The following is a 45,797-nucleotide window of genomic DNA, read 5'->3' as shown; positions in this document are numbered from 1 at the left end:
CTCGTGGGTTCGATTCCCATCGATCGCCCCACTTCTTTTCTATTTTTGGGGTATAGCCAAGCGGTAAGGCAACGGACTTTGACTCCGTCATTCCTAGGTTCGAATCCTAGTACCCCAGCCAGTGTTTATGCGGACGTAGCTCAATTGGTAGAGCGTCGCCTTGCCAAGGCGAAGGTCGCGGGTTCGAGACCCGTCGTCCGCTCCATTAGATGGAGGTATAGCCAAGTGGTAAGGCACGGGTCTGCAAAACCCTTATCCCCCGGTTCGAATCCGGGTACCTCCTCCAAAAGTATCTTGACTAGAATAATGAAAAATGCTAGAATCGATACTAGAATTAAATGAAACCTATGCCGGTATGGCGGAATTGGCAGACGCGCGCGACTCAAAATCGTGAGGGAAACCGTGGGGGTTCAAGTCCCTCTACCGGCACCATACATAAGAGTGATGACCTAGAAATCAAATTTCTAGGTTTTTTTGTTGTTTCAAGCCATACATAGCTCCCCAAATAGATCGATGGGTCCTCCTTATAAACTTTCTCAACGTGACTAGGGTCACAGCAAGGCACCTACTATTCACTTAAAATGTACTCGTACTCAAGAACGAGTTTTTGACAACTTGAATGGTAGAGGGGGATATTCATATGGAGCGCATCTTTACGGGCAGTGATGTGGTTGGGGAGATTGTGGCCGCTTATCCGGGAGCAACCAATTTGTTTGCTCAGTACAAGATTGATTTCTGCTGCGGTGGAAATCGTTCGTTGTCTAGCGCACTCCAGCAAAAGAAGATAGACGAAGCAAGCTTTTTGACCGCTCTCAACGCGGCGTATCAAAATGCTCATCGTGAAGACCATGGAACCGATTGGCGCGTGGCACCATATCCAGAGCTGATTGACCATATCGTGACCAAACATCATGGGTATTTACTGACTGAACTGCCGCTGTTAAGCGAGTTTGTCACGAAAGTAATGCGGGTGCATGGTCCAGAACACCCAGAGCTTGCTCGCCTGCACCACCTGTTTCACCAATTTAAGATGGAATTGGAGACGCATATGATGGAGGAAGAGCAGCTTGTCTTTCCTAAAATAATCGAATACGCGGAATCGGGCTCGCAGGACGTCCTGAAAAAAGCGGCGGATATGATCGAGAAACTAGAAGCGGAGCATCGTGCTGCAGGAGAACTGCTCCGTGAAATGCGCGAGGTTACCCAGGATTATCAGCTTCCCCCAGGGGCATGCCGTACGTATACGGTAACGTTTCAGAAACTAGCGGAGCTTGAGGCGGATATGTTTCAGCATGTCCACCTGGAGAACAATATCATGTTTCCTCGTGTGATCCAGGAGGCAGGCGGGACGTGTGGCTGCTAATCCGTATGGGATAAAAATAGAGACAATTCCGCTTGGCACCGATTATTTAATTTGCGTTACAGGGGGAAGGGCACATATTGGGGCGGTTGTCACCGCATACCAGGATGACACACAGATACACATGCAAACACAAATCATTCCTGGGCATCTTGAGGGGGAGCTGGCCACACAGATCGCCAAACAGGCATGTACGCTGCTTGGACACACGATCACGGTGGTCATGGGCATTCATATCGACAACGCGACGAAGCAAGAGATTCATGAGATCATCAGCTGGGTGGAGAGGCTGGCAGGGGAGGAGCTGGACCGTCTCGCCCGGCAGCTCGGTACAAAAAGACATGGATGATTGCATTTCCCAAGGCGGTATCCTACAATGAAATGGTCATCTTAGCGCTTGATGCCTTTGATGTTGGCCAAAGAATGAAACCATGCGTTTTTTCGCTTTCGGCGAAGAAACGCTTTTTTGGTCGATAAGAACTTATAAAATTCTTATCGACATAAGAGCAACTAAGCTCCGCCAAAGTTGGCGTAGCCAAGTTTTTTCTAACGGAGTGGGAAACCAGCAAGGGGAGAGGTTCCTGGCCAAGCAAAGCAAACCAAAGCAAGTTATGAAGAGCAGGAGGAAGAGATAGAGTGGGATACGGATTACACGAAAAACCACCGTGGGGCGTTACACTGATGTCGGCATTGCAATGGATCATCGTCACCATTTCCAGCAGTGTGGTCGTGCCGCTGGTCATCGGTGATGTTTATGGTCTGTCTGCAGAGGACACTGCCCGTTTTATGCAGCAAACCATCTTTTATGTAGGGGTGGCCTCTTTTCTGCAAGTATGGAAAGGGCACGGCTTTCCGATGATGGAAGCCCCGGCCGGACTATGGTGGGGCATCTTTCTCATTTTGGCGCAGCTTGGAGCGAGTGCAGGGGTTGCGCCGCAGCAAGTCGGACAATCGTTTCAACTCGGGTTACTCGTAGCCGGGCTCTTGTTTGTGATCTTGGGAACGACGGGCACGATTGGCCGAATTCAGCGTTGGTTTACGCCAGCGGTAACCGGGACTTATATGGTACTGCTTGCCGTTTCGCTGTCCAGTAATTTTATCAAAGGGTTACTCGGCATCGGCTATCAGCACGCCACAGAGGTTCGGCCGGGAATCGCGCTGTTTTCCCTCTTGATCATCGGATTGGTGATTTTTTTCATGCGCATCAAAAAGATTTCCAGCTTTGCCGTATTGCTGGCGATGGTCATTGGCTGGATTGGCTATGCGATTCTCGGCTGGACAGAGCCGATAAAACCCGCCAGCGGCCTGATTTCCTGGCCGCAGCTGTTCTTTTGGGGGCCGGTCCGTTTCGATGCCGGAATCTTGCTGACGAGTATATTGACCGGTTTTGTGCTTTTGACCAACCTGATTACGAGCCTTGCCGTGATGGGGCGTACAGTGGAACAAGAGGCGACTACCCGGATCTACAATCGTGCGGGCGTGTTCACCGGGGTCTCGCATATGCTCTCCGGCTTGTCCGGCGTAGTCGGGATGATCCCGCTCTCATTGGCGGCAGCCGTGATTTCCGTGACCAAAATGGCTGCACGACTGCCGTTCATGATTGCGATGATCGCCTTGATGGTGATTGGGTTGCAACCAGGCATCTCTCAATTTCTCGCCGCGTTGCCCACACCGATTGCATATGCCGCGATGCTTGTCTCTTTCACACAGCTGCTAGGCTTTGGCCTACGCGACTTTACTTCCATCAAAATGGATGAACGCGCAATCACGGTGATCGGACTTTCCATCTTGAGCGGCATCGGTGTGATGTTTGTTCCTGCTGAGGCTTGGCGGGGTCTGCATCCGTTGATTAGCTATTTGTTTGGCAATGGACTGCTGCTGGGGGTATTGCTCTCTCTCTTGCTGGAGCATGTCATCTTTCCCCAAAAGAAAGAAGCTACGCCTGAACGAGGCTGACATCGACGGCTTCACCGCCGTTGATTTCGGTAAACATGCGAGCGGTCGAACCGGCGATCTCTTCACGCTGGCTGACAGAAAGCTGGCCATGGAAGAAAATGATCTGCACTAGGGAAGTAGCGGCAGGTGTCACGCTGCTGCGGGTCGAGTCGACGATAGGACTGCCAAAAGCACCTTGGGCATCGGCGAGCAGCAATTTTCCTTCCATGTTGACATCGCGGCCGTTCAGCCCTTCATAATGATCGTTTTCCTTGCCCAGCCGACAAACGATGTCTCCAGAAAGCTTGTCCGCGTCATAGAGACCATAAGGCAAGGTGTGCAGGACCGACAGAAAGTTGTTTACATCCACACCCGAGTTGATCCAGAAAAACGGATTGCCTTGCAGCAGGCGACGGGTCAGCGCTTCCGAGGAGGGACGGTAGCGCGAGGGATCGATGCCGAGCTTTTTGAACATCGCCCTCCATTCACGGATACCCTCGATCTCGGAAATCTGAGACAGCTCACGTTCGAGCCTGAGCGTTTCCACAAAGAGGTTGATCCGTCCCTGCAGCATCTTGGGAGAATCGGAAAGCGTGACGCCGGCATAACGAATGACGCCCAGCGAGAAGCCAGGCAATTGATCGTGTAGAGAAGCATCGATCGAGACTTGCATCTAGGTGACAACTCCTTCCAAATACGGAATGCTTTTTCGTATAGCATAGCACAGCTGATGGTTAGAGGGGAAAATGAGTATATGCTACAATACAAGGAGATGTCAGGAGGGGGATTAGAGTCCAATGCGGGAAGTAACGATCTATACGGATGGGGCATGCTCCGGAAATCCCGGTCCTGGAGGCTGGGGAGCGGTATTGTTTTATGGGGAGCATAAAAAGGAGATGTCCGGCGCCGCTGCCAATACAACGAATAACCGGATGGAGCTGCAAGCTGCCATCGAAGCCTTGCGTGTGTTAAAAGAGCCGTGCAAGGTGACGTTGTACAGCGACAGCGCCTATCTGGTGAACTGTTTTCAACAAGGCTGGTACAAGGGCTGGATCAAAAACGGCTGGCGCAACAGCAAAAAACAGCCGGTAGAGAATCAGGACCTGTGGAAGGAACTGCTGGAACTGATGAAGACGCATCACGTAGAGTATGTCAAAGTCAAAGGACATGCGGACAACGAATGGAACAATCGCTGCGACGAGCTGGCGACGGGGGCGATTCGACAACTGTGACGGACAGAACATATTGGGAACAGACGAAACAGGCCATTATTGACTACGCCATAGAGATCGGCATCGACAAGATCGGCTTTGCTTCAGCAGATCCTTTTACAGAGCTGCGCGAGCGTTTGCTGGCCCATCGAGAAAAAGGGTATGAGTCCGGCTTTGAAGAACCGGATATCGAAAAACGGGTCGATCCCCAGCACTCACTGGCAGGTGCCAAATCGTTGATCGCCATCGCGCTCGCGTATCCATCCAAGTTGGAGAATGCGCCAAAATCACAGCCGGGTGCGTATCGCGGGATCATGGCCCGGGCTGCTTGGGGAACGGATTATCATCATGTGCTACGGGAGAAAATGGAGAAGCTTACTGCTTTTATCAAGGAATTGGAGCCTGCCTCACAGGTCGTGTCCATGGTCGATACAGGGGCACTTTCTGACCGCGCTGTAGCGGAAAGGGCCGGGATCGGCTGGGTGGGGAAAAATTGCGCGGTGATCACACCTGAATTCGGCTCCTGGGTCTATCTGGGAGAACTCCTTACAGATCTTCCACTGCCGCCAGATGTACCGGTGGAGGAAGGCTGCGGGGATTGCAATCTGTGCGTCGATGCCTGTCCAACAGGGGCGCTCGTCCAGGGCGGTCAGCTCAATTCGCAACGATGTGTTGCGTTTTTAACGCAGGTTAAGGATTTTATACCAGATGAATTTCGGGCGAAGATCGGCAACCGGCTCTATGGCTGTGATACGTGCCAGACGGTTTGTCCTAAAAATAAAGGCAAGCATTTTCCTCATCAGGAAGCGTTTCGGCCGGATCCGGAGATTGCCAAGCCGCTTCTGCTGCCGCTTTTAACCATGGGCAACAAGGAGTTCAAAGAAAAGTTCGGCCAATCCTCTTCGTCTTGGCGGGGCAAGAAGCCGATCCAGCGCAATGCGATCTTGGCACTCGCCCATTTTAAAGATCGTACGGCGGTGCCGACCTTGATCCAACTGATGGAAAAGGATCCGCGGCCTGTGATCCGCGGCACGGCTGCCTGGGCGTTAGGCAAGATTGGCGGCGACGAAGCCCAAGATGCACTGGAAAAAGCGAAATTGTGCGAAAACTCGCCGGAAGTGCTCGCTGAGATCGAAAAAGGACTAGCCTTCCTGCGAGATGAGTCTTTGTCCACATCGCTAAATCGCTGACTTTGGACTATCATGGAAGGGATGGGAAGCTTGTACCAACATTCCATGAGCAGGGAGGAAACGCGATATGGCAAAACGTTTAGGCTACAGCTGCATGCCTTCGCCGATTGGCGACTTGCTGCTTGCGGCGACGGAAAAAGGGCTATGCTTTATCGGCTTTGGCAACGAAGACAAAGAACTGCCGGTCCTGCAGCGTTGGTGGAAAAAGCAGATGCTTCCTGCTGCTCCTGTACTCGATGAGGACATGACGTTAGAGGCAAGAACACAGCTGGAACAATATTTTTCCGGAGAACGCAAGGAATTTGCTCTCTCCCTTGATATGTATGGAACCGCTTTTCAAACAAAAGTCTGGCAGGAACTGACGAAGATTCCTTATGGCGAGACGAGATCGTATAAGGATATTGCGCTTTCCATCGGTGCCATCAAAGCCGTGCGCGCGATTGGCGGGGCGAATAACTGCAATCCAATCCCGATCATCGTCCCTTGCCACCGGGTGATTGGTTCCAATGGAGCGCTTGTTGGCTATGGCGGTGGTCTTGCCATCAAGGAGCATTTGCTGCATTTGGAAGGTGTCTTGCCAACGGGGTATGAGCAGCAAGCGATGTGGTAAATAAAAGGAAAACGTCTCAACCAGTGCCCTGTGGTGCTGGTTTTTCTTTTTGCTCATATACTTGTTCTGATGGATCTTCTTCGGATGCACAGGACAAATGGGATCGAATGGCGAGAGGAAGGTTGAAGATGGGCAAAGCTTGGACGGAGACGCTTAAAAGTTATCTGGAAGAACTGAATCAAACGCATGTGGACGGAGAGTACCAGCGGCTGACGCGTTTTTTTAAAGAAGAAGGAAGCCGGCAAAAAGAAGCAGAACGCTGGCAGCGGGAAAGAGAGCAGCTGCAGTCTCGCGGAGCGATTCCCCATACCGTCAAAACGATTGCCAAGCCGCTGTACACCGTGACCTTTGGCGCGGGAGACCAAGCACAAGAGGTGGAAGCGGCGGTCGCCCTGCACCAACAATTCGCGTATCGGCTGGGGAACGAGACGTATTTGCAGGAAAATCAGCGCATCCAAAAGATTCGGATGAGACGGGAAGGGGACGACTGGGCGTTTTTATGGCCATGGGGCTGGTATTTTGAACAGCATCATTTGCAGGATCTTCCGCCCATTCCCCCTGCGAAACCGGAGGAGCCACAGATCGAAGAAATTGTGTCCAGACCGGTGCGGGGAAGCTATGACAGGGCGCGGGCGGTTGCCTATGCGGAAAGGTACTGGAATTCCTATAATCCCGCTTACATTCGCTTCGAAAATGATTGTACCAGCTTTATTTCACAGTGCTTGCATGCAGGGGGAATCCCGATGATTCGGACAAACAACCGGAGTCAGGGCTGGTGGTATCGTGGCGGGGCGAAACCGAGCTGGAGCTACAGCTGGGCGGTGGCGAACAGCCTCTATCTATTGCTGCGGTCCGGCAAGGCACCCATGCATGCGGTGCAAAGAGCGCATCCCTCACAGCTGCAGATTGGTGATGTGATCTGCTATGACTTTGATGGCGATGGACGCTGGCAGCATAATACGATGGTCGTGGCCAAGGATAGCCAGGGCATGCCGCTGGTGAACGCGCATACGACCAATAGCAGGATGAGGTATTGGGCGTACATGGATTCTACTGCTTATACGCAGAAGATTCGATATGCGTTTTTTCATATTCGCGGGTCTTAAGGATTGTGGGAGCGACTGGGGTGGGGAAGCATGTTTGGAAGTATGCTTTTCCACGGTGCCGAAGCTCAGGCTTGGAAGCATTTCATGCATTAACTGCAATCAATGATTTGGATATACATTGTGACTCTCTTTTGCTTTTAGTAAAAGCCGCGTGAGGAAGGGAAAAGCGGGACGGGCGGAGTCTTTGCCACACCTGCAGAGGTGGAGCTTGCAAAAGGGGTACACGCTTGTCGCGCAACCTCTACGTATGAATAAGCTTCCTCGAACCTTTTGCGCGACGTACCGCTTTTGCGAGCGGAACCGGTCAGTTTTTACTCCCATGCGGGTGTGGCAAGAACGCAGCCCGCCCGTTTTTCCCTTCCCCCACCACAATGTTCCCCAAAAGTTGACATGCTCGCTCCATAGATAGTAGTATTCATGAATAATAACAGTGATGGTATAACGGAAAGGAGTTGCAAGATGATCATCGACATGCTGCGCAAGCTGGGGCTATCCGAGCTGGAAGCGCGTTGTTACCTGACTTTGCACGATGATGCGGAGCATTTGTCCGGCTACGAGGTAGCCAAACGCGTCTCGGTTTCACGTACAAATGTATATGCCGCGCTGCGGGCGTTGACTGACAAAGGAGTGGTGCGGATGATCGAGGGCGATCCGGTCCTCTATGATGCCGTCCCGATCAAGCAGGTGATTGCTTATTTGCGTGCGGAGTTTGACCAGACGGCGGACGTGCTGGTGCAAGAGCTGAAAGCGCCGCTAGCGGCACCGTCTTTCTATAACTGGCAGGGCCAGCAGAATGTGAAAGCAGCCCTGACCCGCCTCATCGTCAACGCAAAAGAGTCCATCATCGTCGACATTTGGGCCGAGGATCTGCATTGGGTGGAGGACGCGCTGATTGAAGCAGAAGCGAGAGGGATCGCGGTCATCCTGATCACACTCGGAGAGGTTCATACTCCGCTGAAACACGTACATACGCACAAACGGATGGAACAGATCCATGCCCCAGTGATGCGCAAATTTACAGTGCTTTGCGATTGTGCCGAAGCTATCATGGGGGGATTTGGCGGGGCGGTAAAATTAACAGCGCTGGAAAGCAACCATCCGGCCATCATTGAGACGTTGAAGAATGCTTGCTATCACGATCTAGTCATGATGCAGGTGGAACAGGATTTTGGCACGCAGCTGGAAGAAGCTTACGGGCAAGACTACGAAAAGATCATCGCTCCACTTTTACATACATGGATGAAATAGGGAAAAGCCGACTGTTCAGGATTTGCGCCGCTTCCATACCGTCACCCAAAAGGAGCAGATGCGAATCAACAGGACGATGGCGGTGACCCATACAATATCGGGATAATGATGCGGTGAGCCTTTGATGGAACCGACATAAATCACTGCATGGAAGCTGACGAGTATGAACAACAGCAGATTGTTCATATGAAGTCTTTTCCATGCGGCTCCGCCAAGCAATCGTTCCGCACGGGTAGATGAGGTAAGTGTCAAGGATAAAATGATCAGGATGCAGATGGCCCCCATATAGTTGGCATACCCGGTCAGGCTCAGATTCGGGGAGATGGTTCCGTCCGGGTAGTGCTCGAAGAAAAGCCGCCACCAGCCTTTTTGCGGGGAATCCTGCCCCATAATGATCAGCTTCGGTCCTTGTTCATACATGATCAACACCAGGATGACATGCAGTGCCGCAGCACATCCGCCCGCAATCCCGATATCACGGCGAAGGGAAAGGAGCTGGCGTGACCAGCTGGGGGGCAGCCACATTTTCACCGGACCGATCACCAGAGTCACGGCGATCAGGATAAAACTGAGATAGCCGAGAATCATGCTCCACGCTTCTTTTCTTCCCAAAAAAGCAAAAGATCCATACAAAAAATCGAGCAGCATCATGATGGCAACAACTAATAGGAGTGCTCCTGTAAGGCGAAATCGGCTGCTGGCTAGCTTGAAAAAACGGTCCATGCGTATCCCTCCCGGAAAATCGTTGCGGATTAGATGCGGGAGAGCGCAAGCAGGTTACACGCTAGCGGTTAAATTTTGCAACAGGTATAATAAAAGGGTTGAAAACGTGTGAAGGGAACATGCATAAGATGCCGTTACATATTGTTTTGCACGAACCGTTGATCCCGGCCAATACGGGGAATATCGCACGGACCTGCGCTGCAACGGGCACCCATCTTCATCTGATCCATCCGTTGGGCTTTTCGACCGAGGATCGGTATCTGAAGCGGGCAGGGCTGGATTATTGGCATGCAGTCAGCGTCCATCACTATGACAACTTTGAGCACTTTGTCGAGCAGCATGGCAAAGGCCCGGGCACCTTTTATTTCGTGGAGACCTGGGGAGAGAAGCTGTACACCGAGCCTGTGTACAAGGATGGGGACTATATCATCCTGGGCAAGGAAACGACAGGGTTTCCCCAGGAGATTACCGACGCTTATCGCGAGCAGGTGATCCGCATTCCGATGGGCGGCGCTACTCGTTCCATCAATCTTTCCAATTGCGCGGCCATCGTGGCATTTGAAGCGTTGAGGCAGATCGGCTTTCCCGGACTCGAGTAGGCCAGCGCAGGCAGCGGACAAGCCCCGGACACACGATGGCTTTGACGATGTCTGAATGAAAAAAAGAGGAGAGATCAGGTATGAGCACCCGCGATACGATTTTGTTTGATTTGGATGGGACCTTGTTGGAGTTGAGAACGGAGCCGTTTATTCAGCAGTATCTCGTCGAGCTTGGCAAATACATCGGCGATCGCTTTGACGCGAAAAAACTGCTGGGCATCATCTGGGATGCGACCAAAGCGATGATCATGAACCTGGATCCCGGCAAGACGAACGAACAAGTATTCATGGACTACTTTCTCGAAAAAAGCGGCCTCAACAAAGAGGAGATCTGGCCGATATTTGAGGGATTTTACCGAGACGTCTTCCCAACGCTGTCCCATCTGACCTTTCCTTCTCCTTTGGGCAAGAAGCTGGTGGAAGCAGCGAAAGCCCAAGGCTATCGCGTAGCGGTAGCAACCAATCCAGTGTTTCCGAGGGATGCGATTCATAGCCGGCTCGCTTGGCTGGAGCTGACGCCTGCGGATTTTGATCTGGTTACGGTCTACGAGGAGTCGCATTTTACGAAGCCGAACCCGGCTTATTTCCAGGAAGTGTGTGATCGTCTGGGCGTTTCACCGTCTCAATGCATCATGGTCGGTAACCACATGCAGGAAGACATGGTCGCCAGCAAGCTGGGGATGAAAACCTTTTTGGTGACCAATTACATGGAAAATCGCGGGGAGCCTGTCTATCCGGTAGACCAACAGGGCACGATCGAGGAACTGTACGAAGCGATTACGAGTCGCAGCGGTGTTTTTGCGCCATAAGCTTTATAAAGAAATAGCGAAAAGGCAGGTACCTCAGGGGCACCTGCCTTTTTAATGTGTTCACCGCTCTTACAGATTCCAGGTTTTATCCTCGTTGTATCCAGCGGTGAGGATGAAAAATAGAAACAAAGCAAAGACGAGAGCAACGATAAACGTACCCATCTGGACAACTCCTTTTGTCACCATAGTTATTCCCATTATAGCGTAGCCTGCCCTGTTTGCAAATCCGTATCCCGCAAGGTTTTGGTGATTCTTATGAACGTTTTATGACACTTTTTGGCGATGAGGGTCTTGCTCCCACCATGATTCCAATTTACGTAGAAAGAAGGGGATAAAGCTGTAAAGCAGCAAATAAAACAAAAAGGAGAAGAGCGGGGTCCAGGCTTTATAGTGATAGACCCTAGCGAGGGATGCCAGCCATTCGATGAAGGTTGTTTGCACGCACCAACCCACGATAAAGGGGAAGAGAAGGGCAGGAGTACGCTCCCTAATCATTTTGAAGAAGTGGCAGAACATATAGCCGTAGGGCGGATAAGCGAAATTGTAGATCGCGATATCGAACCAATCGTATTGACCTGTATCCATCGTATCGTACATATCAAGATTTTTGGATGTACCGATGAGTTGATCGATGAAGATGCCTAAAACGGAGTACATCATCCAGATGATGACAAGCAGTGCAGTTGGATATAGTTTTGGCAAACGGCTATACACAAAAAGGAGCACAAGAATCGATAGCAGCACCACCCATTCGTTCAGATCAAACCGAATCGGCGCATTAAACATACGAATCACCCTTCAACAGATGACGTTGAAAATAATGGCTTGCTGTCAGGGTAACCATTTGAATCGCGATCCAAAAACAAATGGATAACCACAGGGGATAATCTGTGTACCGAAACAGTCCTATTTGCTCCAAAGTGTATTCACCGCTCACGGACAGTGCTGTCCATAGCAGGATAAAACCAAGCTTTTCGTACCATTGAGTCAGCCTGCGAATAAGATTCACATAAATGAGCATTGATAACGGCACCAACGTATATTGGGCGATGCGAAAGGCAAAAAACCATTCTCCTTTTCGAATCTCGATCAGCTTTTGTGTGCCCCCAACGGATCCTACATAGTAAGCCACGATTTCAGCTGAAAATAGAATAATGGCCACGATCTCCAGCTTGGAGCAGCGATTGATTTTGCCAAACACATACCCCACTGCCAAACTGAGCAGGCACATCCCAATTATGACCAAATGCTATAATCCCTCCTCACCGCAGACACTCGGCGTATTCCTGATTAGTATGGTTCGTCGCATAAAAAACCATTCAATGGGCATATTCCTGTAAACAATCGGGTAACTTGGCTAACCTACGCGCATAAACATATGAAAAGGTGTCGAACGTACACGAATGCGATGTTGTGTGCGGACATATATATAGCAGTACATTGTTGAGCGAAAGAGTGAGGGCGAAGAGGAGGAGTGACTAGCATGGATATAATGAGACGGATCGCTGAGCACCGAGCCCGTGAGGAAAAGCTTGCGTGGAGAGGGACGTTCGCTGAATATCTGGAGCTCGTAAGGAAAAACCCCATTATTGCACAGACGGCACATTCCCGCGTGTATAACATGATCAAAAATGCCGGCGTAGAAGAAAATGAAGATGGAAGCCGCTCCTACAGTTTTTTCAGCCGTGAAATGTATGGCTTGGATCGATCGATTGAACGGTTGGTGGAAGAATATTTCCACTCCGCCGCCAGAAGGCTGGATGTCCGCAAACGGATCCTCTTGCTTATGGGACCTGTGAGCGGGGGGAAATCCACGATCGTCACCATGCTCAAGCGAGGCTTGGAGGACTATTCCAAGACCGATGATGGCGCCGTCTACGCTTTGGATGGCTGCCCGATGCAGGAGGAACCGCTGCACCTGATCCCGCGTGAGCTGCGCCCCGAGATTGAAGCGGAGCTGGGCGTCAAGATCGAAGGGGAGCTGACCCCGTACAACCGGATGCGTCTGGAAACCGAGTATGGCGGACGGATCGAGGATTTCCCTGTGCGCCGGATCTTTTTCTCCGAGGCGCAGCGGGTGGGGATCGGCACCTTCAGCCCGTCTGACCCGAAATCCCAGGATATCGCGGATTTGACGGGAAGCATCGATTTTTCGACCATCACCAAGTATGGCTCGGAGTCGGACCCGCGGGCCTATCGTTTCGACGGGGAATTGAACAAAGCCAACCGCGGTCTGATGGAATTCCAGGAGATGCTGAAGTGCGATGAGAAATTCCTCTGGCATCTGCTCTCGCTCACCCAGGAAGGAAACTTCAAAGCGGGCCGCTTTGCCCTCATCTCAGCCGATGAGCTAATCGTGGCGCATACCAATGAATCGGAGTACAAATCGTTCATTAGCAATAAAAAGAATGAAGCGCTGCAGTCCCGGATCATCGTCATGCCGATCCCGTACAATCTCCGTGTCAATGACGAGGAGAAAATCTATTCCAAGCTGATCAAGCAATCCGACCTGGGGCATGTGCACATTGCACCGCACGCCTTGCGCTCCGCTGCCATCTTCTCGATCCTGACCCGTCTCAAGGAATCCAAGAAGCAGGGCGCGGATCTGCTGAAGAAAATGCGCCTCTACAACGGCGAATCGGTGGAAGGTTTCAAAGGCTCCGATTTGGACGAATTGCGCAACGAGCACGCCGATGAGGGCATGGGCGGCATCGATCCGCGCTACGTCATCAACCGGATTTCCAGCGCCTTGATCCGCCGCGATACCGAATGCATCAACGCGTTGGATATTTTACGCGCTTTGAAAGAAGGGCTGGATCAGCATCCATCGATCACGAAGGAGCAGCGGGAGCGGTACTTGAATTTCATCTCGCTTGCCCGCAAAGAGTACGATGAGCTGGCCAAGAAGGAAGTGCAGAAAGCCTTTGTCTACAGCTACGAGGAGTCGGCCAAGACGATGATGGATAACTATCTGGACAACGTCGAGGCGTATTGCAATATGAACCGCCTGCGTGATCCGGTGACCGGGGAAGAGATGGATCCGGATGAGCGCCTGATGCGTTCGATCGAGGAACAGATCGGCATCTCGGAAAATGCCAAGCGCGCATTCCGTGAAGAGATTTTGATCCGGATCTCCGCTTACGCTCGGAAAGGCAAACGCTTTGACTACAGCACCCATGACCGCCTGCGCGAGGCGATTGAGAAAAAGCTGTTTGCGGATCTGAAGGATGTCGTGAAAATTACGACGTCCAACAAAACGCCGGATGAGCATCAGCTCAAGAAAATCAACGAAGTTACCAAGCGCTTGATCGAGGAGCACAGCTATTGCCCGATTTGCGCGAATGAACTGCTGAGGTATGTCGGCAGCCTGTTGAATCGTTAAGTGACCAGAAGGCCTGTCTTTCGGTTTGATGAACCGGGGGATGGGTCTTTTTTTGTGGATAAAAATTCTTATCCACATAAGTGCTACGAAGGCTCCGCAAAAGGCTTGGAGCAGACAAGTTTTCTATCGGAAAAGTCCTATTTATCTTAATAGGCTGTTAATTATAACTAGACTGTATATTTTCAATCGTATTGTATATTGTGAATGGTTGCTGTAAAATACAAAAATACTTTAGCGCTTAAAAGCAAACAAGCATAAAAGCATAAAAGTGTAAAGGTGCGCAATATTCAAGATGGAGGAAGTAAACATGAAAGCAACAATCGAAACAGATAAAATCGTATCGCAAAGGCAAGCGATCGGCATCATGATCGTTCTTTGCGCGGTCATGGCTGCATTTATCGGCGGATTGAAGGCAGCGCCTCAGGTACCGCTGCTCCTGTGCCTGCTCTGTTTTATCGTTTTTGGCATGTGGATGAAAAGCCCGTGGGAGCGGGTAGAGAAGGCACTCCGCGATGGAATCACGCCGGGGATTCCCGCCATTTTTATTTTCATCCTGATCGGTGTATTGATCGCGGTGTGGATCGCCAGCGGAACCATCCCTTCCATGCTGGTCTACGGGCTCCAGTTGTTATCCTCGGAATATCTCCTGGTGACGAGCTTCGTGCTGACGTTGATCGTAGGCTCTTGCATCGGCAGTGCGTTTACGACGGTCGCGACCATTGGCGTCGCGTTATTGGGGATTGGGCATATTTATGGCATTCCCCTACCGCTGCTCGCCGGTGCGGTCATCTCGGGTGCCTTTTTCGGGGACAAGATGTCGCCCCTGTCCGATACGACCAACCTGGCCGCGAGCATTTCCGGTGTGGATATGTTTCAGCATATCCGGCATATGATGTGGACCACGGTTCCAGCGATGCTGATCTCCTTGCTGCTCTTTCTGCTGCTGGGGAATCAGGTGCAAGCGCAAGTGGAATCTCAGCAAATCAGCGTAATTGTCGAGACCATTTCACAGGTAGCCTTTATCCATTGGGTGACGCTGCTGCCTATCCTCGTACTGGTTGTACTGGCGTGGAAAAAGGTCTCGGCGGTGCCAACCTTGCTTGCCGGAATTGTTGCAGGACTGCTGCTTCTCTTTTTCACCAATGATACCGTGACGTGGTCATCCCTTGTGGGGATCATGCAGGATGGTTTCGTTGCGCAAACGGGCGTTGAGGAAGTGGATAGACTGCTGTCCCGCGGCGGTATCCAGAGCATGATGTGGTCGGTGTCGCTGGTGCTGCTTTCCCTTGGTTTGGGTGGGCTGCTGCAGGAATTTGGCGTGATTCAGCGTCTGGTCGAGCCGATGCTGGGAGTCGCCAGCAGAGCGAAGCTGATCTTCTCTACCGCCCTGTCGGCGATCGGGGTGAATGTGCTGATCGGGGAGCAGTATCTCAGCATTTTGCTGCCGGGGAAAATGTTCAAGGACCGGTATGAAGAGGCCGGGCTGGACAGCGTGAACATGTCGCGCGTATTGGAGGATGCCGGTACGGTCGTGAACCCGTTGATCCCGTGGGGCGTGAGCGGGGTGTTTGTCTCCGGGGTGCTGGGGGTGTCTACCTTGGAGTATTTGCCGTATGGGTTCTTTTGCCTGCTTTGTCCGGTCATTACGATGGTTTGTGGGGTGACTGGGTGGGGGATCCTCCCCAAAAGGGCGCAGTCAACGGATCGTTCGCAGAAGGTCCACTAACCATACCGTAACATGAGAAGGCTAACGCTATCTGGTACGACGCGTTAGCTTTTTCCTTCTATGAAATTGCAGTTGCAATCGCCTTTTCCCAAATTGCCGGTCAACTTCCCGCCAGACAAAGCATAAAAATAAGAAAAGATGCTGCAAACGAATGGCAAGGCTGATTGGGTCATATAAATGAAACCACAGGTCCAGTGAATCGATAAATCCGGCGTCATGGCGCCAGTAGGGAGGCGGTTGCATGGAAGACTCATCATCGTTTGTCGTCTCCAGGGAAGATTGGTCGCTTCATCGCAAAGGCCATCAGGATCAAGCCAGACACCAAGAGAAAGTGAAGGAAGCGATCAAGAAGAACCTTCCCGAGCTCGTGAGTGAGGAAAACATCATCATGTCCAACGGTCGGGATGTCGTCAAAATTCCGATTCGTTCACTTGATGAATATCGGTTTCGCTACAATTTTCAAAAAGGCAAGCATGCTGGCCAGGGCAAAGGGGACAGCAAGGTAGGCGATGTCGTCGCCAAGGATGGGGAACCCGCAGACGGCCCGGGCAAAGGGCAAGGAGCGGGCGATCAGCCGGGCGTCGATTATTATGAAGCGGAAATCACAGTGGAAGAGCTGGAAACGATGCTGTTCGCCGAGCTGGAGCTGCCTAACCTGCGGCCAAAGGATGAGCAGCAGATCATCGTGGAAGAAACGCGCTTCAATGATGTGCGCAAAAAAGGCTTGATGGGTAATATCGACAAACGGCGCACGCTGCTCTCGGCGATCCGGCGCAATGCACTCGCGGGATACGATGACTTTGAGCTGGGGATCACCGACGAAGACCTTCGTTTCAAGACGTGGGAGGAGATCGTCAAGCCGCACTCCAATGCCGTCATTATTGCCATGATGGATACGTCCGGCTCGATGGGCGTCTTCGAAAAATACATCGCCCGCAGCTTCTTCTTCTGGATGCTTCGCTTTTTGCGGACCAAATATGAGAAGGTGGAAATGACGTTTATCGCCCATCATACGGAAGCGAAGGAAGTGCCGGAGGACGTCTTTTTCTCCAAAGGGGAGAGCGGAGGAACCATCTGCTCATCCGCCTATAAAAAGGCGTTGGAGATCATCGACTCGCGCTATCCGACGTCGCAGTACAATATATACCCGTTTCATTTTTCCGATGGCGACAACCTCACCTCAGACAATGAGCGCTGCGTCAAACTGGTCAAGGAGCTGATGGATCGCTGCAATATGTTTGGGTATGGGGAGGTCAATCAGTATAATCGGCATTCGACGCTCATGTCAGCTTACCGGCACATTCGCGATCCAAAATTCATGCATTGCGTGATCCGGGAAAAGGGCGAGGTGTATAAGGCGCTGCGGACGTTTTTTGGGAAGCAGGAAGCAACTGTATAAGTGGACATCATCTTATGCTGAAAAAATCGTCGAGATCACCTCGGCGATTTTTTTATGCACCGTGCGTTTCAATTTGGCCAAATCTGGAGATAGCTCCCCATAATAGACATCTATCGAATATGAGGGGATCCTATGAACCGGGTATGGGCGTTTTCCTCCTCGAAGGTAGGAGATCTTAATAAGTATTGATAAACAGAGAGCCATCCTTTTGACGAAACAAAAAAAGGACTCGTAAATTATGATTACGAATCCTTTTCGACAAAACACGATCAATGCATGCCGGATTCCATGATGATTTCCCGTTGAGGACCGAAGTCTCCGGACAACGCTGCTTCAAATGCATCAAGTATTTCAAGAAAACGCGATGCTTCTCTAAAAACATGATCTGCCAGTAGGGGTGGAATAATACTTTTAATACGGCATGCTTCAATCAGATCGCGAGCTGTTCTTTTGAAATCACGCAATTGCCGCACCGATACCCGGTTCTGGTCCACAAATTGGCTCAACAATGGCTGGGTTTGGGACTGCGGTTTCATGGAATCGAGATCAATGGCTTGAAATACCAGTTGATCAAAATCGTGACTAAATTCTCGTGCCTGCTCTACAAGTTTTCGTTCGGACGGATCAAGCAAATGATTAATGAACTTTGCATGGTCCGCCATTATTTTTAGGAAGAATACATTTTCGTTAATAATGGCATCCGGAAGTGGATCGAGAGTGCCTGTATTTAGTTGCTCGAGACGTCGCATAAAGTATGCAGCTTCTCTACTTACATGGTCTACCAGCAGTGGCAGGTTGCTTCCGCCGATTTGACATCTCAAAATGAGGCCAAGTACACGACGTTTAAAAACATAAATGTGGCAAACAGCATTATGAACAACATTATTGAATTCAATAATTCTGCGCGGATCAACGTCTGTTGTGAAAGCACGAGATTGGTTTTCGATGTTTTCAAAAATCGCATAAAAGCGATTGGCTTCATCAATCAATTGCGTATCATCACAATTGAATCCTAACCGTAGAAATAGAGAATGTTCCTTCATAATTCTTGACCAAAAACGAATTTCATCTAACGACCTTGCAACGAATGCATCTGCCATATAACTCCTCCTCATATTTGCGGCGGTTCCCAGTATTTGTTTGGAGGACAACAGATGGTAGTACCAAGTATCGATTTTATCTAAATTTGTACGTGTAGAATCTGAACTCCTCCTGGGTATTGGGTACTCTGTATTTCTATGCGTTTACCCAACTCAGGGAATAGGCTGTAACCTAATATGTATTGGTTACAAACGCCCAATTTTCTAAACGTAATGAAGCTGACGGTGGCCTGTCAGCTTTACCAGATCAACGTGCAGCATGCTCTTTGACACGTGTGATTGCCGTAGCCGGTCCCAAAGTAACAAAAAAGTGACGGACGTAAAAATGTTCGACCTTTAGTTGGTTCCCCAGCAATGTCTGCAGCAATTGAACCAATGGTAATCCCTGTCTACGCAATTAAAAAATGTGAATCCCCATTCCTGTAAGCCAAGAATGAGGATCTCCATTGTTTGTTATTCCCTTTGCTAGGTTAATTCCGATCAGAGACCAGAGCACTCCGGTCGACTGCCTGGGGAGGCTGCTCCAACCAACCATGTTCAATCAGGATATTCGCTCCATCCTCGACATAGTTGGCAACTTCCGCAAGAAAACGGACATATTTCGTAGCCACATCATGTCTCGCGCACATCGATACCGCATTGCCATAGGCTCTGATTCGAACCGCATACATATCCAACTTATGAAACAGCATTAATCGATCCGAAAAAGGGGCAGTAGTCGAGGTTGTCACCAACCGGTCTAAGAGGGAATGGGAGGTTAGCCCCTCCTTTTGCAGGATATTGCTGAAAGTGTCGTAATGCTGGGTGGCTATTTCTATCCCTCTCCGAAAATAGGCCTTTGCCTGATTGGATCTCGCTACCTGACTGAAGCCAATCAAAACGGCTTTGCTCGTCGCATTATTTTCCACATTATCGTAAAGATGTGTAATCTCAAGAGCTTGCAGCGGTCTGACTCTGCCAAGAAAGCCATTGAGATAGCTATGTTGCTCGATAAAATCGACGTTTTCAGGATAGGGAATATAGGGTGCCTTGTCCATGAATCCTTTTTTAAGCAATACAATGTTTACCAGATTAATGAGCTTGACGGTCTGATCAATACATTGTGTAAAGAACGCGCGTATATCGGATCTGGTTACCAACGGAACCGCGATTCCATACAGACTGATTCCCGCTTTGCTCACATATTTCAAGTAGTGAAGGTAAAATTCGTCTTCAAATAATCGCGGCGCTGTGATGTCGACATCCTCTTTTGTGAAACCTGTGGGAATCGGGTAGTTTTCTTTCACATAGATCCCTTTGATCGCTTGTATAAATTGTCTAGACAAACCGAGTGCCTTCTCCAGAACCATCTTGATTTCCTGATCCTCAACATGATTGAGCATATAGCTTAAGACGCAATCCGACATGGTATTCCCAACGTATGTAGCCCAAAGCTTCCCTTGCTCAGCGGACGTTAATTTATCATGATCATTTTGACTTAAGTTTTCTGATTGCTCAAAGAGACGATCTTTCCCATCCAGAATGGTTTCCACAAAGGACCCCTCCGTCCAAAAATTTTCCTTATCATTTTCACCAGTTAATGGCCGAGGTATGTTTCCTATATATGGATTTGGCTTGGCGGCAACCATGGAATCTCTATTAAATGCGAATGCTGTCATCCATTCGCCTTGCGAAAAAGCTCTGTCTCTCAGACATAGCTTTTTTCTTTTGCCTTATAACAGCCTTACCAATTTCAGTGGATACACTCTCCTATACAAGGAAATAACAAGATTGTATTCATCGGATAAAGGAGGCAAACACGTGAAAAAGAGTGGATATCGCAACTTCATGTCCATCCTGTTAACCGGTCTTTTACTGGCAGGCTGCGGCACCGCGAACAACAATCAGCCGGCTCCAAGCGGCAATCAAGGAGCTGCACCGGCTCCAGCGCCAGCAGGGGGACAGCTTTCCGGAAAAATTACGGCGTCCGGCTCTACGGCATTGCTCCCATTGGTGAAGCAGGCCGCGAATGAATTTCAAAAGCAAAATCCGAATCTGACCATCGACGTGTCTGGGGGAGGCTCAGGCACAGGGCTCAAACAGGTTGCGGAAGGCACGGTCAACATCGGGAATTCGGACGTGGAGGCAGGAAGCGAATTTCCTGGTTTGGTCGATCATCAAGTGGCCATCGCTCCATTTGTCCTGATCGTCAACAAAAGCGTGACGGTCGACAATCTGACGAAGGAGCAGGCTGGTCGGATCTTTACGGGGGAAATCAAAAACTGGAAGGAAGTAGGCGGTCAGGATGAAAAAATCACCATTATCGGACGCGCGGAATCATCCGGCTCCCGCAAGCTGATCAAGCAGCTCGTCCTTCCGGAAGGCAAAGACTTTGCCAAGGAATCCATCGTGCAAGACTCCTCCGGCTCTCTGCGGACGGCGGTTGACCAGACAAGCGGAGCGATCGGGTACGTCGATGCTCCCTATGCCACTGGAAACGTAAAGATCCTGAAATTCGATGGAGTCGAATATACGCCCGACAACGTGGTTAACGGCACGTACAAGCTGTTTGCCTATGAGCATATGTACACAAAAGGCGAACCTGACGCGAATACAAAAGCGTTCCTGGATTATATCCTCTCCGATGAATTCCAGGGCACCTACGTGGAGCAGCTGAAATTTGTCTCCGTGAATAAAGGCAAGAAATAGCGGATAAAGGGGCAAAGGCCATGTCCAAACGAACTGACCGCTTGATGAGAGGAGTCTTTATCGCAAGCGCGACTTTCGTCAGCATCATCATCTTTTCGATCATCCTGTTTGTCGGGAAACAGGGTGTCCAGACATTTCGCGATGTCAGTCCAGCGGAGTTCTTTTTCAGCACCGATTGGACCCCCTTGGAAAATCGGTACGGCGCTCTCGTTTTTATCCTGGGGTCGTTTCTTTTAACGGGACTGGCCCTGCTTTTCGCCGTACCCTTTGCCGTGGGGGGAGCGATTTTTCTGGCAAAATACGCTCCGTCGTGGGTGCGTGAGATTCTCCGGCCAGCCGTCGATTTATTTGTCGGGATTCCCTCCGTTGTCTATGGCCTTGTCGGTCTTACGGTATTTGTCCCGTGGATCGGGAAGGCAACGGGAACGGCTGGATTTGGCGTTTTGGCAGCGGCCCTCATTTTAGCCATCATGATTCTGCCGACGATCCTGAGCGTGAGTGAAGATGCATTGCGCACGATATCGCGCTCATTGGAAGAAGGGTCCTACGCATTAGGGGCCACGCGCTGGCAAACCATCCGTCTTGTATTGCTACCTGCGGCCAGTCCAGGCGTCCTTACCGGAATCATCCTGGGGATGGGGAGGGCAATCGGAGAGGCGATGGCGGTGCAGATGGTCATCGGAAACGCTCCTTTGCTGCCGACAGGGCCGGGAAGCCCCACCTCCGTATTGACGACGGAAATCGTCAAGGATATGCCGAACTCCATTTTCGGCAGTACGGTCAACAATGCGCTGTTTCTCATGTCTCTTGTTTTGCTGCTGGTTTCCCTGGTGTTGATCTTGTTGATACGCGTGATTGCTTCGCGGAGGGAGGTATAGATGGGGAAGCTTTCTGATCGTGTGGCGACGATCTTGCTTTGGTTCATTGGACTTTCGATTCTGGCCATTTTGTTCTGGTTCCTTTACCGGATTTTATCGCAAGGGCTGCCGCATCTCGCTCCTCGATTCGTCTTCGGTATGCCGGAAGAAATCCTGCCTGGTGGCGGGGTGGGGCCGCAATTGTTCAACTCGTTCTATATCCTGCTTCTGTCTTTGGCGATTTCCATTCCGCTGGGGATTGGGGCAGGCGTATGGTTAGCCGAATACGCCAAGAAGCACTGGTTTACCGATTTGATCAGGCTGTCCACGGAGATGCTGGCTTCCGTTCCGTCCATCGTCTTCGGGTTGTTTGGCATGCTGGTCTTTGTGACCGTACTGGGACTCGGGTTCTCGATTATTGGCGGCGCATTAACCTTGTCCTTGCTCAACTTGCCGATCCTAGTACGGGTCACAGAGGAAACGCTCCGCGGTCTGCCGGGCTCCTACCGCGAGGCAAGCGCAGCGTTAGGCGCAACCAAATGGCAGACGATCAAATCCGTGCTGCTTCCTACCTCGCTCTTGGGCTTAATCACCGGGATTACGCTGGTAGCCGGTCGGGCTTTGGGAGAATCCGCGATCCTGATTTTCACAGCAGGGGTGTCCGTTTCCCGCTTTGCTCCTGATTTCAATGTATTCGCTTCCGGCGAGACCTTGTCCGTGCATCTGTGGTATGTCTTGTCCGAGGGATTGGTTCCGGACGCGCGTGAGATCGCAGAGGGATCAGCTGCCCTGCTTGTCTTAGTCATTCTGATTATCAATTTATGCCTGGCTTTGCCATTTCGCTATTGGTACCGACGTTCAAGCGGAAGGTAAGGATAGGAGGAGGGGAGGGCTACTTTTTGACGTCCGAAAAAATACGCGTCCAGGATTTGAACTTGTATTACGGTGATAACCAAGCCCTGCATGACATACAATTATCGGTAAAGAAAGGATCCATCACAGCTTTTATTGGACCATCCGGCTGCGGCAAATCGACCTTGCTGCGCACATTGAACCGGATGAATGATCTGATCGATAATGTGCGGATTACGGGAAAAGTGTATGTGGATGAGCAAAACATCTACGACAACCAGGTAGATGTCGTCCAGCTGCGAAAGCATGTAGGGATGGTTTTTCAGCGTCCGAATCCATTCCCCATGTCGATCTACGACAATATCGCGTACGGCCCCCGCATCCATGGGATCAAGAAGAAACGGGATTTGGATGAGATCGTGGAGCGCTCTCTGCAGCAAGCGGCGCTATGGAATGAGGTGAAAGACCGTCTGAAAAAATCCGCCCTGGGGTTGTCCGGGGGACAGCAGCAGCGGCTCTGTATCGCCCGCATGCTGGCGGTTGATCCCGATGTGCTGCTCATGGATGAACCGACTTCCGCTCTGGATCCGATCTCTACGCTAAAAGTAGAAGAGCTGACCCAGACGCTCAAATCCCGTTATACCATTATCATCGTTACCCACAATATGCAGCAGGCAGCCCGTATCTCGGACTATACGGTCTTTTTTCTGAACGGACATCTTGTGGAGGCCAGTGAAACAAACGCCATTTTTACGAACCCAAAGGACAAGCGGACAGAGGATTATATCACCGGAAGATTCGGGTAGTGAGATAAAAATGAACGGAGGAATGGCTTTTGGAAACCCGATCCAACTTCCACCTATCTCTGGAGCAATTACATACGGATCTGCTTCGCATGGGCCACCGTGTAGAAGAACAAATCCATCGTGGGGTAGACTCCCTCGCGAAGCTGGACATGATGCTGGCGAAAGAGACGATCCAGCTAGATGATGAGATCGATGACATGCTGATTGCGATCGAGGATCATTGTGTGCGGCTGATCGCTTTGCAGCAACCCATCGCAAGGGATCTCCGTCTGATCAGCATGGCGATGAAAATCGTGACCGACCTGGAGCGGATCGGGGATCACGGTGTCGATATCGCCAAAATAACGCTGCAGCTCACGGGAGAAACCCTTGTAAAGCCATTGGTGGACATACCCAAAATGGCTTCGAAGGCGATAGAAATGCTCCATCAGGCGCTGAAGGCGTACATCGATCAGGATGTTTCTCTGGCCGAGCAGCTGGCTCCCATGGACGATGAGGTAGACAAACTGTACAGCGATATTTTTGAGGAAGTTACCTCTCTCATGGGAACGGATCGAGCGACGAACCGCCAGTTATCTCATCTTCTGATGGTCGCCCGTTATCTGGAGCGCATTGCCGATCATGCGACCAATATCGGCGAGTGGGTCATATATGTGGTTACAGGGGAACGAAAAGATTTGAATGTTTGAGCTGTAACGGGCAGGTTAGTTTCAATATGTGTTAATATAATGCATGGTAACGCCGGTGACCTTAAGAAGGTGACCGGCGTTACCATATTAGCGTTTCGGCATTTTGCTCTCATCCATGTACAGCAGGTTCCAGCGGTGACCGTCCAGGTCAGCAAATCCTGCGCCATACATCCAGCCGTCAATTTCACTCGGCTTACCAAAAATGCTTCCTCCTGCAAACTCTACTTTTTGTATAAAGGTATCTACTTCTTCTCTGCTTCCAGCGCCGATGGAAAATATTACCTCCGCACTATGGGAAGTATCTGCGATTTTTGAACCTGTAAACTTCTCAAACGCCGCATCCGGGAACAGCAGAATCGTTGTTTGGTCAATGGCAAGCTTGGCTCTTTCGTTACCTATGCTCACCGCATGGAATCCAATTTCATTGAAAAAGGCAGTTGACCTCTCAACATCTTTGACCGGCAGGTTAATCCAAATCTCCTGTGACATGGCTATACCCCCTAGAATATATTTTCAACTAATCCAACTATACCCTACTTCTGGCAACAGAAGCATCTTATAAAAGAAACCGCAAGGTATTACCTTCAACATACATGTAATCGTCAAATATCGAGGAGCATCTTAAGTAATAAGTAAGATCCCACAATTGAACTAACGGGTACGCTAGCTCAATAAAGCAGCCGTAGTCTAAGACTTCATTTTTCAAGTCATAGAATGCGGCTGTCTTAACTTTAGGGTGAGTCTAGTACTTATTTTTCGTAGTCTGCTGGCTTTGCAATTCAGAATCCGCGTAGGATCAACATAGTCAGTCTAAATTTTTTTTCTTCGAACACATGTCTGAATTAAACAAGGTGTTAGAGGAGATAAGGCAATACCCGTCTGTTGAAATTGTTTTTTGTATAAGACAGCTCATAAATTCGCACGAGGAGTTGCGCAAAGTAAGAATAATAAACTTGTAATCGATCGAGTTGATAAATTATTGAAGGGTCCGTTGCTGTATTCTCGGCTTTTGCCTCTGGTGTTTAAGAACTTTCTTTATTCAAAAGGAGATTTACAAGGCGGTAAAACCGTATCTGTAAACTAATAGAAGGACAAAGAAATATAAATTCTAATGATATCAATAAGAACGAAGCAATCATTACGTTAACATTCTTAAGATGGCTGCAGTCATTTGAGCCGTCTTACTGTACGTAATTCGTTATGCGAAGAGGTTACTGATTCTAATGTCATAGGTGGACTGAGAAAGACAGGAATAAGGAATGATTTCACAAAGTGGTAAATAATGGTTATAATATCATATCAACTTATAATCGTTGGAGTGAATTCATTTTATTTTTTTTGACAAGAAACAGAGTAAAAGAATAACAGGAGTAAAATGTCTGCTACCCCTTATCCTACTCATTTATGTATTGTCGGTACCTTCTTGGGTTCAGGCGTCATCAGGCTATTTTCCTAATTACGATCCACCTCAGTATAAGCCGAAGATCGATCCACTCAAATATCAGCCACCTCAGTTACAACCGCCCGATTATGAAAAAGTCCACTGGGAAAAACCCGATGATCAATCGAAATCATGGGAAGAAACGGTTCAAAACAGTTTGGATCCAAATGTCCCAGGAGGGGACGATCAAACCACCTCCACGTGGGACGCTCTACTTAATCTGATTAGAAAGCAAGAGGGTGGTTTCTTCCACGAAGCAATGTTTGTTGCCTCAGCAATGATAGGTGCGCTGGGTGTCATGGGGGTAAAAAGTGCAACTACCTCAGGAGGGACATCATCGAAAGGAATATGGGGACAACTCTTTCGTCTAGGTGGTTTGCTGACTAGTGGTACATCCATGTTGCACGGGGCTTGGAGCCTTTGGTCATCCAATAAAGGGAAGGTTACTGCAGGTGCCCTAGCTATACTCGTATTAAGTGGGGCCGGTGTGTACTGGTATCAACAGCAGTTTACTCAGGAGCCAATTAACGGGTATGACGCTATAGCAGCAAAGGAACGTTATCAATATTATCTTCTCAGCAAGATGGAAGATTCAGCTACATATATCAAGATCCGGTACGGTGACCAACCCCGGGGCTACTATACAGATGAGCAGGGAATATTACGGGATGCCAACGGTGCCATCGCATGGGATTTTATTGGCCAGTACCAAGAGCGAAATCCTGCCCTCTTTGAGAAGCTTATTTACCCAACAATGGAACATGGAGAGCGTGTAGAATATTGGGGGAAGAAAGTGGCAGAATGAGCATACGCTAACAATATGGATGTTACCGATGCCCTGGACATTGTTTCTTTTGTACCAGAAGAGTTGGAAGAGGAAGTGTTTGTAAACGCAATTGTTCAATTTAATGTGAAGGTAGGTAGAGAAAATGCGGACGCACCCGAGTTTTGGGGTGCTCCTATAGCAGTCGGATCCTTGAAAAATACAGGTAAAACGGTTACAAATGTTGAAAGTGCTACTCAATCACCTAATAATGGTTCGTTGGCTAGTTCTAAGGGGCCGGGTAACGGTAGTAACGTTGCCCCCAATCAGTCTCAAGGTGGGGGGCACTGGGGGGAACCTGGACATATAACAAAACCAGTAAATACTCCTGATCCAAACGCCAACCCACGAGGATACAAAACAACAATAAGAGAAAATATGGATTAAGAGACGAAACGTTCCTTGTCGCGAGAGAATGAAGCTGCAGAGATTCTGACTAAAAAGGGATATGATGTTGAACAGAATCCCAAAATAACGGATTCAAATAAAGATCCTGACTATTTAATCAATGGTACAATCTTTGATTGTTATTCACCTAAAGGTGAGACAACTCCACGTGCAATCGCTTCACAGCTAGAAAAGAAAAAAATAAATAAAGGCCAAACGAGAAGAATTGTTCTCAATCTTGGGGACTGGAATGGGGATGTTGGTGAACTGCAAAAGCAATTTAGGGATTGGCCAATACAGAACTTAGATGAGGTCATCGTAATAACTAAAGATAAATCGATAACCCACATATTACCATAAAAAGGAGGTTAGTACGTGTGGCTCTAGATTACTCTTTTATGTTAGAAGAATTAAAACTATCCAATGAGGATATCTTTGATGAGCTGAAAAAAATGAGTATACCATTAGACGTAAACACAATAAATAAAATACCAAAAGGGATTCAAATAACAGAAACGTATGACACGCTTGGATTTTCTTTAGCGTTAATAGATACTTCTGATTCTTATTATGGTTATGAGTCAGAATACTTCTTGGAAGAATTCAAATGTCAACAAGATTTAAGTTTTAGAATTAACAAGTTCTTTGATTGGGAGAAAGCAATAGTTAATATGCTAACTATTGTATTTGAAATTATGAATAAGGTTCCTCATTCAAATTGTATTTTTGAGTTTAATGGTGATACGGTTTATTTAGCAAGATTTAATGAAGAAATCCATATTAATAATAATACTGGGTTTTGGGATAACGAGAGCTTCAAACAATTTATAAAGCACAGAGAATTTATGTTATTAAAACCAAACGAGAAACTTTAAAAAACCAACATTGATACACGGTTACATCAGTATCTGCCTAGAAGCTGTCGTTGAACTTACGGGTTCGATAGTTGAATAAGAAGCTCAAAGGAATCTGTCTCCATGGGGAGCAGATCCCCTTGCTTCTTCATAAAATGCCGGATTTCATACATAGGTTACTTAAACCAGCTGATAATAATCCGGAAAGCAAGCAGAACTGAAAACAGTAAAGGAGCAGCCGCAGCTGCTCCTTTGACGTGCTCATGGAAATTCTTGCACACTAAATAATAATGACCACAAATTGAGGTCTCACTCACTTCAACTGTTCATCAATGCCTGCCGCTGAACCGTTTGATCGCTTCCTCGGTCACCGGCGCGAAGAGATTAACCAGATTGCCGTCAGGATCGCGAAACAGCACAGCACGGTTCCCCCATGGCATCGTGGTTGGTTCCTTTACCCATTCGTTGACAAACGGCTTCAAGCGCTCGTATTCGGCATCGACATCGATGACGCGGAACTCGAGGATGACAGTGTGATTGTTGGCCGCCACTGCGGAACCATCGCCGAACAGTTGCACCGTCTGGGAGTGGCCGATCGCCAGGGTGCCCGATGGCACAACGAATTCGGCAAAGACGGGCGCGGGGCGTTCCGCTGAAACACCTATGACTTTCTCATAGAACTCGACGAGACGATCCACGTCGTCGGTAATGATGCGTACAGAAGCAAAATGCATGTATTTCCCACTCCTTTATGTTACTTACTCCGATTATAAAAAAACGCTACTGACAATAGTGTGTCAGTAGCGTTTTCATATTTTTTGGACTTACTCCCGAATTCGACTTCGGAATGCGCCAGTACACGATATGGATGCTGCTGCGTTCCAGGTGCACGACTTGGAAAATGAAGTGGAACCTATATTTTACACACAGTTAGAGTTGGAATATGTTCGAATAGCGACGAAGTCACTGGATGATTTTTTTGTATTATTTTTTTATCAGCTCAACAGTTACATGGAGTAGTAAATGATCGCTACCAGTAATGGAAGAAGCAAAAGAGAAATGCTAAAACAGACGATTTTTCTTATCCCCTTTAATGTAAGGGCATAACAAATACCAAAATATGTGATGATGATGGGAACCCCGAAAAGTATTAATAAAGCGGTAAAAATATACCCGGCAATATTCGTAGAGGTATATTCGGAATGTACTAAAAAAAGGAGATAAAAGATAACGACGATAATCCCTAATTTGTAGCGCTTCCTCATTGCTTGCAATCTTTTGAACTTCCCTGGTAAAAAAAGCGTACCTCCTTGGTCTAGAGATATTAAGAAGTAAGCCAATAGAAACATTGCCATGAAAATAAATGCAATGAAGAATACGATCATATGTAATCATCCTAGAGGAATTATAGTAAGAAAGCATCAGTATATCTCAAAGGTACCCGCAAAGGCAAAAAAATCCCCAAATTACGAGGACTTTAAGTAGGAGAATGGGGTCTACCTGGTGAATATGCTGCAGTTAGTACACAAACGACTATGGATAAAGGAGCAGTGATGAGATATAGGGTTGTAAAATACGGAACAGCTTCCGCCTCTGCAAACCCCATTACGCTTCTGTAGGTAACGATCCCGTCTCCTCCTCCGTCTCCCCCGCTTGCTACAAAAAAAGCTGCAATCAGATAGATGAGCACTTTTTCGGATATCGACGGGACGATCCCAACCCATAGCGCTGTTTGTCCGACGGCATGCTTAGCTGTTTTACGGACATAGTAACCTCCGACAATATAAGGCACTACTACCATGAAGCAACCAAGAACAAGACCGGATAGGTCCCTCTGGTGATCGATAGGAAGACCAGTGATGGCGGTATAAGAACGTGCAACAATCATTAATGTAATAAAATAAGCGCCTGTAACGAGAAACCATCCGTTGACAATCTCTTGTTTTATTTTGATCATCCGCGTACCCCACTTTTGTGTTTTCTCTCTCCGTATGACGTCTAAGCCTATGGAAAAGTTATTGGATCCGCGAATTATTTATAAAAATAGAACCCTAGCTGTGCCGCCACGATGGAGAAGCCTTTGCCATGCTCTCCAGCAAAGCCGCTGCCTGAATGTAGGCTTGGAACGGAATAGATACCTGTGTTCATTGCCTCAGGCTAGCCAATAGCGTAAACCAACTTCGTGAAAAAACGGTGAAAAGCAGAATCCTTTTCCGCGGTAGAAGCATAAAAAAAACTCCCCGTTTAGTGAACTGCACCTCCAGTTGTTAGATATGTCTTACAACTAGGGTGCAGTTCATTAGTAGGGAGTTTATGTCTCAATCTCATTTCCGCTAACAGCTGCTGCTGTCATGCCAATGCCGCCTCATCTTCATCTTCTCTGCGTAACGGACGAATTGGTTCTCATGATAGAAATGCTTTTTATAGTAATGAATATGCTTGTGTGGATCCTTATGCTCATAAAACGCTGCCAGCATCTGATACTGCGCCGCTTTTTTGAAATGATATTCCTTTTTATCCTTGTACACACCTATCCCTCCTTTGCGCTCAATTCTTTGCATCATATGCAAAGCGGGGACATGGAGAAAGGGACAAGTACCTATGTCATGAAAATGATGAGAATGACCAGTCGTTGCCCTTAAAAACTCTTCCACAGAAAATCAATACTGAGGTATCCAACGGGCTTTTCCGTAAGAGTAAAGCTCTCTTTTGTTGCCAGCTCCGGTTTGCGGAAACAGACGAGGTCTTTGTGATAGCCAAAAGCGCGGCAAACTTCAGGACGATCGTCATGAATGCCGCATTGATCACGACGCTGATCGTAGAAGATGCAGGTGCCCGGAAATCGTGGTTGATTTTCCAGCTCTTCACGGAGCTTTCGCGGCATCGATTTCATCCGCTTCTGTATTTTTTTCAATTCTTTCTGCGTAATCGGAACAGGCCCGCAGCATAAACCTCGACAACCCTGGCATGGCAATGTCTCCATCTTTCGCACAACTCCCTGCAATGTTTTTCGATCAAAACGCAAAAAAGGGTATGCCCGCGAGCACCCCTTTCTTCAAAACAAAAGCCCCCGAATGCGGAGGCATCATTTCCTAACTGTTACCAACATTATAGCACATATTTCATAGCGAGAGGAATTAGTTTTTTTCCAGTATCAGCTAGCGGCAGCTGCTTTGTTTTTCTCGGCGGGTGCGGCACCCCCGAAGCGGTTGGCGCCAATCACGCCGGCAATGATCATCGCGGCTCCGACCAGATGGTACAGTGTTACTTCTTCGCCAAGAAACAGCGCTCCAGCCCCCAGCGATACAACCGTCGACAGGTTGGAAAACACACTCGCTTTTGACGCCTCGATTTTCGACAAGATGTAGTTGCTGAACACGGATGTCACCAGCGAGGAGAGCACGCCGAGATAAAGAATCGCTACCGTAAACTTACCGGTAAAGAGAGGCGTGAAAAACTGATGGAGGGTCCCGTTGACCGCATGCTTCGTACCGGATAGCAGCAAAAAGGTGACAAAGCCTAGACCCATCATGATATAGCTTAACTCGGCCGGACTGAACTGCTTCGACAGCGAGCGGGAGAGCACGCTGTTTCCGGCAAGCGCCAAGCCGGACAGGAAGAGCAGGAAAATGCCCGTTACGTTTTGCAGGTCAATGCTGTTTCCCTTGATCAGAAAAATCAACAAAACACCCAGCACCGAGAGAATAATGGAGAGCTTCTGCTTGAGATTGGTCTGTTCCTTCAAAAACAGGGAGGCCAGGATCAGAGTCAGCACTGGAGTGAGCGCCAATAAAATCCCACCTTCTGCTGAGGAGGCATACTGCAGCCCAAACGTTTGAAGCGTGAAAAACGAGGTCGGGTAAAATAAGGCAAGCACCAGCACCCACTTCAAGCTTTTTCCGCGATAATCGAGCTTGATTTTGCCGAGGGCAACGGGGATGGACATGACCGCAAATGAAGCGATAAACCGGAAAGCGAGCGTATCCAGCGGATCGGCAGCTTCCAACGCGTATTTGGTAAACAGGAATGAAAAGCCGATAATGATTGCATTCACAGCGGCACATGTATAAGCAAGCCACAATCCTTTATTGTCCATGGGTACGAACTCCTTCGCATTTTGTCTCGCTCCAAAGCTTACGAATCCAGTATACAATTTCTGACAAGAAGTCTCATCGGTAGATCGATGTAAGGAAAGATACGAAAAAGGGACTGCATATCGATGGAGTGGTCTTACGCCAAAAGTCTGATTGGCAGGGAAAAGGCTGGGGAAGAGCGAAAACGAAGGATGACGGAAAAAAGGAGCGCGCTTTTGGATAGGCTAGAGCTGGGAGGAATGCTTATGTGCGGACGTTTTACCATCATTGCAGACCCGGCAAAGGTCATGGAACGCTATATTCTGGACGAGATTCCGTTTGCCTACGAGCCCCGCTACAATGCCGCGCCGGGACAATGGATCCCGGCTGTCATCGAACACAAAGGGCAGAGGCGAATCGGGCAGCTGCGCTGGGGGCTTGTCCCCTCATGGGCGCAGGATGAAAAAATCGGCTACAAAATGATCAACGCCCGTGCTGAGACACTGATGGAAAAGCCCGCATTTCGCAATCTGGTGGCCAGGAAGCGCTGCATCATCCCGGCAGACGGCTTTTATGAGTGGAAGCAGTCAGGCAAAAGGAAACAGCCGATGCGCATCATGCTGAAATCGGGCGAGCTGTTCTCGTTCGCCGGATTGTATGATACGTGGGAGCAGCCGGATGGAAGCAGGCTCGCGACGTGTACGATCATTACGACACGGCCCAATGAAATCGTGGCAGACATACACGACCGCATGCCAGTGATCTTAAAAGCGGAGGATGAGCACCTCTGGCTGGATCGTGAGCGCTATGACGCGGATCTCCTGCTCTCGCTGCTTGTCCCATATGAGGCGCGGGAGATGAGGGCTTATCCGGTATCCGCTATCGTGGGCCAGGCCAAAAATGATGTGCCGGCATGCGTTGAGGAAATTTCAGAGGAGGCTTGGCAATGAGGAAGGCCTCTTCGCGGAGGAGATGACTACATCGAGTCCGCTTCTGCCGTTTTCAAAATATTGAGAAACCGGACAGAAAACGGTAAGCTAAAGATATTCCCTTATTCATGAGAAAAAGTGACGGGGGTGGCTCCTTGTTTAACGAAACGCTTTCTCCAAAAATATGGAAACGTTTTGTACAAGACGGTGTAATCGACTCTGCACGCATCAATAAGCGGATATCGGAATCTTGGTTTCGCTGCAAAAATCGGTTTGTCAATCCTTATACGGGAACCGGGCGGGAAATCCTGCAAGGGGAGTCCTTTGAACGCCAAAAGCGAAAGCATCAGCCATTGCTGGATATCACCCTGCCCCATGTCGAAAAGCTGACCAAATTCATCGAAGACACCGGCATGCTCGCCATCCTGATTGATTCGGATGGATACGTGCTCTCCATGAAAGGGCAAAAACCCATTTTGCAGTATGCCAGGGACATCAATTTTGTACAAGGGGTTCGCTGGACGGAGGAAGAGGTAGGGACGAATGCCATCGGTACTGCCCTCCATGCAAGGGAACCCATCATGATTATCGGCACAGAGCATTACTCGGTAGCTTCGCATAACTGGAGCTGCTCGGCGTCTCCGATCCATGATGAGGACGGCCAACTGGTGGGGATTCTCGATATCTCCAGTCCGGTCGAGCGCAGTCATCCGAATATGCTCGCGATCGTCTCCTCAATCGCCTATACCGTTGAACAGGAATGGGGCAGAAGGCGTGAGCAAGACGAGCTGGAGCTGATTCGCTGTACATGGGAGCTAGCGGAAAGCAATCAACCGATTGTGATCCTGAACCAGAAGCAGCAAGTCATTTTTGCCAACAAGGCAGTGCGTCAAAAGACTTCGCAATGGTCCGGCAAATCCGAATACCGGAGCTTGCTGGGCGAATATGGATATACGGAAAAAAAGCGAATCCCTATCTACTCGAAACAGCACGGGGGATTGATCGGATATGGCGTGAAATTGACAGAGCCTGCTGCTTCGGTCCGAACTCCGGTGCGGATGCCCTTTACGGCCGAGCCAGTTCGGTTCCAGGGAGAAGCGGGGACAAGCGGAGCCTTCCAGCAAGTTCTGCAGCAGATTGAACGGATTTCCCGCAGCAGCGTGAACGTTTTCATCCGAGGCGAGAGCGGCACGGGAAAGGAGCTTGTCGCACGGGCCATCCATGAGAACAGTCCGTATAAAGCGGGCCCTTTTGTGGCAGTGAATTGCGGAGCGATCCCCAAGGATCTGATCGAAAGCGAACTGTTTGGCTACGCAGACGGCGCATTTACGGGTTCGCGGCGTCACGGTCATAAAGGAAAGCTGGAGCAAGCGAATGGAGGAACCTTGTTTCTCGATGAGATCGGAGAGATTCCCTATCAGATGCAGGTTGCGTTGCTGCGCGTGCTGCAGGAGAGGAAAGTGACTCCGATCGGCGGCACTTCCGAAATAGCTGTCAACCTCCGAATCATCACCGCCACACACCGGGATATTACCCAGCTGGTCAAGGAAGGCAAGTTTCGCGAGGACTTGTATTACCGGCTGCACGTTTTCCCGCTGTATGTGCCGCCTTTGCGCGAACGAAAAGAAGATATTCCCCCTCTCATACGCTATTACTGCCTGAAAAACGACCTGGATTTGCCGATCCTTCCCCACATCATGCAGCAGCTTATGGACTATGACTGGCCAGGAAACATCAGAGAGCTGTTCAACACGTTGGAGCGCATCAGCATCTTGGACGACGAGGAAATAACGATGCTGCTTCAAGAGCTGTTGCACTCCGGCTCAAGGGACAGTGCTTCTACGACTGTAGCTAGGGATGGCCGGCTCAAAGAGCGCGGGACGGTTCACGCTGATCGGCTGACGTATCGGGAGGAAATCGAGAAACAATCCATTATTCAGGCTTTGCAGAAAACGAATGGAAGCGCTTCCGCCGCAGCGAATCTTTTGGGCATTCCCAGAAGTACGTTTTACAGGAAACTGCAAAAGTACCGCCTGTAGGGCAGCGCAGAAAGGAGAAGAGATGGACGGGGTAAGCTTGCCTGTACGGTTGGGCCTCATCGATACCACATCCCATTGCATGAGCGGGGACATCCTGTTTCCTTTTGCATTTGACGAAGTGATTGGGAAGCAGGTAGGAGAAGAGCAGCTTGAACCGATCGTTCATATGTGGAGGCACCAACGAGCTTTTGTACTGGGCGCAAGAGACTATAAGCTGCCAAATGCCCAAGCGGCAATCAACTGGCTGCGGGGACAGGGATACGCGGTAGCGGTCCGCAACTCGGGAGGGGCGGCTGTACCGCTCAATCCAGGGGTAGTCAACCTTTCCCTGATCCTGCCGAATCGCCAGGGCAGTCTGGACGTACAGCGCCATTTTGAAATGATGGCAGCGCTCATTCGCAAAAGTCTCTGGAGCTGCAGCCGCAGGATTGAGACGGGAGAAGTCCACGGCTCCTATTGTCCCGGAACGTTTGACGTTAGCATAGAGGGGAAGAAATTCTGCGGGATTGCCCAGAGAAGGCAGACGAGAGCAGTGATCGTTCAAGCATTCGTGCTGATCGAGGGGAGCGGCGCGGAAAGAGGCAGGCTCGTCAAAGAATTTTATGACATCGCCGCACAAGGATCGGCACAGGCGGATTATCCACGAGTGGAGCCAGCAAGCATGGCAAGTCTCTCAGAGCTTGTGGGCGGAGGAAGCGTCGAGTCGTTTGTCGCGTCGATCAAGCAGCAGCTTGGCATCGCCAGGGATCTTACCGGGTATCAGGATTATTCGTCGTTTAACCTGGAGCGCATGGAAAAGACGCTGGCTGATTATCGTATGAGGTATCCAATGAATGTATCGTGCTAAAAAAGCTAGAGCCACTGGAATAGACGCCAGTGGCTCTTTGTTTTGTCCGTAGATCGGAATTGATAAAAATTCTGATCTACATAAGTGCAACTAAGGCTTGGCCATGCCAAGTTTTCGAAAAAGCACGTTGAGACAAAATGAGACGATTTGGGAAATTATCTCATTTTGTATTACCGGCTTACCTGTATGTGCGCTATTGATACCGATGTTTCCGCGATTCCGCGGTGCTGCCCGCGTTGGCACATGACTTGCTATATTTCTCTGTCAGGAAAGAAAGGAGGATGGTGTGATGAGTTGGTGCAAGGCTTGGGGGCAAGAAAAAAATGATGGGAGGAATCGCCGATGAAAGCAACCGCAAAAGAAGAAAAGGTGCTGTCTCAGGATAAGGCAAGATGGATGTATCAGAAGATGCTGGAGATTCGCAAGTTTGAAGATGCCGTTCACTTGTTGTTTAGCCAGGGAAAACTGCCGGGATTCGTCCATTTGTATGCGGGGGAGGAAGCCATCGCGGTTGGAGTGGGGGCCCATCTGGAAAAGAAGGACTCGATCACAAGCACCCACCGCGGACACGGCCACTGCATTGCCAAGGGCTGTGACCTGGACGGGATGATGGCAGAGATTTACGGCAAAGCAACCGGCTTATGCAAAGGCAAGGGCGGCTCCATGCACATTGCCGATCTGGATAAAGGCATGCTCGGAGCCAACGGGATCGTCGGCGGAGGTTTCCCGCTGGCATGCGGTTCTGCGCTGACAGCCAAGCTGAAAAAGACCGATGCCGTCAGCGTTTGCTTTTTTGGGGATGGCGCGAACAATCAAGGGACATTTCATGAGGGAATCAACCTGGCAGCGATTTGGAAGCTGCCCGTGATCTTCGTAGCAGAAAACAATGGCTACGGAGAGGCGACGCCATTCACATATGCCTCCAGCTGCACCAATATCGCCGATCGTGCAAGCGGTTACAATATTCCCGGTATTACGGTTGACGGCAAGAACGTGCTGGAGGTGTATCGGGTGGCGGAAGAGGCAGTGAGGAGAGCACGGAACGGTGAAGGCCCGACCTTGATTGAATGCATTACCTATCGCAACTATGGCCATTTTGAGGGAGATGCGCAGAAGTACAAAACGGACCAGGACAAACAAAAGCATATCCAAGAGCAGGATGCGATCAAAAATTTCCGGGAGTATCTCATCTCTCAACAGTTGTTCTCCGAACCGGAGCTGGCACAAATGGAGGAAGCGGTCGATCAGTCGATTCAAAATGCCATCCAATTTGCGGAACAGAGTCCGTTCCCGGACGCAAGCGAATTGTTGAGCGATGTGTACGTGTCTTATTGATTGAAAGGGGGAGAAGGCATGACGAGAAAAATCAGTTTTTCACAAGCGATCAATGAAGCGATGAAGATCGCGATGCGGCAGGATGAAAATGTCATTTTGCTCGGCGAAGATGTAGCGGGAGGCGCACAGGTTGACCATCTGCAGGACGATGAGGCATGGGGCGGCGTGCTGGGTGTGACCAAAGGGCTCGTCCAGGAATTCGGGCGCGATCGCATACTGGATACACCGATCACGGAGGCCGGCTATGTCGGTGCAGCGATGGCAGCCGCGGCGACGGGATTGCGGCCGATCGCTGAGCTGATGTTCAACGATTTCATCGGCAGCTGCCTTGACCAAGTGATGAATCAAGGGGCGAAATTCCGCTACATGTTTGGCGGCAAGGCACAGGTGCCGATTACGATTCGCACCATGCACGGGGCTGGTTTTCGCGCAGCAGCGCAGCATTCGCAAAGCCTATATGCCATGTTTACACACATTCCGGGGATCAAAGTCGTAGTCCCATCCACACCGTATGACGCAAAAGGCTTGCTGCTCGCCGCGATCGCAGACAACGATCCCGTCATTTTCTTTGAAGACAAGACACTCTACAACATGACAGGAGAAGTGCCAGAAGGTCATTATACGCTTCCGCTCGGGAAGGCCGACATCAAGCGAGCGGGCAAGGATTTGACCATCGTGGCCATCGGCAAACAGGTGCACACAGCGCTCCAAGCAGCCGAACTGCTTGCGAAAAAAGGCATCGAAATCGAGGTAGTCGACCCACGCAGTCTCTCGCCGCTGGATGAAGAGACGATCCTTTCGTCCGTAGCGAAAACCAACCGGCTGATTGTGATCGATGAAGCGAATCCCCGCTGCAGCATCGCGACCGATATCGCGGCCCTTGTGGCGGACAAAGGCTTTGATACGCTGGATGCGCCCATCAAACGGATTACGGCTCCGCATACACCTGTGCCATTCTCGCCACCGCTGGAAGACCTGTATTTGCCCAATCCGAAAAAAGTCATTGAAGTCGTCTCCGAACTCATTGGCGACGCATCCATCCTGGCTGTTTCCTGATAGAGAGCTGGGCACTCCATCCACATGCGCGGCGGGGTGCCCGATCAGCCAACGAACGAAGGAGGGGAATTGAATAAATGGCAGCAGAAGTCATTATGCCGAAATTGGGAATGTCCATGGTAGAAGGAACGGTAATCGCGTGGAAAAAGAAGATTGGCGATCCCGTCACAAAGGGAGACGGGGTTGTTGATATCAGCTCGGAAAAAATTGAGATGGAAGTCGAAGCACCGGCAGATGGAGTGCTGCTCGCGATCACGGTCACGGAAGGAGGAGTGGTGCCCTATGGAACGGTTCTCGGGTATATCGGACAGCCCGGTGAAAACATAGACGCCGCTCCCCAGTCTGCCGCTGTCTCGGCCGTACATCAAGAAGCAGCAGCAACAGCGGCAGTGGAAGAGAAAGTCTCTGCTGCACCTGTCGCCAATAAAGGCAACAGCCCGAAAATTTCGCCGGTTGCCCGAAAAATGGCGGAAGAAGCGGGGATTCCGATTGATTCCCTCGTAGGGACGGGTCCACAAGGCCGGATTACGAAAGAGGATGTCGAAAAGGCGTTGGCAACCAGAGCCTCTTCCCCAACAGAAGCAGCTCCGCCCTCTCCCGAATCCGGAAAAACAGTCACGGCTCAAGTAGCGGCAGAAAGCACTCCGGTCACAGGCATGCGCAAAGTGATCGCCACGCGGATGCTGGAGAGCTTGCAGACAAGCGCTCAGCTCACCATGACCGCAAAGGCTGATGTGACAGAGCTTCTATCGCTGCAAAAGGAAGTGGCGGCTGAAGTCCAAAAACGCCAGGAAGGAAAACTCACCGTAACCGACTTTATCGCCCGTGCTGTCGTCCTTTCGCTCAAGCAGCATAAACGGATGAACAGCGCTTATTTCACCGATACGCAGGAAGCAAGGATCGAGACGTATGGCCATGTTCACCTGGGTATCGCTGTCGCGCTGGAAAAGGGATTGATCGTCCCGGTGATTCCCCACGCTGATAAGCTCTCCCTGCTTGAACTGTCGAAAGCAATGAAATCGCTTAGCGAGCGTGCGCGCAGCAACCAGCTGGGCAGCGAGGAGATGAAGGGCTCTACCTTTACGATCAGCAATCTCGGGGCCTACGGAATCGAGTACTTCACACCTGTGCTGAACCCGCCGGAGACCGGCATTTTAGGCGTCGGTGCGATTGAAGCGGTTCCGGCCTATCGGGGAGAAGAATTGCAGCGGCGCAGCATGCTTCCGCTCAGCTTGACCTTTGACCACCGTGTGCTGGATGGGGCTCCGGCAGCCCAATTCCTGGGAAGCATCAAGGATTATCTGGAACAACCGTACAGTCTGTTGTTGTAAGGAGGAGACCCGTGGGAACAGTGGTGATTATTGGGGGAGGACCAGCAGGCTACGTGGCTGCGATCACAGCAGCCCGCAAAGGCCAGCAAGTGACTTTGATCGAGCAGCAGCAATTAGGCGGAACGTGTCTCAATGAGGGATGCATCCCGACCAAGTCGCTTTTGGAGAGCGCGGAAACGTATGAAAAGGTGAAGCACGCGGCGGTCTTTGGGATCGACGTGCCCGATAGCGGGGTGTCCGTCAACTGGCAAACGGTCCAGCAATACAAAAACAAGGTGATGAAAAAGCTTGTCGCGGGTGTCGGCTACCTAATGAAGAAAAACCAGGTGCGCGTCATCTCAGGCAAGGCCACCTTTCTGACCGACCAGGTCCTGCATGTGGAAAAAGCAGACGGAGATGAGCAGTTCACTGCTGACCGATTTATCATCGCAACTGGCTCCGAGCCGATCGAGCTGCCGTTTGCCCCTTTTGATGGCGAATGGATCATTGATAGCAAACAAGCGATGTCGCTTACCAGCATCCCTTCCTCCTTGCTGATTGTAGGGGGCGGGGTGATTGGTTGTGAGTTTGCCAGCATCTATAGCAGGCTGGGGACAAAGGTGACGATGGTCGAGATGGCCGAGCACATATTGCCGGGGGAAGACCGGGATATTGCAGATGTTTTAAAACGGCAGCTGGAAGCAGCAGGCGTGGCTATCCACACCGGGACGGCGCTGGAAAGGCTGGACAGGCGGACAAAAACAGCACGGGTGCAAAAGAAGGACGGAGTAGAAGAAATATGGACGGAGAAGGTATTGGTGTCGATTGGCCGCAAGCCACGAGTAAAAGATCTTGGACTGGATCGGATCGGTGTGAAGTATTCCAAGCAAGGCATCCATGTGAACGAAAATATGCAGACAAGCGTTTCCCATCTATATGCCTGCGGCGATGTCATCGGTGGCATTCAGTTAGCCCATGTTGCGTTCCATGAGGGAGAGGTAGCAGCCCTCAATGCTTGCGGCATCGAAAAAAAGGTAAATGTTCGTGCTGTTCCCCGCTGTATCTACACTTCGCCGGAGATCGCCAGTGTGGGACTGACTGAAAAGCAGGCGAAAGAGCGGTACGGAGATGTGCGAATTGGTGAGTTTCCTTTTTCGGCGAACGGGAAAGCCTTGATTCTTTCCGAACAGGAAGGCAAAGTGAAGGTCATCGTCGAGCCGGAATTCAATGAGATTGTCGGACTTGCCATCGTAGGTCCTCGGGCAACAGAGTTGATCGGTCAGGGAACCTTGATGCTGCATGCGGAAATGACGACGGACGCAATGGAACATTTTATCGCGGCCCATCCGACGCTATCGGAAGCGTTGTTGGAAGCGGTGCTGAATGCAACAGGTCAAGCGATACACGGGTGAGACAACATTGTTTGAGTGCGGGGTGAAGATGAGATGAAAGCAGCTGTCTGGCATGGAATTCGCGATGTTCGGGTGGAAGAAGTACCTGAACCTCAGATTGAACCGGGAATGGTCAAAATCCGTGTGGCATGGTGCGGCATTTGCGGAACGGATCTGCACGAGTATCTGGCAGGCCCTATTTTTGTTCCCAAGGAGCCACATCCGCTGACGAATCAAGGGGCTCCCGTTATTTTAGGCCATGAATTCTCCGGGGAAGTGATCGAAATCGGGGAAGGTGTTACCAACGTTGTGATTGGCGATCGCGTAACCGTTGAGCCTATTTTGGCATGCGGAACATGTATTCCTTGCAAAAAAGGGCTGTACAATGTTTGCGATTCGATAGGCTTTCATGGATTAAGCGGAGGTGGCGGCGGGTTTTCTGAAGTGACCATGGTGAAAGCTGGCATGGTGCACAAGATACCGGATGACATGAGCTTTGAGCAGGCTGCAACCGTTGAACCGACGGCGGTAGCCTTGCATGCAGTGCGGCAAAGCCAGTTGAAAGCGGGGGATACCTGCGTAGTTTTCGGCACGGGCCCCATCGGCCTGTTGGTCATCCAAGCCGCCAGAGTGGCCGGAGCAAGCCTGATCATCGGGGTAGAGGTCTCTGCGCAAAGACAAAAGATGGCGAGGGAATGCGGCGCACATGTGGTCATAGACCCGACGAAGGAAAATGCGGTCGCAGCCATTCATCAGCTGACCGAGGGCGGCGCTGATGTTTGCTTTGAAGTCACAGGCGTTGAAAAAGGGATGCTCGGGGCCATTGAAAGCGCAAAAACGGATGGACAAATCGTCATCGTAAGCATATGGGAGTCTTCAACATCGATTCCGCCAAATCAATTTGTGCTGAAAGAGCGTCAGATGAAGGGTGTACTCGCTTATCGTGACATTTTTCCTTCCGTTATCCAGCTGATGGCGGAAGGAAGATTTGAAGTAAACAAATTGATTACGAAAAAAATACCGTTAGAAGAGATCACAGCGGGAGGATTTGAGGAATTGGTCAAGACGAAAGACCATATCAAGATTCTCGTTTCTCCTTAATAGGAGGGGGGCCGGGGCGACAAATTGTTGTATAAAGGTATCGGCAGTCACAGACTTTTTTAAAAGTCCATCACTGCCGATGCCTTTTCCTTTCTAAAACGGTTTAACACGATGACTCAACGGTTGACCAGGCTATACGTGCCTGCATCAAGTGCACTTCTTCATTTGATCACAAATGGCAGCTTGAACGTCCACAGTTCAGTCCCATTCGTCTTCAAGCTGCTCCCCACACCAAAATCGTTATCGTTGATGATCAGAAGCGTGTTGCCGTTCACGAGTGATATTCCTTCAATTTTTTCGTACGGGAACTGAAAGGAAGTGGCATCCAGAATGGTCCGTTTTGCTGGCGGCAGAATGTGGTTGGCTCGCAAATCTGCCAGCGTCATTTGCTCCAGTGTTTTTCCGGCAGGCTTGGCCAGATCGTATTTGCCGAGAATATTTGTCGCTTTGGAGAGATCAACTGCGTAGATGCGTTTTACTTGCGCTTTGTCTCCAGCGTCTTTATCTCGTTCATCGATCAGCAAAGTATGCTCATTGATGGCGATCAGGTCGGAGATGACGATATCGGATTGCTTCAAATTTTTAAATGCTTTGGCATCCTCGGCCAAATAAGCATACTCGGCAACCGGCTTCAGTGTTGAAAGCTCAATCTTGATGATTCGCAGCTGGCGTGAATGGTCGGTAGATTTGTCCGGATTGCGAAGCGGGCTTTGCATGGCCATGAACAGATAGCTGCCATCAGGAGTGATGCCTACTGCCTCGGCGCCGCGATTTTGGCGAAGCTGATTGTAGACAGCGGGCAGTACCTCACTTGCAGGCACGAGTGGCGTAGAGACTTGCTTTGCCCAGCCCTTTGGCACGATCCGTTCGATGATGGTACCATCGCGTTTGACATGGACGAGCGAGGGGCCGTATTCATCCGAGAGCCAGAAGGTATCGTCCTTGGCGTTATAGGCGATGCCTTCAATGTCCAAGCCGTATGGATCATATGCCAGCTCTTTGGTTCCCTGCGGATGAAAAGGCACTTCGTCACGGCCTTTGATGTTCGGCAGACCGGTAATCTGTGCGTTGCCTGTAACGGGGTCTTTACCTTTTACCTTCAAAGGAATTTGATCCAGAATTTGAATGTTCCCATGCTTGATCTCGATTTTATAGATGGATGGCGTATAATCTGGGATGGGAAACGTACGAACGACTTTTCCGTTGACCTCGATTTCCCCATTCGGCCCGCGGTCCGCCGTCGTATAAAAGACATGGGCCGGATCGCTCGGCAAGTGTGTCAAAGACGAACCGATCCCCATTTTGATGTCAGCTGCCAAGTCAGGCGCATCTAACACATACTTTCCGGTCAGAGCGGGCTTCGGCGTAATGGTTACGGTGCCCCGAAGCTCGTCCCGATCCACATAATTGTTACTTGAAGGATTGATCGCTGCAGAGCTTGTACCTGCAGCTGAAGCAAACATGAACGACGCCGTCACGGCGATGAGCCATTTTTTATCCATCATCTGAAAATCCCCTTCCACATCGATGAGATCTTTATTAATATGTGGACAATCGTATCAACCAATTGTGAACGGAAAGTTATGGATGATTGATGTTTCTGTAAATTTGGCAGTCAGGAGGAAAGGGCTCAGCAAAAAGCAAGCGGCCCTGTCGCATACGATGCGAAAAGAGCCGCTTGCATTTCGATCAATATGATTGCAGATCAGGAACGCCTTCGTCGACTCGACATAGCCGTGTTGAACGATTGATAGGCATGCAGATTGGAGGAAGCGATGCTTATTTTTCGATATAGAGTTTTCATTTTGATGTCGGTAGTCTCCTTATTGATGGTACTTGTCGGTTGTTCAACTGGCAGTGATCCCCAGACGAACGATCAACGTTTGCAAACGATGTTTCCCTTGGAAGAACTCAAGGAAGTACATGTACAGCTTTATCGTGAAGGTACATCGAAAGCCCAACCAGAACTAATGGCGATGTATGTGGAGGAGCCCGATTTATCGAGAATCGTGAATTGGATTCATCAAGGGGTCAAAAGCGATTTTGAAGGGAATCTTGAATCTCTGTCTCTTTTTCAGTTTAACTATGGGACGAAGGAGAAAGTGACCGGAACGAAATATATCATGTATGCTGCAACGACTGAAGCCGAATTTTATATCAAGCCATTCCACAAAACACCGGAATTTGACTTTGATACGTACAGACAGGAGGACGGAGAACAGCTAGTATCCTTGTTAGGGAAAACCGATTGGTATAAAGTTGAAGAAGCGAAATAGTAAACATGCAGAGGAGGAAAATGAGTGCAACCGAGAGTGAGGCTGCGTGAGCTGGGCATCAAGCTCGGACAATATGAAGCCGGTCCATGGAACAGCATTACCGACGTAGCAGGCGTGCGGGTCGGTCATCGGACGATCCAGCAGGATTTGTCTGAGCATACCTGCATCCGTACAGGCGTGACAGCGATCCTGCCGCACGCAGGCAATCTGTTTCGCGAAAAGGTACTTGGCACCTGTCACGTCATCAATGGCTTCGGCAAAACAACAGGAACCGTCCAGCTGCAGGAGCTCGGGTTGGTGGAGAGCCCGATCATGCTGACGAATACGTTATCGGTGCCTGCGGTGGCGGAGGGGACGATCCGTCACATGCTTCGTCACAATCCGGACATTGGCGATACGACGGGAACGGTGAATGTGATAGTCGGCGAATGCAACGACGGTTATTTGAACGACATACGCGGTCTTCATGTACGTCCGGAAGACGCGATTGCGGCGATCGAATCCGCCCGGAGTGGACTCGTGGACGAAGGCGGCGTCGGCGCAGGAACAGGAATGTCCTGCTTCGGTTACAAAGGCGGGATCGGCACCAGCTCCCGCGTCGCGTCATTTGGCTCCCGCGCATTTACCATCGGCGCACTTGTGGTCAGCAATTTCGGGAAACAAGCGGATATGCTTTTGCCTAAGGGGACCAGAGGCAGCGCGGATGTTGAACGGGGAGACCATGCCGGGGACACAGGCGCACCGGTGAGCGATCCGGGACCAGATGGCTCGATCATGATCGTGCTGGCCACGGATGCACCAGTGAATCGGACTCAGCTGGATCGGATTGCCAAGCGAGCCGCGTTTGGTTTGGCTCGGACCGGTTCCTTTGCCGCGCATGGCAGCGGAGACATCGTGCTCGCGTTTTCGACGGCGCATCGGTATGCCCACTATCCGACGGCCTTGACAGAGTCGCATGAGTATCTGGCGGACGACGGAGATAGGCTTACCCGCCTGTTTGAGATGACGGCAGAGGCAGTGGAGGAAGCGATCTGGAACTCTCTGTGCAAAGCAAACACCACCACGGGACATCAGGGAAGAGTACGGCAGGCCATCCCTTATGAGCTTTTTCGGTAAGGAAGTGCGGGAAGCCGAAATGGTTGGGCAAGGCTTGGCTGTACAAAACGTGGTACACTTAAGACGAGCCAGCGGAAAAGATAGGAATGGAGTGTAGTCGATCATGGAAAAGGTAATGTTTATTGAAATTGGCATGGGCATCGATCTGCATGGTCAAAACGTGACCAAGGCGGCAGTCAGAGCCGTACAAAATGCGATCCATCATAATTCCATGCCGGGATTGCGTTCCGTGCTGCCAGGGAATGACCTGCATCAGATGAAGGTGAATGTCAGACTTGCCGTGCCGGCAGACAAGGACAAGCTCGATCTTGAGGTTGTGAAAGCGGAGCTGCCTTATGGTCAGGTATCGTTTGAGGTGGTAGACGGCGGGATGCTGACATCCAGCGGTGTCGTGCTTGCCGAGAAGGACGATGTCAATGATCTGGCCTATGTGGTGATCGCCTCGGTGGAAGTTGGCTATTAACGATACGAAAAGGTCGCCTCTCGTGTGAACTGCACCCCAATTGTTAGACACACCTAACAAGAGGAG

46 protein-coding genes and 4 tRNA genes are annotated in these 45,797 nt (G+C 50.0%); 37 read left to right on the top strand and 13 right to left on the bottom strand.

Annotated elements, in window-relative coordinates; translation table 11 throughout:
• The first annotated feature begins 46 nt into the window (after positions 1-46).
• The 7 genes from EIZ37_RS22845 to EIZ37_RS22815 all read left to right on the top strand — a co-directional run bounded on the left by EIZ37_RS22845 (position 47) and on the right by EIZ37_RS22815 (position 3,316).
• A tRNA-Gln gene (locus EIZ37_RS22845) sits at positions 47-121 on the top strand.
• 8 nt (positions 122-129) lie between these two features.
• Positions 130-205: transfer RNA gene (locus EIZ37_RS22840), tRNA-Gly, on the top strand.
• 6 nt (positions 206-211) lie between these two features.
• A tRNA-Cys gene (locus EIZ37_RS22835) sits at positions 212-286 on the top strand.
• A 63-nt stretch (positions 287-349) separates the two neighbouring features.
• A tRNA-Leu gene (locus EIZ37_RS22830) sits at positions 350-432 on the top strand.
• Between the two features lie 208 nt (positions 433-640).
• Positions 641-1,363, top strand: coding sequence for an iron-sulfur cluster repair di-iron protein (gene ric, locus EIZ37_RS22825; protein WP_134687071.1), 723 nt, complete (start codon positions 641-643; stop codon positions 1,361-1,363).
• Positions 1,353-1,709: a prenylated flavin chaperone LpdD gene (gene lpdD / locus EIZ37_RS22820; RefSeq protein WP_134687070.1), complete on the top strand. Its 357-nt coding sequence runs from the start codon at positions 1,353-1,355 to the stop codon at positions 1,707-1,709. The genes ric and lpdD overlap by 11 nt, the downstream gene beginning before the upstream one ends.
• Positions 1,710-1,996: 287 nt before the next feature.
• Positions 1,997-3,316, top strand: a complete 1,320-nt coding sequence (locus tag EIZ37_RS22815; protein WP_134687069.1) for a purine/pyrimidine permease — start codon at positions 1,997-1,999, stop codon at positions 3,314-3,316.
• On the opposite strand, the gene EIZ37_RS22810 is transcribed toward EIZ37_RS22815, so the two are convergent.
• Entirely contained in the window at positions 3,297-3,968 is a 672-nt protein-coding gene (locus tag EIZ37_RS22810; RefSeq protein WP_134687068.1) for a B3/B4 domain-containing protein, read from the bottom strand. The two genes, EIZ37_RS22815 and EIZ37_RS22810, sit on opposite strands and share 20 nt — an antisense overlap.
• A gap of 124 nt (positions 3,969-4,092) precedes the next feature.
• Here EIZ37_RS22810 and rnhA point away from each other — a divergent pair, with 124 nt between their 5' ends.
• The 5 genes from rnhA to EIZ37_RS22785 all read left to right on the top strand — a co-directional run bounded on the left by rnhA (position 4,093) and on the right by EIZ37_RS22785 (position 8,660).
• Positions 4,093-4,527 carry a ribonuclease HI gene (rnhA, locus tag EIZ37_RS22805; protein ID WP_134687067.1) on the top strand — a complete coding sequence of 145 codons (435 nt, stop codon included), beginning with the start codon at positions 4,093-4,095 and terminating at the stop codon, positions 4,525-4,527.
• Positions 4,524-5,696, top strand: coding sequence for a tRNA epoxyqueuosine(34) reductase QueG (queG, locus tag EIZ37_RS22800; protein ID WP_134687066.1), 1,173 nt, complete (start codon positions 4,524-4,526; stop codon positions 5,694-5,696). The genes rnhA and queG overlap by 4 nt, the downstream gene beginning before the upstream one ends.
• 67 nt (positions 5,697-5,763) lie before the next feature.
• Positions 5,764-6,306 carry a methylated-DNA--[protein]-cysteine S-methyltransferase gene (locus EIZ37_RS22795; protein WP_134687065.1) on the top strand — a complete coding sequence of 181 codons (543 nt, stop codon included), beginning with the start codon at positions 5,764-5,766 and terminating at the stop codon, positions 6,304-6,306.
• Between the two features lie 128 nt (positions 6,307-6,434).
• A complete protein-coding gene (locus EIZ37_RS22790; protein WP_235828174.1) occupies positions 6,435-7,412 on the top strand; it encodes an amidase domain-containing protein in 978 nt (325 codons plus the stop codon).
• 462 nt (positions 7,413-7,874) lie between these two features.
• On the top strand, positions 7,875-8,660 hold the full coding sequence (locus tag EIZ37_RS22785; RefSeq protein WP_134687075.1) for a TrmB family transcriptional regulator: 786 nt from the start codon (positions 7,875-7,877) through the stop codon (positions 8,658-8,660).
• A gap of 15 nt (positions 8,661-8,675) precedes the next feature.
• Here the strand turns inward: EIZ37_RS22785 and EIZ37_RS22780 are convergent, their stop codons facing one another.
• Complete coding sequence (locus EIZ37_RS22780; protein ID WP_134687064.1) at positions 8,676-9,383, bottom strand: ferric reductase-like transmembrane domain-containing protein; 708 nt, start codon at positions 9,381-9,383, stop codon at positions 8,676-8,678.
• A 128-nt stretch (positions 9,384-9,511) separates the two neighbouring features.
• Between EIZ37_RS22780 and EIZ37_RS22775 the strand changes: the two genes are divergently transcribed.
• Together EIZ37_RS22775 and EIZ37_RS22770 are read left to right on the top strand one after the other, a co-directional pair.
• Complete coding sequence (locus EIZ37_RS22775; RefSeq protein ID WP_134687063.1) at positions 9,512-9,982, top strand: tRNA (cytidine(34)-2'-O)-methyltransferase; 471 nt, start codon at positions 9,512-9,514, stop codon at positions 9,980-9,982.
• An 80-nt stretch (positions 9,983-10,062) separates the two neighbouring features.
• Entirely contained in the window at positions 10,063-10,791 is a 729-nt protein-coding gene (locus EIZ37_RS22770; RefSeq protein ID WP_134687062.1) for an HAD family hydrolase, read from the top strand.
• Positions 10,792-11,055: 264 nt separating this feature from the next.
• On the opposite strand, the gene EIZ37_RS22765 is transcribed toward EIZ37_RS22770, so the two are convergent.
• Together EIZ37_RS22765 and EIZ37_RS22760 are read right to left on the bottom strand one after the other, a co-directional pair.
• Positions 11,056-11,577, bottom strand: coding sequence for a hypothetical protein (locus tag EIZ37_RS22765; protein WP_134687061.1), 522 nt, complete (start codon positions 11,575-11,577; stop codon positions 11,056-11,058).
• Positions 11,570-12,037, bottom strand: a complete 468-nt coding sequence (locus EIZ37_RS22760; protein WP_134687060.1) for a hypothetical protein — start codon at positions 12,035-12,037, stop codon at positions 11,570-11,572. The genes EIZ37_RS22765 and EIZ37_RS22760 overlap by 8 nt, the downstream gene beginning before the upstream one ends.
• Before the next feature lie 237 nt (positions 12,038-12,274).
• Here EIZ37_RS22760 and EIZ37_RS22755 point away from each other — a divergent pair, with 237 nt between their 5' ends.
• The 3 genes from EIZ37_RS22755 to yhbH all read left to right on the top strand — a co-directional run bounded on the left by EIZ37_RS22755 (position 12,275) and on the right by yhbH (position 17,298).
• Positions 12,275-14,173, top strand: coding sequence for a PrkA family serine protein kinase (locus tag EIZ37_RS22755; protein ID WP_134687059.1), 1,899 nt, complete (start codon positions 12,275-12,277; stop codon positions 14,171-14,173).
• Between the two features lie 334 nt (positions 14,174-14,507).
• Complete coding sequence (nhaC, locus tag EIZ37_RS22750; protein ID WP_134687074.1) at positions 14,508-15,899, top strand: Na+/H+ antiporter NhaC; 1,392 nt, start codon at positions 14,508-14,510, stop codon at positions 15,897-15,899.
• A 241-nt stretch (positions 15,900-16,140) separates the two neighbouring features.
• Positions 16,141-17,298, top strand: a complete 1,158-nt coding sequence (gene yhbH, locus EIZ37_RS22745; RefSeq protein ID WP_134687058.1) for a sporulation protein YhbH — start codon at positions 16,141-16,143, stop codon at positions 17,296-17,298.
• A 269-nt stretch (positions 17,299-17,567) separates the two neighbouring features.
• Here the strand turns inward: yhbH and EIZ37_RS22740 are convergent, their stop codons facing one another.
• Both EIZ37_RS22740 and EIZ37_RS22735 read right to left on the bottom strand, forming a co-directional pair.
• Positions 17,568-18,398: a DUF2935 domain-containing protein gene (locus tag EIZ37_RS22740; RefSeq protein ID WP_134687057.1), complete on the bottom strand. Its 831-nt coding sequence runs from the start codon at positions 18,396-18,398 to the stop codon at positions 17,568-17,570.
• Positions 18,399-18,868: 470 nt separating this feature from the next.
• Complete coding sequence (locus tag EIZ37_RS22735) at positions 18,869-19,930, bottom strand: DUF3231 family protein (protein WP_134687056.1); 1,062 nt, start codon at positions 19,928-19,930, stop codon at positions 18,869-18,871.
• 268 nt (positions 19,931-20,198) lie between these two features.
• Here EIZ37_RS22735 and EIZ37_RS22730 point away from each other — a divergent pair, with 268 nt between their 5' ends.
• The 5 genes from EIZ37_RS22730 to phoU are packed head-to-tail and all read left to right on the top strand — an operon-like array spanning position 20,199 to position 24,290.
• The gene (locus EIZ37_RS22730) at positions 20,199-21,086 is read left to right on the top strand and encodes a phosphate ABC transporter substrate-binding protein (RefSeq protein WP_235828173.1); all 888 of its coding nucleotides are present in this window, start codon (positions 20,199-20,201) and stop codon (positions 21,084-21,086) included.
• A gap of 20 nt (positions 21,087-21,106) precedes the next feature.
• Positions 21,107-21,964, top strand: a complete 858-nt coding sequence (gene pstC / locus EIZ37_RS22725) for a phosphate ABC transporter permease subunit PstC (protein ID WP_134687055.1) — start codon at positions 21,107-21,109, stop codon at positions 21,962-21,964.
• Positions 21,965-22,816 (top strand): phosphate ABC transporter permease PstA, encoded by an 852-nt coding sequence (gene pstA, locus EIZ37_RS22720; protein WP_134687054.1) that lies wholly within the window; start codon positions 21,965-21,967, stop codon positions 22,814-22,816.
• A 26-nt stretch (positions 22,817-22,842) separates the two neighbouring features.
• Positions 22,843-23,601: a phosphate ABC transporter ATP-binding protein PstB gene (gene pstB, locus EIZ37_RS22715; protein ID WP_235828172.1), complete on the top strand. Its 759-nt coding sequence runs from the start codon at positions 22,843-22,845 to the stop codon at positions 23,599-23,601.
• 29 nt (positions 23,602-23,630) lie between these two features.
• Complete coding sequence (gene phoU, locus EIZ37_RS22710) at positions 23,631-24,290, top strand: phosphate signaling complex protein PhoU (RefSeq protein WP_134687052.1); 660 nt, start codon at positions 23,631-23,633, stop codon at positions 24,288-24,290.
• An 87-nt stretch (positions 24,291-24,377) separates the two neighbouring features.
• Here phoU and EIZ37_RS22705 read toward each other — a convergent pair whose 3' ends face one another.
• A complete protein-coding gene (locus EIZ37_RS22705; RefSeq protein ID WP_134687051.1) occupies positions 24,378-24,779 on the bottom strand; it encodes a VOC family protein in 402 nt (133 codons plus the stop codon).
• A gap of 920 nt (positions 24,780-25,699) precedes the next feature.
• On the opposite strand from EIZ37_RS22705, the gene EIZ37_RS22700 reads away from it, so the two are divergent.
• Genes EIZ37_RS22700 through EIZ37_RS22685 form a run of 4 tightly spaced genes read left to right on the top strand, consistent with a single transcriptional unit; the run spans position 25,700 to position 27,816 of the window.
• Positions 25,700-26,536, top strand: a complete 837-nt coding sequence (locus tag EIZ37_RS22700) for a hypothetical protein (protein WP_134687050.1) — start codon at positions 25,700-25,702, stop codon at positions 26,534-26,536.
• Between the two features lie 15 nt (positions 26,537-26,551).
• The gene (locus tag EIZ37_RS22695; protein ID WP_134687049.1) at positions 26,552-26,941 is read left to right on the top strand and encodes a hypothetical protein; all 390 of its coding nucleotides are present in this window, start codon (positions 26,552-26,554) and stop codon (positions 26,939-26,941) included.
• 15 nt (positions 26,942-26,956) lie between these two features.
• Positions 26,957-27,301: a CdiA C-terminal domain-containing protein gene (locus tag EIZ37_RS22690; RefSeq protein WP_134687048.1), complete on the top strand. Its 345-nt coding sequence runs from the start codon at positions 26,957-26,959 to the stop codon at positions 27,299-27,301.
• A 17-nt stretch (positions 27,302-27,318) separates the two neighbouring features.
• The gene (locus tag EIZ37_RS22685) at positions 27,319-27,816 is read left to right on the top strand and encodes a SitI3 family protein (RefSeq protein ID WP_134687047.1); all 498 of its coding nucleotides are present in this window, start codon (positions 27,319-27,321) and stop codon (positions 27,814-27,816) included.
• Positions 27,817-28,124: 308 nt separating this feature from the next.
• On the opposite strand, the gene EIZ37_RS22680 is transcribed toward EIZ37_RS22685, so the two are convergent.
• The 5 genes from EIZ37_RS22680 to EIZ37_RS22660 all read right to left on the bottom strand — a co-directional run bounded on the left by EIZ37_RS22680 (position 28,125) and on the right by EIZ37_RS22660 (position 31,891).
• Entirely contained in the window at positions 28,125-28,529 is a 405-nt protein-coding gene (locus EIZ37_RS22680) for a VOC family protein (RefSeq protein WP_134687046.1), read from the bottom strand.
• A gap of 743 nt (positions 28,530-29,272) precedes the next feature.
• A complete protein-coding gene (locus tag EIZ37_RS22675) occupies positions 29,273-29,752 on the bottom strand; it encodes a hypothetical protein (protein WP_134687045.1) in 480 nt (159 codons plus the stop codon).
• Positions 29,753-30,128: 376 nt separating this feature from the next.
• Positions 30,129-30,323, bottom strand: coding sequence for a hypothetical protein (locus tag EIZ37_RS22670; RefSeq protein WP_134687044.1), 195 nt, complete (start codon positions 30,321-30,323; stop codon positions 30,129-30,131).
• Between the two features lie 110 nt (positions 30,324-30,433).
• Positions 30,434-30,778, bottom strand: a complete 345-nt coding sequence (locus EIZ37_RS22665) for a YkgJ family cysteine cluster protein (RefSeq protein WP_134687043.1) — start codon at positions 30,776-30,778, stop codon at positions 30,434-30,436.
• A gap of 171 nt (positions 30,779-30,949) precedes the next feature.
• On the bottom strand, positions 30,950-31,891 hold the full coding sequence (locus EIZ37_RS22660; RefSeq protein ID WP_134687042.1) for a DMT family transporter: 942 nt from the start codon (positions 31,889-31,891) through the stop codon (positions 30,950-30,952).
• A gap of 243 nt (positions 31,892-32,134) precedes the next feature.
• Between EIZ37_RS22660 and EIZ37_RS22655 the strand changes: the two genes are divergently transcribed.
• The 8 genes from EIZ37_RS22655 (at position 32,135) to EIZ37_RS22620 (ending at position 41,876) form a co-directional block, all read left to right on the top strand.
• Positions 32,135-32,818 carry an SOS response-associated peptidase gene (locus EIZ37_RS22655; RefSeq protein WP_134687041.1) on the top strand — a complete coding sequence of 228 codons (684 nt, stop codon included), beginning with the start codon at positions 32,135-32,137 and terminating at the stop codon, positions 32,816-32,818.
• A gap of 134 nt (positions 32,819-32,952) precedes the next feature.
• The gene (locus EIZ37_RS22650) at positions 32,953-34,836 is read left to right on the top strand and encodes a sigma-54-dependent Fis family transcriptional regulator (protein WP_235828171.1); all 1,884 of its coding nucleotides are present in this window, start codon (positions 32,953-32,955) and stop codon (positions 34,834-34,836) included.
• A gap of 22 nt (positions 34,837-34,858) precedes the next feature.
• Positions 34,859-35,683 carry a lipoate--protein ligase family protein gene (locus EIZ37_RS22645; protein WP_134687039.1) on the top strand — a complete coding sequence of 275 codons (825 nt, stop codon included), beginning with the start codon at positions 34,859-34,861 and terminating at the stop codon, positions 35,681-35,683.
• Positions 35,684-36,025: 342 nt separating this feature from the next.
• Complete coding sequence (locus EIZ37_RS22640; protein WP_134687038.1) at positions 36,026-37,018, top strand: thiamine pyrophosphate-dependent dehydrogenase E1 component subunit alpha; 993 nt, start codon at positions 36,026-36,028, stop codon at positions 37,016-37,018.
• An 18-nt stretch (positions 37,019-37,036) separates the two neighbouring features.
• The gene (locus EIZ37_RS22635) at positions 37,037-38,074 is read left to right on the top strand and encodes an alpha-ketoacid dehydrogenase subunit beta (protein WP_134687037.1); all 1,038 of its coding nucleotides are present in this window, start codon (positions 37,037-37,039) and stop codon (positions 38,072-38,074) included.
• A 77-nt stretch (positions 38,075-38,151) separates the two neighbouring features.
• On the top strand, positions 38,152-39,405 hold the full coding sequence (locus EIZ37_RS22630; RefSeq protein ID WP_134687036.1) for a dihydrolipoamide acetyltransferase family protein: 1,254 nt from the start codon (positions 38,152-38,154) through the stop codon (positions 39,403-39,405).
• 11 nt (positions 39,406-39,416) lie between these two features.
• Positions 39,417-40,796 (top strand): dihydrolipoyl dehydrogenase, encoded by a 1,380-nt coding sequence (gene lpdA, locus EIZ37_RS22625; protein ID WP_134687035.1) that lies wholly within the window; start codon positions 39,417-39,419, stop codon positions 40,794-40,796.
• A gap of 33 nt (positions 40,797-40,829) precedes the next feature.
• Entirely contained in the window at positions 40,830-41,876 is a 1,047-nt protein-coding gene (locus EIZ37_RS22620) for a 2,3-butanediol dehydrogenase (protein WP_134687034.1), read from the top strand.
• A 161-nt stretch (positions 41,877-42,037) separates the two neighbouring features.
• On the opposite strand, the gene EIZ37_RS22615 is transcribed toward EIZ37_RS22620, so the two are convergent.
• Positions 42,038-43,381, bottom strand: coding sequence for an esterase-like activity of phytase family protein (locus EIZ37_RS22615; protein WP_235828170.1), 1,344 nt, complete (start codon positions 43,379-43,381; stop codon positions 42,038-42,040).
• A gap of 270 nt (positions 43,382-43,651) precedes the next feature.
• On the opposite strand from EIZ37_RS22615, the gene EIZ37_RS22610 reads away from it, so the two are divergent.
• The 3 genes from EIZ37_RS22610 to EIZ37_RS22600 all read left to right on the top strand — a co-directional run bounded on the left by EIZ37_RS22610 (position 43,652) and on the right by EIZ37_RS22600 (position 45,731).
• Positions 43,652-44,152, top strand: coding sequence for a hypothetical protein (locus EIZ37_RS22610; protein WP_134687033.1), 501 nt, complete (start codon positions 43,652-43,654; stop codon positions 44,150-44,152).
• Between the two features lie 24 nt (positions 44,153-44,176).
• Positions 44,177-45,268, top strand: a complete 1,092-nt coding sequence (locus EIZ37_RS22605) for a DmpA family aminopeptidase (protein WP_134687032.1) — start codon at positions 44,177-44,179, stop codon at positions 45,266-45,268.
• Between the two features lie 103 nt (positions 45,269-45,371).
• The gene (locus EIZ37_RS22600) at positions 45,372-45,731 is read left to right on the top strand and encodes a Lin0512 family protein (RefSeq protein WP_134687031.1); all 360 of its coding nucleotides are present in this window, start codon (positions 45,372-45,374) and stop codon (positions 45,729-45,731) included.
• Positions 45,732-45,797 lie beyond the last annotated feature (66 nt).

The organism is Brevibacillus migulae, from assembly GCF_004521915.1.
GTDB lineage: Bacteria > Bacillota > Bacilli > Brevibacillales > Brevibacillaceae > Brevibacillus_F > Brevibacillus_F migulae.
The sequence above is the reverse complement of the archived record's forward strand: the minus strand, read 5'-3'. Positions and strand labels throughout refer to the sequence as shown.

What these genes read in the sequence shown, in the direction of transcription:
- EIZ37_RS22795 (WP_134687065.1), top strand. Translation starts at nt 5,764, where the DNA reads ATGGCAAAACGTTTAGGCTACAGCTGCATGCCTTCGCCGATTGGCGAC.
- rnhA (WP_134687067.1), top strand. Translation starts at nt 4,093, where the DNA reads ATGCGGGAAGTAACGATCTATACGGATGGGGCATGCTCCGGAAATCCC.
- pstC (WP_134687055.1), top strand. Translation starts at nt 21,107, where the DNA reads ATGTCCAAACGAACTGACCGCTTGATGAGAGGAGTCTTTATCGCAAGC.
- EIZ37_RS22615 (WP_235828170.1), bottom strand. Translation starts at nt 43,381, where the DNA reads ATGATGGATAAAAAATGGCTCATCGCCGTGACGGCGTCGTTCATGTTT.
- EIZ37_RS22620 (WP_134687034.1), top strand. Translation starts at nt 40,830, where the DNA reads ATGAAAGCAGCTGTCTGGCATGGAATTCGCGATGTTCGGGTGGAAGAA.
- EIZ37_RS22645 (WP_134687039.1), top strand. Translation starts at nt 34,859, where the DNA reads ATGGACGGGGTAAGCTTGCCTGTACGGTTGGGCCTCATCGATACCACA.
- yhbH (WP_134687058.1), top strand. Translation starts at nt 16,141, where the DNA reads ATGGAAGACTCATCATCGTTTGTCGTCTCCAGGGAAGATTGGTCGCTT.
- EIZ37_RS22665 (WP_134687043.1), bottom strand. Translation starts at nt 30,778, where the DNA reads ATGGAGACATTGCCATGCCAGGGTTGTCGAGGTTTATGCTGCGGGCCT.
- EIZ37_RS22755 (WP_134687059.1), top strand. Translation starts at nt 12,275, where the DNA reads ATGGATATAATGAGACGGATCGCTGAGCACCGAGCCCGTGAGGAAAAG.
- EIZ37_RS22635 (WP_134687037.1), top strand. Translation starts at nt 37,037, where the DNA reads ATGACGAGAAAAATCAGTTTTTCACAAGCGATCAATGAAGCGATGAAG.
- EIZ37_RS22675 (WP_134687045.1), bottom strand. Translation starts at nt 29,752, where the DNA reads ATGATCAAAATAAAACAAGAGATTGTCAACGGATGGTTTCTCGTTACA.
- EIZ37_RS22775 (WP_134687063.1), top strand. Translation starts at nt 9,512, where the DNA reads ATGCCGTTACATATTGTTTTGCACGAACCGTTGATCCCGGCCAATACG.
- EIZ37_RS22790 (WP_235828174.1), top strand. Translation starts at nt 6,435, where the DNA reads ATGGGCAAAGCTTGGACGGAGACGCTTAAAAGTTATCTGGAAGAACTG.
- EIZ37_RS22630 (WP_134687036.1), top strand. Translation starts at nt 38,152, where the DNA reads ATGGCAGCAGAAGTCATTATGCCGAAATTGGGAATGTCCATGGTAGAA.
- EIZ37_RS22770 (WP_134687062.1), top strand. Translation starts at nt 10,063, where the DNA reads ATGAGCACCCGCGATACGATTTTGTTTGATTTGGATGGGACCTTGTTG.
- EIZ37_RS22740 (WP_134687057.1), bottom strand. Translation starts at nt 18,398, where the DNA reads ATGGCAGATGCATTCGTTGCAAGGTCGTTAGATGAAATTCGTTTTTGG.
- EIZ37_RS22660 (WP_134687042.1), bottom strand. Translation starts at nt 31,891, where the DNA reads ATGGACAATAAAGGATTGTGGCTTGCTTATACATGTGCCGCTGTGAAT.
- ric (WP_134687071.1), top strand. Translation starts at nt 641, where the DNA reads ATGGAGCGCATCTTTACGGGCAGTGATGTGGTTGGGGAGATTGTGGCC.
- EIZ37_RS22695 (WP_134687049.1), top strand. Translation starts at nt 26,552, where the DNA reads ATGGATGTTACCGATGCCCTGGACATTGTTTCTTTTGTACCAGAAGAG.
- EIZ37_RS22600 (WP_134687031.1), top strand. Translation starts at nt 45,372, where the DNA reads ATGGAAAAGGTAATGTTTATTGAAATTGGCATGGGCATCGATCTGCAT.
- EIZ37_RS22610 (WP_134687033.1), top strand. Translation starts at nt 43,652, where the DNA reads ATGCTTATTTTTCGATATAGAGTTTTCATTTTGATGTCGGTAGTCTCC.
- EIZ37_RS22680 (WP_134687046.1), bottom strand. Translation starts at nt 28,529, where the DNA reads ATGCATTTTGCTTCTGTACGCATCATTACCGACGACGTGGATCGTCTC.
- EIZ37_RS22705 (WP_134687051.1), bottom strand. Translation starts at nt 24,779, where the DNA reads ATGTCACAGGAGATTTGGATTAACCTGCCGGTCAAAGATGTTGAGAGG.
- pstA (WP_134687054.1), top strand. Translation starts at nt 21,965, where the DNA reads ATGGGGAAGCTTTCTGATCGTGTGGCGACGATCTTGCTTTGGTTCATT.
- EIZ37_RS22655 (WP_134687041.1), top strand. Translation starts at nt 32,135, where the DNA reads ATGTGCGGACGTTTTACCATCATTGCAGACCCGGCAAAGGTCATGGAA.
- EIZ37_RS22640 (WP_134687038.1), top strand. Translation starts at nt 36,026, where the DNA reads ATGAAAGCAACCGCAAAAGAAGAAAAGGTGCTGTCTCAGGATAAGGCA.
- EIZ37_RS22780 (WP_134687064.1), bottom strand. Translation starts at nt 9,383, where the DNA reads ATGGACCGTTTTTTCAAGCTAGCCAGCAGCCGATTTCGCCTTACAGGA.
- EIZ37_RS22810 (WP_134687068.1), bottom strand. Translation starts at nt 3,968, where the DNA reads ATGCAAGTCTCGATCGATGCTTCTCTACACGATCAATTGCCTGGCTTC.
- EIZ37_RS22765 (WP_134687061.1), bottom strand. Translation starts at nt 11,577, where the DNA reads ATGTTTAATGCGCCGATTCGGTTTGATCTGAACGAATGGGTGGTGCTG.